At 32.0% G+C, this 57,671-nt stretch carries 40 protein-coding genes, 9 tRNA genes and 1 riboswitch (1 of these 50 only partly in view); of the genes, 43 read left to right on the top strand and 6 right to left on the bottom strand.

What is annotated here, in order from left to right; all coding sequences use genetic code 11:
* The 5 genes from J3477_RS15100 to guaA all read left to right on the top strand — a co-directional run.
* A protein-coding gene (locus tag J3477_RS15100; RefSeq protein ID WP_206870801.1) for a hypothetical protein crosses the window boundary here: on the top strand, positions 1-691 show its final stretch. 1,538 nt of this gene lie to the left of the window's left edge; the window shows 691 of its 2,229 coding nt (coding positions 1,539-2,229); the start codon falls outside the window, past its left edge; the stop codon is at positions 689-691.
* A gap of 14 nt (positions 692-705) precedes the next feature.
* Entirely contained in the window at positions 706-1,242 is a 537-nt protein-coding gene (locus tag J3477_RS15095) for a type II secretion system protein (RefSeq protein ID WP_206870800.1), read from the top strand.
* Positions 1,243-1,412: 170 nt separating this feature from the next.
* Positions 1,413-4,784, top strand: a complete 3,372-nt coding sequence (locus J3477_RS15090; protein ID WP_206870799.1) for a DUF5057 domain-containing protein — start codon at positions 1,413-1,415, stop codon at positions 4,782-4,784.
* Between the two features lie 326 nt (positions 4,785-5,110).
* Positions 5,111-5,208: riboswitch (purine riboswitch) on the top strand.
* A gap of 151 nt (positions 5,209-5,359) precedes the next feature.
* Positions 5,360-6,814 carry an IMP dehydrogenase gene (gene guaB / locus J3477_RS15085; protein ID WP_206870798.1) on the top strand — a complete coding sequence of 485 codons (1,455 nt, stop codon included), beginning with the start codon at positions 5,360-5,362 and terminating at the stop codon, positions 6,812-6,814.
* Positions 6,815-7,110: 296 nt separating this feature from the next.
* On the top strand, positions 7,111-8,643 hold the full coding sequence (gene guaA, locus J3477_RS15080; protein WP_206870797.1) for a glutamine-hydrolyzing GMP synthase: 1,533 nt from the start codon (positions 7,111-7,113) through the stop codon (positions 8,641-8,643).
* Between the two features lie 79 nt (positions 8,644-8,722).
* Here the strand turns inward: guaA and J3477_RS15075 are convergent, their stop codons facing one another.
* Positions 8,723-9,997 carry an aminotransferase class V-fold PLP-dependent enzyme gene (locus tag J3477_RS15075; RefSeq protein ID WP_206870796.1) on the bottom strand — a complete coding sequence of 425 codons (1,275 nt, stop codon included), beginning with the start codon at positions 9,995-9,997 and terminating at the stop codon, positions 8,723-8,725.
* Positions 9,998-10,514: 517 nt separating this feature from the next.
* On the opposite strand from J3477_RS15075, the gene J3477_RS15070 reads away from it, so the two are divergent.
* The 9 genes from J3477_RS15070 to J3477_RS15030 all read left to right on the top strand — a co-directional run bounded on the left by J3477_RS15070 (position 10,515) and on the right by J3477_RS15030 (position 25,864).
* Entirely contained in the window at positions 10,515-12,161 is a 1,647-nt protein-coding gene (locus tag J3477_RS15070; RefSeq protein WP_206870795.1) for an extracellular solute-binding protein, read from the top strand.
* Positions 12,162-14,000 (top strand): sensor histidine kinase, encoded by a 1,839-nt coding sequence (locus J3477_RS15065; RefSeq protein WP_206870794.1) that lies wholly within the window; start codon positions 12,162-12,164, stop codon positions 13,998-14,000.
* 58 nt (positions 14,001-14,058) lie between these two features.
* Positions 14,059-15,660, top strand: a complete 1,602-nt coding sequence (locus tag J3477_RS15060; protein ID WP_206870793.1) for a response regulator transcription factor — start codon at positions 14,059-14,061, stop codon at positions 15,658-15,660.
* 176 nt (positions 15,661-15,836) lie between these two features.
* Positions 15,837-17,192, top strand: coding sequence for a sugar ABC transporter substrate-binding protein (locus J3477_RS15055; RefSeq protein WP_206870792.1), 1,356 nt, complete (start codon positions 15,837-15,839; stop codon positions 17,190-17,192).
* 87 nt (positions 17,193-17,279) lie between these two features.
* Positions 17,280-18,254 (top strand): carbohydrate ABC transporter permease, encoded by a 975-nt coding sequence (locus tag J3477_RS15050; protein WP_206870791.1) that lies wholly within the window; start codon positions 17,280-17,282, stop codon positions 18,252-18,254.
* Complete coding sequence (locus J3477_RS15045) at positions 18,254-19,120, top strand: carbohydrate ABC transporter permease (protein WP_206870790.1); 867 nt, start codon at positions 18,254-18,256, stop codon at positions 19,118-19,120. Before J3477_RS15050 ends, J3477_RS15045 begins: the two co-directional genes overlap by 1 nt.
* A gap of 108 nt (positions 19,121-19,228) precedes the next feature.
* Positions 19,229-22,213: a GH36-type glycosyl hydrolase domain-containing protein gene (locus J3477_RS15040; RefSeq protein WP_206870789.1), complete on the top strand. Its 2,985-nt coding sequence runs from the start codon at positions 19,229-19,231 to the stop codon at positions 22,211-22,213.
* 3 nt (positions 22,214-22,216) lie between these two features.
* Positions 22,217-23,086, top strand: coding sequence for a glycoside hydrolase family 16 protein (locus J3477_RS15035; RefSeq protein ID WP_228731290.1), 870 nt, complete (start codon positions 22,217-22,219; stop codon positions 23,084-23,086).
* 24 nt (positions 23,087-23,110) lie between these two features.
* The gene (locus tag J3477_RS15030) at positions 23,111-25,864 is read left to right on the top strand and encodes a GH36-type glycosyl hydrolase domain-containing protein (protein WP_206870788.1); all 2,754 of its coding nucleotides are present in this window, start codon (positions 23,111-23,113) and stop codon (positions 25,862-25,864) included.
* Between the two features lie 353 nt (positions 25,865-26,217).
* On the opposite strand, the gene J3477_RS15025 is transcribed toward J3477_RS15030, so the two are convergent.
* Positions 26,218-27,477 (bottom strand): polysaccharide lyase family 7 protein, encoded by a 1,260-nt coding sequence (locus J3477_RS15025; RefSeq protein ID WP_206870787.1) that lies wholly within the window; start codon positions 27,475-27,477, stop codon positions 26,218-26,220.
* A 735-nt stretch (positions 27,478-28,212) separates the two neighbouring features.
* Between J3477_RS15025 and J3477_RS15020 the strand changes: the two genes are divergently transcribed.
* Entirely contained in the window at positions 28,213-29,664 is a 1,452-nt protein-coding gene (locus J3477_RS15020; protein WP_206870786.1) for an arabinan endo-1,5-alpha-L-arabinosidase, read from the top strand.
* A gap of 267 nt (positions 29,665-29,931) precedes the next feature.
* Here J3477_RS15020 and J3477_RS15015 read toward each other — a convergent pair whose 3' ends face one another.
* On the bottom strand, positions 29,932-31,158 hold the full coding sequence (locus J3477_RS15015; protein ID WP_206870785.1) for a glycosyl hydrolase family 8: 1,227 nt from the start codon (positions 31,156-31,158) through the stop codon (positions 29,932-29,934).
* Between the two features lie 1,124 nt (positions 31,159-32,282).
* Here J3477_RS15015 and J3477_RS15010 point away from each other — a divergent pair.
* The 13 genes from J3477_RS15010 (at position 32,283) to J3477_RS14950 (ending at position 49,160) form a co-directional block, all read left to right on the top strand.
* Positions 32,283-33,248 carry an ABC transporter permease gene (locus J3477_RS15010; protein ID WP_206870784.1) on the top strand — a complete coding sequence of 322 codons (966 nt, stop codon included), beginning with the start codon at positions 32,283-32,285 and terminating at the stop codon, positions 33,246-33,248.
* Positions 33,249-33,260: 12 nt separating this feature from the next.
* Positions 33,261-34,205 carry an oligopeptide ABC transporter permease gene (opp4C, locus tag J3477_RS15005; protein WP_206870783.1) on the top strand — a complete coding sequence of 315 codons (945 nt, stop codon included), beginning with the start codon at positions 33,261-33,263 and terminating at the stop codon, positions 34,203-34,205.
* Between the two features lie 12 nt (positions 34,206-34,217).
* Positions 34,218-35,198, top strand: coding sequence for an ABC transporter ATP-binding protein (locus tag J3477_RS15000; RefSeq protein ID WP_206870782.1), 981 nt, complete (start codon positions 34,218-34,220; stop codon positions 35,196-35,198).
* Between the two features lies 1 nt (position 35,199).
* Positions 35,200-36,171, top strand: a complete 972-nt coding sequence (locus J3477_RS14995) for an ABC transporter ATP-binding protein (RefSeq protein ID WP_206870781.1) — start codon at positions 35,200-35,202, stop codon at positions 36,169-36,171.
* 293 nt (positions 36,172-36,464) lie between these two features.
* Entirely contained in the window at positions 36,465-36,680 is a 216-nt protein-coding gene (locus J3477_RS14990; protein ID WP_183279890.1) for a hypothetical protein, read from the top strand.
* A gap of 171 nt (positions 36,681-36,851) precedes the next feature.
* A complete protein-coding gene (locus J3477_RS14985; protein WP_206870780.1) occupies positions 36,852-38,201 on the top strand; it encodes a glucose-6-phosphate isomerase in 1,350 nt (449 codons plus the stop codon).
* Positions 38,202-38,708: 507 nt separating this feature from the next.
* On the top strand, positions 38,709-39,152 hold the full coding sequence (locus tag J3477_RS14980; RefSeq protein ID WP_206870779.1) for a YaiI/YqxD family protein: 444 nt from the start codon (positions 38,709-38,711) through the stop codon (positions 39,150-39,152).
* 427 nt (positions 39,153-39,579) lie between these two features.
* Positions 39,580-41,586, top strand: coding sequence for a triple tyrosine motif-containing protein (locus tag J3477_RS14975; protein ID WP_206870778.1), 2,007 nt, complete (start codon positions 39,580-39,582; stop codon positions 41,584-41,586).
* Positions 41,587-41,958: 372 nt separating this feature from the next.
* Positions 41,959-42,714, top strand: coding sequence for a lytic transglycosylase domain-containing protein (locus tag J3477_RS26210; protein WP_206870777.1), 756 nt, complete (start codon positions 41,959-41,961; stop codon positions 42,712-42,714).
* 143 nt (positions 42,715-42,857) lie between these two features.
* A complete protein-coding gene (locus J3477_RS14965; protein WP_206870776.1) occupies positions 42,858-43,574 on the top strand; it encodes a 16S rRNA pseudouridine(516) synthase in 717 nt (238 codons plus the stop codon).
* An 854-nt stretch (positions 43,575-44,428) separates the two neighbouring features.
* Entirely contained in the window at positions 44,429-46,732 is a 2,304-nt protein-coding gene (gene pcrA, locus J3477_RS14960; protein ID WP_206870775.1) for a DNA helicase PcrA, read from the top strand.
* Positions 46,733-46,891: 159 nt separating this feature from the next.
* Positions 46,892-48,886: an NAD-dependent DNA ligase LigA gene (gene ligA / locus J3477_RS14955; protein WP_206870774.1), complete on the top strand. Its 1,995-nt coding sequence runs from the start codon at positions 46,892-46,894 to the stop codon at positions 48,884-48,886.
* A 1-nt stretch (position 48,887) separates the two neighbouring features.
* Positions 48,888-49,160 carry a hypothetical protein gene (locus J3477_RS14950; RefSeq protein WP_206870773.1) on the top strand — a complete coding sequence of 91 codons (273 nt, stop codon included), beginning with the start codon at positions 48,888-48,890 and terminating at the stop codon, positions 49,158-49,160.
* Between the two features lie 94 nt (positions 49,161-49,254).
* Here J3477_RS14950 and J3477_RS14945 read toward each other — a convergent pair whose 3' ends face one another.
* Complete coding sequence (locus J3477_RS14945; protein WP_206870772.1) at positions 49,255-49,494, bottom strand: hypothetical protein; 240 nt, start codon at positions 49,492-49,494, stop codon at positions 49,255-49,257.
* Positions 49,495-49,826: 332 nt separating this feature from the next.
* Here J3477_RS14945 and J3477_RS14940 point away from each other — a divergent pair, with 332 nt between their 5' ends.
* Both J3477_RS14940 and J3477_RS14935 read left to right on the top strand, forming a co-directional pair.
* Complete coding sequence (locus tag J3477_RS14940) at positions 49,827-50,216, top strand: hypothetical protein (RefSeq protein ID WP_206870771.1); 390 nt, start codon at positions 49,827-49,829, stop codon at positions 50,214-50,216.
* A 60-nt stretch (positions 50,217-50,276) separates the two neighbouring features.
* Complete coding sequence (locus J3477_RS14935; RefSeq protein ID WP_206870770.1) at positions 50,277-51,884, top strand: ABC transporter substrate-binding protein; 1,608 nt, start codon at positions 50,277-50,279, stop codon at positions 51,882-51,884.
* A gap of 175 nt (positions 51,885-52,059) precedes the next feature.
* On the opposite strand, the gene J3477_RS14930 is transcribed toward J3477_RS14935, so the two are convergent.
* Together J3477_RS14930 and J3477_RS14925 are read right to left on the bottom strand one after the other, a co-directional pair.
* Entirely contained in the window at positions 52,060-52,203 is a 144-nt protein-coding gene (locus J3477_RS14930) for a hypothetical protein (protein ID WP_206870769.1), read from the bottom strand.
* Complete coding sequence (locus tag J3477_RS14925) at positions 52,181-53,677, bottom strand: hypothetical protein (RefSeq protein WP_206870768.1); 1,497 nt, start codon at positions 53,675-53,677, stop codon at positions 52,181-52,183. Before J3477_RS14925 ends, J3477_RS14930 begins: the two co-directional genes overlap by 23 nt.
* A 93-nt stretch (positions 53,678-53,770) precedes the next feature.
* On the opposite strand from J3477_RS14925, the gene J3477_RS14920 reads away from it, so the two are divergent.
* The 13 genes from J3477_RS14920 (at position 53,771) to J3477_RS14860 (ending at position 57,642) form a co-directional block, all read left to right on the top strand.
* Positions 53,771-54,748, top strand: a complete 978-nt coding sequence (locus J3477_RS14920; RefSeq protein ID WP_206870767.1) for an AIR synthase family protein — start codon at positions 53,771-53,773, stop codon at positions 54,746-54,748.
* A 22-nt stretch (positions 54,749-54,770) separates the two neighbouring features.
* A complete protein-coding gene (gene rph, locus J3477_RS14915) occupies positions 54,771-55,517 on the top strand; it encodes a ribonuclease PH (RefSeq protein WP_206870766.1) in 747 nt (248 codons plus the stop codon).
* Between the two features lies 1 nt (position 55,518).
* Positions 55,519-56,130 (top strand): XTP/dITP diphosphatase, encoded by a 612-nt coding sequence (locus J3477_RS14910; RefSeq protein ID WP_206870765.1) that lies wholly within the window; start codon positions 55,519-55,521, stop codon positions 56,128-56,130.
* A 19-nt stretch (positions 56,131-56,149) separates the two neighbouring features.
* On the top strand, positions 56,150-56,623 hold the full coding sequence (locus J3477_RS14905) for a metallophosphoesterase (protein WP_206870764.1): 474 nt from the start codon (positions 56,150-56,152) through the stop codon (positions 56,621-56,623).
* A 218-nt stretch (positions 56,624-56,841) separates the two neighbouring features.
* Positions 56,842-56,917: transfer RNA gene (locus J3477_RS14900), tRNA-Pro, on the top strand.
* An 8-nt stretch (positions 56,918-56,925) separates the two neighbouring features.
* Positions 56,926-56,999, top strand: a tRNA-Gly gene (locus J3477_RS14895).
* A gap of 57 nt (positions 57,000-57,056) precedes the next feature.
* A tRNA-Arg gene (locus J3477_RS14890) sits at positions 57,057-57,133 on the top strand.
* Positions 57,134-57,137: 4 nt separating this feature from the next.
* Positions 57,138-57,213 (top strand) — tRNA-Lys (locus J3477_RS14885).
* 6 nt (positions 57,214-57,219) lie between these two features.
* Positions 57,220-57,295 (top strand) — tRNA-His (locus J3477_RS14880).
* A gap of 10 nt (positions 57,296-57,305) precedes the next feature.
* Positions 57,306-57,380 (top strand) — tRNA-Gln (locus J3477_RS14875).
* A gap of 3 nt (positions 57,381-57,383) precedes the next feature.
* Positions 57,384-57,459: transfer RNA gene (locus J3477_RS14870), tRNA-Lys, on the top strand.
* Positions 57,460-57,478: 19 nt separating this feature from the next.
* Positions 57,479-57,562: transfer RNA gene (locus J3477_RS14865), tRNA-Leu, on the top strand.
* Positions 57,563-57,567: 5 nt separating this feature from the next.
* Positions 57,568-57,642, top strand: a tRNA-Gly gene (locus tag J3477_RS14860).
* Positions 57,643-57,671: the final 29 nt, after the last annotated feature.

The raw sequence follows: 57,671 nt of genomic DNA, 5'->3' as shown, positions 1-57,671 counted from the left end.
AAACGGAGGAACTAAAAGTATAGGAGCATATATAAGTCGAGGAAAACTATATAACTCAACTTTTAAGCCGGAAAATACAGCAGATGTAGTGAAAAAACAAAAAGAATTTGCAAGAAAAGTTTATGAAATGGGTAATTCAAATCTTGATGAAGATGAAATAATCAATGCATATACTAAAGGTAAGGTAATTAAAACTGTAGATTTAGAAGTAAAACTAACAGCTGATAAAGATTATATCTCTTCAAATAGTGATCCCAACACTGTTATCATAAATTCAGATCCTTCTAAAAAGATCTTTGTAAAAAATGGAAGTTATAATGTCGGTAATACTTCTAGCGATATTGTAATAAATAAATCTGATATTAAAGGAATAATAGTAACTGCAGGTGATGTGTATTTGTCTGGAGATGTTAATTTTACAGGAACTATTATAAGCAAGAAGAGTGTGAATGTGGATAATTCTTTAAGTGGACAGGGAAATACACATATTACTTATGATGCAGATTATATTCAACAAACTATTATTGATCCTAAGTACAGCAGTAAGTTTAATGGTTTATTTGATTCTACAGATACTGTGTCAGATCAAATAAAAGAGGCATCTAGTGAGATTACTTACTCTGATGAAGTGGTAAACGCAATAGATCCTAAAAAATATATAGATAAAGGTGTTTGGAAAATTATTAGATAATTGAGGTGTTAAATTTGATAAATAAGAAAAAAGGATTTACCCTCATTGAGGTTATAATTGTACTAGCTTTGCTAACAATAGTTTTAGGTGTTATATACCAGTTTTTCTTTTCAAGCAATAGAGATCTAAATGATACTGATGTAAAATCTAATCTTCAATTTGAAGGCCAACAAATTCAAAATTCATTTACTAGCTATGGTAGCCAAGGAAATATTATAAGACAGCTTAATGGAAATAACCCGCCTCCAGCAGATTCTACTGAAAGAGGTATAGAAAACTTGATGTTAACACTCTACGCTGGAACAGAAACTATAACTTATAGCTATACCACAACTAATAAAACTTTGACTGAAACACATACAAAGGAAGATGGCACAGTCACAACAAAAACTCTTTCAGATAAGGTATTGAGTATAACAATTAGGCCTATAGGTGGAACTTATGATGTAGCTTCAGGCATGACTATGAAAGTTACACTACAAGATAAAGGCATAAGTTACAGTATAACCTCAAATGTTGTATTTAGGAATAAAGGGGTAACGACACAATAAATTAGAGCAAAAAATGCTATTGAATTAATTAAGTTTTATAGTTATCAATAGCATTTTTTCTTAACATGTATTTATCATTTATAATTAAAAAAATATAATAAAACTTGTACAAATTTTCTTGAAACTAGAGTATCATATAATTAATAATCACATAATAAGGTGGTGATTTTGTGAAGAAAAATATTATTAAAAGAACGGTTTTGTTATTAGCAATTGTAGTTCTCGTATTTGGAGCTTTTTTTACTAATAAACTTATTATAAAGGCTTCTGTTTCTCGAAATTCAATGAGTATATTAGAGATAGAGCCAACTGACAGATTTTCACTAACACAAACACAGGGATCAGCAACTTCAGGAGTTGAAACTATTTCGAATATATCTAATATGGCAGTAACTATAAGGCATATAACCATGGCTGAATATATTTCTAATGTAGAACAAATCAATGGTAAATATGATGTGGTTGTCATTGGTAATAATAATACTTCAAGCTCTGTTACTTACAGTGCTGAATTTGGTAATTCAAAACCAAGATATTTGCCGTATGGTAAGGAAGCTTACAATACTACATCTAGTCCAACTACATTAGGGATGCTTAATGATAGTAGATGGGCCGGTACTAGAAATAGTAATGGTACTCCAGATCAAAAAACATATATTGAATACTACAGTGAAAATGATATAACTAATAAGAGAGCAAATGAAATATTAGATAGTATAAATTCTGGACAACTAGTTTATATAGCTAATGAAGCTCTTAGCAATACAGGTACGAAAATATATTCTAACTTTAATAGTTTAACCAACGGAAATCTTGTTAAAATCAATCAAGCTCAAATGACACTAAATAGTATTGTTGATAAATATATAAATGGAACTGCTAAAAGATCGCCTGTTTTATCAATAGCAAGTCAATCAAAAAACAACGATAGAAATATTAATTTTGTTTACAACATAGCAACTGATAATGAAGAGCAAAACATGACTGTAAGCTTATATTTAGATTTAAATGGAGATGGGTTATTTAAAGATAAGGAAAAAGTAAAAACAATTCAAAATATAAATACATCAAATACTCAATATAATAATGGAATCATAAGTTATAAGCTAGATGATCAATTCGTAGGAAATTTAACATGGAAACTAGAAGTAGTTACTAGCGGTAATGTAAAAACTTATAAAACTGGAGTTATAGACTTTCAAGCGGATCCTAATCACAAACCAATAGTTAGAGTACTTCAAGTTTATCCAGTCTCAACAAATGGTATAAGTAATAGTTTTAATTTAACTAATAATAGTATAATCAATAGCTTAATAACAAATCTTCGTGATTACAATTTACAGATTGCAGCTAAATCAACTACAGAATTTAATAATGATATATCATCTGGGAATAAACTCAATAGTAATTATGACATGATAATACTTGGATTTGCAGATAGCTATGCTTATAATGATTTGCCTCAAACTAGTATTAACGAAATCAAGAGTTTTATAAGTACTGGGCAGAGTGTTATGTTTACCCATGATACAGTAACTTATAGATATCTTTCCTATCCAGATACAACTTCAGCTACAACCATAAAGCCAACTGTAGATTCAACTGATAAGAGTTCTAAAAATATAACTCATAATTTTAGGGATATAATAGGTCAATCAAGATATGTGGACCCGTATAATCCAACTGAAGTTGATATATATAAAAATTTCAATGTCAGTACTGGGAAATATGATGCAAGGAATATTCCACATGAGCAGTTAAAGAGCAGCGATCAAGGGAAGGTTTCACTTGGTATGACAAAAGGACTGTTAAGCATGTTTGAAAGTTCTGCTACTGCTGGTTCATATTCTGGTGAATCTACTAGTGTTTATAAAATAAATGATGGACTTATTAATCAATATCCATATAGAATAGGATATGATGCAGATATAAGTGTAGCTCCGACTCACTATCAATGGTACCAACTTAATTTAGAAGATCCAGATGTTGTACCATGGTTTACTCTAAAGCCAAGTGGTAATGGTTATAATCAATATGATGCTAGAAATTACTACTATACTTATTCAAAAGGCAATATAACATATTCTGGAACTGGACATAGTGGTGATAGTACTAGATATACTACAGATGAATGTAAGCTTTTTGTAAACACCATGGTTAAAGCAGAAAGAGGAGCGAATCATGCTCCTACTTTACAAGTTAATTTAAATGATGGGGCGAAGGTATCAAGAAATCAGTCAAGCATTGACTTTAATTTTATTCCAACTGATAGGGATAATGATCCCATAAATGCTGATGTAACAGTTAGATATGGTACTAATCTAATCCAGACTTATTCTTATAGTAATAAAAAGCAAGGAGAGGCTATCCCTGTATCAATACCTAATTCTGTATTTAAAAACGTAAGTGGAAATGGTATTACAATAACTGTTAAAGCTTCTGATCCGCTTCTAGCAGAAGTTTCACAAACTTATACAATAAATTTAGTTAGTGATCCAACGGTTTCTTTAAGTTTATCATATGATAAGACTGGATATCTTGTTGGAGATGTAGCTACAGTTAGAGTTGTTGCAAATTCAAACCAATCTACTCAAGGATTGCAAACAACGTTGTCAAATATAACTTACAATATTACAGGAAAGTATAATAGTGAAGATGTTCAAGTAACAAGCGGGGGAGATAGTATATCTTTTAATAATGTAGTGTTTTCACCTGCAGCTAATCCTAGTAGTCAAACTAGTAGCTTCACCTTTCTGACTAAGAAAAGTGGACAAATATCTATAGATGGTGTACTTAGCTACAACCAGACTAATACTACATCTCCAGGTGGAGGAAAGTATAAGATAGGGTTACCCGTAAGAGATGGACAAGCAACTGTAAGAATACTTACAGGGAATAATTCTGTAGCTATGGGAACTGCACAGGTTGATGTATATAAGGATGGAACAAAGGTTAATACAGTAAGTTTTAACAGTGGAAGTACTTCTATATACAATATTACCACAGGGGTATACACATTTAAATTAAGTAATGTCCCTGATGGTTATCAAGTGGATCAATCAGAGATAACTAAATCATTCGACTTTAATAATAATGCGCAAGATATTGAATTTGTAGCAAACCCTATTGCAGAAATTTCACATGGATTATATACGAATAATAGTCTTATAACAGAAAATATTAATCTAACCAAAAGCTCAAATGCTACTTTTGGAGTTATATTTAAAACTAAAGACTTAACGCCAAGTATTGCTTTTGATTTAGATGATTCGATTACTAACGTTACAGTTGATAAGTTTAAGCTATTTAGGATGAATGGTGACGGAACTATTACCCAAATAACAGATTGTAATATAACTAAACTTACTGAAACTGGAAATAAATTCACAGTGGCATTTTCAAATACTGAAACGGATAGTAAGTATCTAATTCAATATTCTGTAAAGCTAGGTAACAATAATTCATATACTAATAATGTTACTTTGAATGGTACAAGCAGGCCGATAACAATTACATGTCAAGACTTGCAAGATTTATTTTAGGAAAGTAGCGCCTCAAATCGAGGTGCTATTTTTTTACGTATAAAGAGCAGGTTTATCTAAGTGTAATTAAATTTAAAGATTGATGGCAAGTTAATTAGAGATCGATATATAGTAAATACAATTTATAACGGAATTGATAGCTAATAATATCTTTATGAATCAACGATATATAAATTAAACACAGTTAAACCTTTACATAAAAATGCAACAAAACATATCAAATATATTTGTAAATGCAATAAAAAAATCAGTTAATTATTCCAAAAACAATTCTATCGATAATAATTGACAAGCTTCGTTGCATATTCTATAATTAAATAAATTTAATAAAAACGAACTAAATTACTCGTATATCCCTTGGATAAGGCAAGGAGTCTCTACCGGAAACCGTAAATTCCCGACTATGAGTGAAATTGGTATTCTATAGTATTTTATAGCGTATTAACTTCACTTTGAGTTAATAGGCTTTTTTTGTTTTTATTTATAAAATTACCACAATATAATACATAATTTGCAAGTTGGCTTGCAAGAAAATATAAAAATGAAATTTATTATTTAAATTAGGAGGATCAGTAATGGCTACAATATGGAAAACTGGATATACCTTTGACGACGTACTTCTTGTACCACACAAATCAGAAATATTACCTAATCAGGTTGAAACAAAATCACAACTTACAAGAAAGATAAGACTTAATATACCACTAATAAGTGCAGGTATGGATACTGTAACTGAAGCAAAGATGGCTATTGCAATGGCAAGAGAAGGTGGCATAGGTATTATTCATAAGAATATGTCCATAGAAGAACAAGCTAAAGAGGTTGATAGAGTTAAGAGACAGGAAAATGGAGTAATAACAAATCCAATATTCCTTTCAAAGAACCATACTATAAGAGAAGCAAATGAACTTATGGGTCAGTATAGAATCTCTGGAGTGCCAATAACTGAAGACGGAAGACTAATTGGAATAATAACTAATAGAGATATATTATTTGAAACAAACTTCGAAAGACCAATAGATGAAGTTATGACTAAGGAAAACTTAATAACTGCACCAGAATTGACTACAATAGATGAAGCTAAGGAAATACTTAAGAAACATAAGATAGAAAAGCTTCCTTTAGTTGATAGTGAAGGCTTCTTAAAAGGTCTTATAACTATAAAAGATATTGAAAAAGCAAGAGTATTCCCAAATGCAGCTAAAGATGAAAAAGGCAGACTTTTATGTGGAGCTGCTGTAGGGGTTACAGGAGATATGGTAGAAAGAGTTGAAGCTTTAGTAAAAGCTCAAGTTGATGTTATAACAATAGATACAGCACATGGACATTCAAAAGGTGTTATAGATGCAGTAAGTAAAATAAAGAGCCTTTACCCTGAATTACAAATCATAGCTGGTAATGTAGCTACATCAGAAGCTACAAGAGATCTTATAGAAGCTGGTGCTGATTGCGTTAAGATAGGTATAGGACCTGGATCAATCTGTACTACAAGAGTTGTTGCAGGTGTTGGGGTACCACAACTTACAGCTGTTATGGATTGTGCTGAAGAAGGAAGAAAGCATGGAGTTCCAGTTATAGCTGATGGAGGAATAAAGTATTCAGGAGATGTAGTTAAGGCTTTAGCTGCTGGTGCTGGTAGTGTTATGATGGGTTCACTTCTTGCTGGTTGTGAAGAAGCTCCAGGAGAAATGGAAATATATCAAGGAAGAAACTATAAGGTTTATAGAGGAATGGGTTCACTTTCAGCTATGGCTGCTGGAAGCAAGGACAGATACTTCCAAGAAGGAAGCAAGAAGCTTGTTCCTGAAGGAGTAGAAGGAAGAGTTGCTTATAAGGGATATTTATCAGAAACAGTATTCCAAATAGTTGGTGGAATAAGATCTGGTATGGGATATCTTGGTGCTAAGACTTTAGAAGATTTATTTGAAAATGCAAGATTTGTAGTTCAAACTTCAGCTGGTCTTAGAGAAAGTCATCCTCATGATATAAACATAACTAAGGAAGCTCCAAACTATAGTGTAAATCAATAAGATTTTAATAAATAGGACATAAATGCAGGGTGTGCTAAAATATAACGGTTGTAAATTATATAGACCTTATGTAATATTAATATCATGATTTATGCATAGCAAAAGGCGAGAGTAGTTTTATAGATATCATATTTAAGATGGAAGCTTTCTAATAATGCAGAGCAGTGTTATAGAATTTAAAGTGTCTAAAGTTTGATATCTATAGCTGTTTTAGATAAATGGTACGTAAAGTTAAATTTTGAAAACTATCTTTTATAAAAGTATTTTAAATTTCATACCTAAAATGGAGGATACAAATGAATAAAGAAATTGTTTTGGTAGTGGATTTTGGTGGACAATATAATCAGCTTATCGCAAGAAGAGTAAGAGAATGCGGAGTATATTGTGAAATCATACCTTTCACTTATGGAGTGGAAAAAATAAAAGCAAAGAACCCAAGTGCTGTAATATTCACTGGTGGTCCTAACAGTGTTTATGGAGAAGATTCTCCATCAATCGATAGCGAAATATTCAATCTAAACATACCTGTTCTTGGAATATGCTACGGAGATCAATTAATGGCTCATATTCTTGGCGGTAAAGTTGATACAGCTCCAGTTAGAGAATACGGAAAGACAAATGTAAATTTAGATAGTACTTCAAAACTATTTAAAGGCATAGAAAGTGCTGAAACATGTTGGATGAGTCATACTGACTACATAGCTAAAGCTCCAAAGGGCTTTAAGATAACTGGTCACACTGATGTTTGTCCGATTGCTGCTATGGAAAATGAAGAAAAGAAGCTTTATGGAGTTCAATTCCACCCAGAAGTAGAACACACTCCATTTGGTAAGAAGATGCTTGAAAACTTCCTTTATGACATATGCGGACTTTCAAAGACATGGTCAATGGCTTCCTTTGCAGAAGAAAAGATAAAAGAGATAAAAGAAATAGTTGGAGATAAGAAGCTTATCTGTGCTCTTTCTGGTGGAGTTGATTCATCAGTTGCAGCGGTGATGGTACATAAAGCAGTTGGTAAGCAATTAACTTGTATATTCGTTGATCACGGTCTACTTAGAAAAGACGAAGGCGATCAAGTAGAAAAGATCTTCAGCGAACAATTTGATATGAACCTTATAAGAGTAAATGCTCAAGAAAGATTCTTATCAAAGCTTGCAGGTCAAGCAGATCCTGAAACTAAGAGAAAGATAATCGGAGAAGAATTCATAAGAGTATTCGAAGAAGAAGCAAACAAAATCGGAGATGCTAAGTTCTTAGTTCAAGGAACAATATATCCAGACGTAGTTGAAAGTGGTACTGGTACTTCAGCTGTTATAAAGAGTCACCACAATGTTGGAGGACTTCCAGAAGATATAGATTTTCAGCTTATCGAACCATTAAGAGAATTATTTAAAGATGAAGTTAGAGCTGTTGGTGAAGAGCTTGGAATACCTCATAACTTAGTATGGAGACAGCCATTCCCAGGACCAGGACTTGCAATAAGAGTTCTTGGCGAAGTAACAGAAGAAAAGCTTCATATAGTAAGAGAAGCAGATGCTATATACAGAGAAGAAATTGCTCTTAACGGTCTTGAAGGCAAGATATGGCAATACTTTGCTGTTCTACCTGACATAAGAAGTGTAGGGGTTATGGGAGACGAAAGAACATACTGTCATACTATAGCACTTAGAGCAGTAACATCTTCAGACGGAATGACTTCAAACTGGGCTCATATACCATATGAAGTTTTAGATAAAATATCAAGAAGAATAGTCAACGAAGTTCAAGGAGTAAACAGAATTGTTTATGATATAACTTCTAAACCACCAGCAACTATTGAGTGGGAATAAGATATATAAAGTTCGCAATCCTTATAAAATAAGGATTTGCGAACTTTTTTATGCTTTAAGTATAGTTCAAATATTGTAATCAGCGCAATTGAGATGATATGGAAAACAATGCATCAACCAATCGGTCAATATCGGTATAGCTGTTAAACAGTCCTATTGAAGCTCTAGTAATACCACATCCTTCACCACTTTTATACAAAGAAAATGCCTGTTCATCAGTAAGCCCAAGCAAATCTTGTACATATATATTAGCACCATTTAGACCAGAGGCTATATCAATGCCGTAGCTATAGCCAAGCCATTGAGCTAAGGTGCGGTATGACAGCCCCCTAAGATTGAAGGATACAAATGGGGTTCGTGGGTTACTATATACGTCTCCGTAAAGAATCAGATTGGGGATCTGACTTAAGCGTCTAATAAGGTAGAGGTATAAGCCTTGTTCCCACTCTTCAATATTCTTAATACCAAGCTCTTGAATAAAACGGATCGATGTACCTAAAGAGATGATACCGAGGAAGTCTGGGTATCCAGGTTCATATCTACCTGGAGAAGGTTTATATATAATCTGCGAACTGCTTACAAATTCAGTAATACTGCCTCCATATAGTAGCGGTTTATATTGATTTAAAAATGCTTTGTCTCCAACTAGAACTCCACCGGATTGCCCAGTGTAAAACTTATGTCCGTCAAAGGTAACAAAATCAATGTGGGAGGCATCATCGTGAGGCTTCATGCTAAAGGCTTTATGTTGTACAAGCTGTACTGCGTCAACTAGTATCTTAGCTCCGTGGTTATGGGCCATTTTAGCCATATCATAAAATGGGGGAATTATACCTGTTATGTTTGATGCTCCAGTTACAGCCACCAACTTAATCTTTCCGCTATATTCTTCAAGCTTGGCTGTATAGTCATTCATATCCACGTTTCCTTCCGAAGTTAGGTTGACAAGCACAGTCTTCATCTTTTCTCGGAAGGGAAGATAGTTAGCCATATGTTCCATCTTCGTAGTTAAGATGATCTGATTTGGGTCGCTTTCATAATAAGCCTGACTTAGGAGGTTGATGGCTGTAGTTGTGTTTGAGGTGTAGATAACAGTATCTAGAGAGGAATCGGCACCAATAAAGTTCATTACGATATCTCTGACTTGATTATATTTTAATGCGAGCTCTTCTGATAAAGCATTGGATTCAATGCCATACGAGTAAATAGGAAGAATTTTGTATAATTCTTGAATTACTGGTTTTGACACTAAAGGAGTTGCGGCATTATTTAAATACACCCTATTTGTAAGGCCATAGTGGGTGTTTATTAGAGTGTCTGTTCCAAAGAAATAGTCCCGTAGATTGAATAGCATAAAAGTGCACTCCTTTGATAAGTAATATTATATAATATGCTTAGTATTAAGGAAATGCCCCAATGATAGTGTTAATAAGTGAATTAAGTTATGGAAGTATAAAGATAGATGGGATAGATGTTAGAAAGTAGGACTTAGAAGTCTTGAGGGAAAAATTAGGGTATTATCAGGTGGTGTAATGAGAATATAGAATATGGAGAATTGTAGGCTAATAAAGTTATTGTGTTAAGTGATTGTAAGATTGTAGGCATAGGAACTCATGATAAATTGCTAAGTGTATGATTCTAACCACACTATTGTAGTTAAGTAAAAATTATAAACTATACTAAACATGAAGTCTAATCAATACTGTCTCTTAAGTAAATTATCAGTGATACTTGGAGTAGATCAGTTTATTGTAGCATTTGCCAATTATTGAATAAAATCTTTTTAACATATATAATAAAAACTATAAATCGACTACATTAAAGTATTGAGCATGATAATAAGCAGATATTTAATCTGAAGGGGGAAACTTATGAGAAGATATAATGAAAAGGTATTCATAGGTATTATAAGTTTTATAATCTTAACATTAACAATTACCTTTTTTATGTTATATAGTCCTTTTGATAAAAAGAAAGACAAGGTAGCCAAAAGCAATAATGGTGGAGAAGGCTGGAAAGCAGATACAAGTCCTATAACCTTTGATTGGTACATTGACTTTTCATGGTTTACAACTAAATGGGGCACTAATCCTGTATCAAAATATGTTACACAAAAGACTGGTGTTAACTTGAATTTTATAATCCCAAGTGGAGACGAAACGCAAAAATTGAATGCTATGATTGAAACAGGAAAATTGCCAGATCTCATTACCTTAAGTGCTGGGGATGATGGGTACAAAAGAGTTATACAAAGTGGATTTGCCTTGCCCCTTGATGAATTATCGAAGAAATATGATGTATACTTTACGAAGGTTGCAGATAAGCAAAAGCTGGAGTGGTATAAGCAGGATGATGGGCATGTGTATTGTTACCCGAATTTTTCTAATACTGTAACTGATGCAGATTATAAAGAGGACAAACCTTCAAATCAGGCTTTTTTGGTTAGAAAAGATATTTATGAGGCTATAGGAAAACCGGATATGAGAACACCTGAAGGCTTTTTAAGTGCACTTGAAAAGGCTAAAAAACTATTTCCTATGGTTAATGGACAAGAGCTAATACCTATAGGATTTCATGAGTTTACTGACTCTGGTAACCTTTCGCTAGGGACAATTCTACCTAATTTTTTAGCAATACCTTGGGAAAAGGACGGAAAAATATATGATAGGGAGACTGATAAAGAATATATTAGGTGGTTAAAAACTTTAAGAATAGCTAATGAAAGAGGACTATTATCAAATGATATTTTTATAGATAAAAGAGCTCAGATGGAAGAAAATATTACAGAAGGAAGATATTTTGCGCTACTTTATCAAAGCTCTGACATGGCAGCTCAGCAGTTAAAACTGTATTCTAAAGATAAAAATCAAATTTATATGGCAGTTGATGGACCTGCTAATTCCAAGCTTGACCAGCCTAAATTAGCAGGAGATAGTATTTCAGGATGGACGGTTACATTAATTTCAAATAGATGCAAGAATCCAGAGAGAGCTATACGTTTTTTAAGCTACTTAATCAGCGAAGAGGGAAACAGAGATTTATATTTGGGCATTAAAGGACTTACATGGGATGAAATTGAAGGGAAAGAGCAGTTTAAACCAGAAGTCTTGGACTTATTAAATAAGGATAGAATTGCATTTGATAATAAGTATGGAGCAGCAAATACTTATTGGATGCTAGCAGATGATAATCTACAACAAAAATGGACACCTCCGAGTGGTGAGCCAATCAAGGAAATAAGCGAGTGGGCTAGAGGAAAAACCTATAATTACTCTTTATTTGATGATATTAGTCCCTATGGAGAAAATGAGGAAGGAAGCGCTTTAGCTAGAATAAATTCTAAATGGCAAAGCACCTTAAAGAATCTGCTTATTGCTAAAAGTGATAGTGAGTTTGATAGTATTTTAAATGAATTTATTACTTATAGAAATGCACAAGGATGGGATAAGATACAAGAATATAAACAGCAAAGATATGAAGAGAATAAGAGAAAGTTGAATTTAGTAGGAGTAAAATAAATGATAAAATTTTTGATTAAAAAGCTTATAAGTATATTTATGAATAAAAGTTTAATGAAAAAGTTAATTATAACTTACATACTTATAATCGGTATTCCTATATTAATTTTCTCTTTCTATACATTTGATGAACTTTCTGAAAATGCTAAGCAGGATACAATAAATAGGGCTAACTATGATCTCAGTAATGAATACGACAGTGTTGAAAAAAATGTTTATATAATGAGAAATATAATAAATTCTCTGGAAGCGAATAATGAGTTGCTTGGATATCTACAAGGGGATATGCAAGACTCCAAAAAATTAATTGATTTTAAGGATACAACATATAAGCAGTTAATAAGTCTACAAAATAGCAATCCAACAATAAAACAGATAAACATTTTCACTAAAAATGCAAATATGAGAGAGTTATGGCCTACGTTTTATAGAGTGGATAGAGTTACTCAGAATGATTGGTATAAAAAGACTATTGAAAAAAGTGGAGCTGAATATTGGAATATAAATCATTATGACAATGATATAAAGATTAATTCAGCTTATAATGATGAATCTAAAGATTTAGTGGTTTCTCTTAATAAAAATATTGAATACCCATATAATAAGCTTTTAGGAATTAGCAGAGTAACTATGCGTTCTAAAGACTTTTTTCCAAAGATGTTTCAAGAAGATATGATGAAAAGTGGACAAATATTCTTTGTAAACAAAGAGAGTATGGATATAAAAACAGATAAGAACAGTTTTTTGCTGAAAAACTCTAAATTTAATATAGATAAGCTTGGAGAAGACATAAAAGATAAATTAGTATCTGAAAAAGGTCAAATAAATTATAATCAAGGCAAAGAGCATTTTATTGTCTTGTACAAAGAGTCTCCAATACCTAATAATTACTTATTAAGTGTAATATCCTTGAACAATATCTCACAAGGAATAAAAAAATCTAGGCTTTTACTAATATGGAACTCTTCACTTTTACTTATAGTATTATCAATTGTTGTTTATTATGCAACTAAGACGATACTTAAGAGATTGTATAAAATTATAAATGCGGTTAAGCAGGTAAGAAGTGGAGATTTGATGCCTAGTATAGAAGTGTATGGTAATGACGAAGTAGGTATACTTGCACATAACTTTAGGCAAATGATGAAGACTATCGATGTACTAATTAAAGACAGTATAAATAAAGAAATAATGACTAAGGAAGCGGAATTGAAATCATTGAAAACTCAAATAGATTCTCATTTTTTATATAATACTCTTGAAAATATAAGAATGATGGCATTAGTTGAAGATAATTTTCTTGTATCTGATTGTTTAGCTTCTTTAGGCGATATGATGAGATATAACATGAAATGGAATAATGAATTTGTGCTATTAAGTGAGGAAATAAAACATATCAATAATTATGTAGCTTTAATGACTTTAAGATATGATTTTGAAATAATTTTAAAAATTGATATTGAAGAACAATTTCTTAAGATACCAATATTAAAATTTACTATTCAGCCATTAGTAGAAAATGCAGTGAAGCATGGTCTTTCGGAAAAACTAAGAGATGAAAATGGGAACATAACTATATCTGTAGAGACAGATGAAAAATATCTATACTTAAATGTAATAGATGAAGGAAAGGGAATGGATGAAAAACAAGTACAAGCCTTGCAAAGTCATATAGACGGAAATACAGACAAAAGTTTTGGAGTTGGACTTAAAAATGTAAATGACAGGATAAAACTTTTTTATGGTAATCAATACGGTATTGTTATAGAAGCAGAAGAGAATAGCTATACAAAGATGATACTTAAGCTTCCTAATAAACAGAAACAATCTAGTTCCTAATGTAAATTATTAAAAGCTGAAGATGAAGTTTAAAAGTCTAGGTTTGGGGGGGATAAATGTGTATTCAGTTATGATTGTAGATGATGAACCAATTATCCGAAGAGGATTAAAAAAGATAGTGAATTGGGAGGAGCTTGGATTTAAGATTATTTGCGAAGCACGAGATGGAGAAGAGGCACTAAAACTATTATCAGAACATAGTATAGATTTTATTATTTCAGATATTAAGATGCATAAAGTAAATGGAATCGAACTATTAAGAGCAATAAGGGATATGAATTTAGATACCTTAGTAGTACTATTAAGTGGGTATGATGAATTTTTGTATGCGCAAGAAGGTATAAGACTTGGGGCTTTTGATTATATACTAAAACCAATAGATGCACAAAAACTTAAAGATATACTGATTAATGCCTACAAAAAACTTAAGATGAAGGAAGAAAAGGAGTATGAATACAGCATAAACAAAATTATATCTGGAGAGAAAATACTGTATGATCTACTACGAGGAAAAAATTTGATTATGCTTGATGAGTATATCTCAAAGTATAATTTACCTTTAGTTAAAGGGAAAATTCAGGTAGCAATAGTGGAAATCAATGATATTGTTATTAGTAAAGAAGACATAAGTGAAAGCATTGAATGGAGTTACTTAGAAAAGAGCTTTCAAGCTATAATTGAGCAAGAATTAAAGAAATGTGGTATAGAGTGTTTTCATATTTTAGATGAAGAACTTGGGAAAAAGATTATTATAGTACAAACAGAAAAAGAAATTGAATTACGAGCTTTTAATGAAAGTTTTATATTGGCTCTAAAAGATATACTTAGAAGAGGTAATGAAGAGTTAGAAATTAAATTAAATATAGGAATTGGCAATTCTTATAATCAGATATATAGTATTCACAAAAGTTACCTAAATGCAAAAGAAACCTTAAAATATAAATATGTATTAGGCACCAATAGGACAATTCACATAAGTGAATTGGTAGAGACGAGACAAGAAAATTTTGTTTACCCAATTGAAAAAGAAAAGGAACTTATAAACTCAATAATCTTGGGGAAAGAGGAATCTTTAAATATGCTTCAGCAGCTAATTAAAGAAATAGCTAAAATATTGAATTTTGACATTTTCAAGATTAATATTGCCTTTACTCAGATTGTATATAATATTTATAATAATGTTTTAAAAAAATATAGTTTTTTAGAAGACTTATATGATTTAAGTGAGCTCGTTAAAATAGGGTTCTTAGGTGTTGAAACCTTAGAAGATATTGAAAAGCAGCTCACAGATAATATTAAAAAACTTATAGATGTCATAAGTGAATATAATTTGAATAAGAACGATAATGTAGTTCAAAAGGCCTGTGAATATGTGTTAAACAATATAGATAAGGATATTACTTTAACAGCTATGGCGAGTTATTTAAACATCAGCAAGAATTATCTATGTTCTATATTCAAGCAGCAAACAGGAGAAAATTTCTTAGAATATGTAACGAAAGCTAAGATGGAGAGAGCAAAAGTATTATTAAAGAGGCATGACTATAAGGTATATGAGGTAAGCGAAGTTTTAGGCTACAAGGAAACTGCGTACTTTAGTAAACTCTTTAAAAAGCATACCGGGTATAATCCAGCTGAATATAAAAAGTGCAGTTTGTAAATAAAGAGAGATTCTATATTAATTTATAGAGTCTTTTTTTAATTGGGTTAGTTGCTTTTTATGTAAATGTTTAAATTGAGTAATTTTGTAATACTCTATCGTAATTTTCTACCATTTTAGTAAAATACGGATTAATATATCATAAATACTGAAGAAAGAAATCAGGGGGGATTGGAATGAAGAAAAAATTAATTTCAGCAGTATTAGTAAGTATGATGGCTGCAAGCTTATTTGGATGTGGCTCCAAAGCTGACGATACTTCGAAAACTGCGGATTCATCAACAAAAGGAAATGTAAATTTAAACGTTTGGATAATGCCTAATAGCGGAACTCCAGATAAAGATTTTATGGAAGTTATACAACCTTTTCTAGACAAGAATCCTAATATAAAGGTTACACCTACTGTATTAGATTGGGGATCAGCTTGGACTAAGATTACTGCAGCAGCAACTAGTGGTCAAGCACCTGATATCACTCAGTTAGGTAATACATGGGTTTCAGCTGTAAGTGCAATGGGAGCATTAGAAGATTTAACTCCAAGTTATAAGGATTTTGGAGGAGATGAAGCATTTGTAAAGGCTACACTAAGTACAACTGGCATAGAAGGTAAGAAGGAAAGATATGCAGTGCCTTGGTTTGTAGATACAAGAGCTATTTACTACAGAAAGGACGCTTGTGAAAAAGCAGGAGTAGATCCTACAAAGGACTTTAATACATGGGATAGCTTTAAGGCTGCATTAAAGAAGTTAAATGGAGTAGAAGTTAATGGTAAAAAGATGGCTGCTCTTGGAATGCCAGGTAAGAATGACTGGAATGTTGTTCATAACTTCTCATGGTGGATATGGGGAGCAGGCGGAGAATATATTAAAGATGGTAAGGCAGCAATAAATTCGCCTGAGTCAGTAAAAGGTATTAACTACTATGCAAGCTTAGCTGCAGATGGTCTAATGCCAAAGGCTGCTCTAGAAAAAAATTCATCTGAAGTTGAAGCTTTATTCAATAGTGGTGAATATGCAACTATTATCTCAGGTGCTTACCTTGCACAAACAATAAAAACTGAATTTGCTAAGGATAGCACTAAATCTTTAGATCCTAAAAAGGTTGGAGTTGCTATAATTCCAGAAGGACCAAAAGGCAGATATGCATTCTTCGGTGGAAGTGATCTAGCAATATTTAAATCTTCAAAGAACAAGCCAGAAGCTACTAAGTTACTAGCTTACCTTTCATCAGCTGATGCACAGGTAGCATATGCTAAGAAACATGGTAATCTACCAACTAATGCTAAATCATTTGATGACAAGTTTGTAACAGATGATCCTATGTTATCAGTATTCAAGCAACAGTTACAATATGGTAAATCATACCCTTCAATCCCAGGATGGGCACCATCAGAATCATTGTTACAAAAAGGTTTATCAAATGTATGGGATAACGTAATGGGTGTTAATGGCGCATATGATCCTGCTAAAAATCAGAAAGAGTTAGACGCAGCAGCTAATGATGTTAATGCAGTTCTAAGCCAACAACAATAATAGAAGTAACAATAGTTAATTAAATTATACAGGGGTGTCCCCTGTATAATTTATATTAGATATATAGGTCGTTATAGGAGGTGCCACATGGAAATAGAAAAGAATCCAGCCATACGTACAAGGCGTGAGAATAGCATTATAAAAAATATACGAAAAAATAAATTTGCATATGCACTTATAGCACCAGCAGTAATTGCAATGGTAATCGTACAACTTATACCTATGATACAAGGATTATATTTTTCAGTACTTAAACTTAATCAGTTTACATTAAAACAATTTTTAAACGCACCATTTGCAGGCTTTGATAATTTTAATAAGGTTTTGTTTGACACCTCAAGTAATATGCGTTCTGGATTTTTAGAGGCACTTAGAAATACAGGAATATATGGATTTATTTGTAGTGTCTTAGTTATAGTTTTGGGACTGGCATCAGCTATGGTAGTTAATAGAGAATTTAAGTTTAGAGGAATTGCAAGAACTTTATTATTAACTCCTTGGGTTGTGCCTTCTTATGTAGTAGGTATGTTGTGGGGATTTATGTGGCAGCAAGATACAGGAATTATTAATAGAATATTGGTAGATTGGCTACATATTCTTCCAACCAAGCCTTTCTGGCTTACTGGACCTAATGTACTTCCTGCAATAATAATACCTACAATATGGAGAAATGTACCACTTGTAATGATAATGCTACTAGCAGGACTTCAAAGTATATCTGACGATTTTTATGAAGCAGCAGAAATAGATGGAGCAAATGCAGTTCAAAAGTTCAGAAATATAACCTTACCATTACTTAAACCGGTAATTGGTATTCAAATGCTTTTTGGAATGATTAATTATATATATTCTTATAATATTGTTTCAATGATGTTTGGACATGGTGCTGGATATCCAGGTAAATGGGGAGATTTATTGATGACAAATATTCAGAGAAACTCTTTCCAAACATGGAACTTTGGTACTGGTGCAGCAGCTACTATTGTAGTAATGATATGTGTTCTTACCCTTGTGTGGATATGGTATAGAGTATTTAGAGATAGTTTGGTGGTGGATGAATAATGGCTACAAGTTACGTACAAAGTGTTAAAAGAAAAAAGAAAGCAAAGCATATTGCAGCAAATATTATTCTAGTTATACTAATAATAAGTAGCGTATTTCCAATAATTTGGATGGTCTTAAGTTCATTAATGACTCAAGGAGAATTAGCAACAGGTACTCTAGGAAAGCCGGTTAACTGGCATAATTATATTGAAATGTGGCAAAACATAAATTTCTTTGCGTATCTTAAGAACAGTTTAATTATTTGTGGAGTTACTACTTTAGTTACGTTAGCCTTGGCAATTTTTGCTGGCTATGCAGTTGCAAAATACAAATTTCCTGGTTCAGGTATTTTCGGAGGAACAGTGCTTGCTACACAAATGATACCAGGTATGATGTTTTTATTGCCTCTTTATATAATGTTTATTAAGATTCAAGAAAACTTTGGAATAAGAATAGTGAATACATATCCTGGAGTAATAATTACTTATTCAGCATTCTTTATTCCATTTAGTATATGGATTTTAAGAGGATTTTTTGCAACTATACCAAAGGAATTAGAAGAAGCAGCTCGAATAGATGGATGTTCAAAATTTGGAGCCTTAGTAAGAATAATATTACCTATCTCAACTACAGGCATTATTGCCACTGGTATATATATTTTTCTAATGGCTTGGGATGAACTGTTATTTGCGTGGGTACTAACTACAGACATTTCTACTCAAACAATTCCAGTTGGAATAAGACTTTACGTTGGTAATTACCAAAACAGATATGATTTAATGATGGCAGCAAGTGTTGTAACAACAATTCCAGTTCTAATAATGTTTTTTACGCTTCAAAAGAAGTTTATTAGTGGTATGACAGCAGGAGCAGTTAAAGGCTAAATATTATTTGAAGATAAAAATAGGGATTTTAAATTAAATCCCTATTTTTCACAATTATAAATAAGTTTAATTTTATATATTATAAATTGGTAAATTTGGAGGTGCATGATGAGAGAGCTAGTAGCAAGAAAAGTAAAACAGTCAGCTGATCATAAATTAAGAGAAATATTCTCAGAAAAAATTGAAAATGGAGCTGTTATAGATGGAATATTCTATGACAGTACTTATAAAAAGGCAGTAGGTGTAACTAATTTACAAATTAGAATTCCTGTTACTTTAGAAATATTTAAGGATAGGGAAATAGCAAAGCTATTGGATAAAGTTTTAGAAGAAAATGAATTCGCAATGCTTAAGCTTACTAAAGATATATATGACACAACTCTATTAACAAGTAGAAATAGTGAAATTACTGAAATATTGTTAGATTTTGAGCTAAGTAAAAAGATAAATGGAATAGTACAAAATATAACTTATGGTGTAGGTAGTATTAATAGAAATGGTGAACATGAAATAGACCTAAGAGCCCCTGCACCTGGACCTCATTTCAATACAAATCTGTTGCTTGGCAATAGACTCGGATTTTCCCATGCCCTTCAGACCACTCCAAAGAGCGTAGTAGATAAATTTGGAAGAGGGAGTTTTAGAGCACATGCCGCTACTCAAGTATTGGCTACAAGATGGGATATGCTTCAAGATGAAAATGGATTTCCTGCAAATCGTCAGTTCTACTTAGTGGAAGATGGAAAGCAGATCTTTTATTCGGCAAATGTTAAAGATGAAAATATAGAAAGTAGTAAATGTGTACATGCTCAAAATTATACTAAGATTTATTATAAGACTAAATGCGGCTTAGAGATAGAAAGGCTAATTTTCCTATTACCACAGGAAGACAAGATGCCTATAGCTGTAGAAGCGCAACAAATTAAAATAATAAATAATACTAGTAGAGCAAGAAAGATTAAAATAGTTTATACAGGTATGTTTGGAAGTGCTGCTCCTGGCGCATTGATGGAGGATGTTTTATATAGCAATGTAATTATGCAGGCAAAGGTATTTACTGATAAAGATGGACATGTAGAGGCAATTTCTTCAGATTATTATCCTATGTATACAAAAGGAGATTATAGATTTCATACTATGATCACTCATAATGAAAATAAATCGCTACTACCTAGGGAATTTTGTACAAGTTATAGTGAGTTTGTGGGAAACGCTTCTTTGGAAAGACCAGAGGGATTGTATAAACTCAGTAACAACTTAAATAGAAAGGGTCCGGGATTCTTTGCACTTAGTAGCAATTTTACTATACAAGCCTTAGATAAGGTTACCGTTGATAATTTTACAGGACTAGTTTCAAATAAAGCAAATGATGAGTTTGATGAAGATACCTTTAAAAACGAAGTGCAGAACTTAGTAAATAAGTATAGAGATGAAAAAGAGCTGCAAAAAGCTTTTGAGAGCAGTCAAGGTTTTATTAATAAGTATAGTAGTTATATGCAAGTTATATCAGAAGACAGTAATTTTGATACTTATGTTAATAAGAATCTTCCTTTTCAAGTGCTATATCAAACCTTTGTATCACGTTCCTTCGATCAAACTCAAAAAGGTTATAGAGAGATTGGGTTTAGAGAAATACAGGATATTTATGCATCTATGTACTATTTTATAGGCATGGGAGAAAAAGCTCTTGTAAAAAGCTTAATTAGGGAATGGGCTGAAAAAGTATTTGAATTCGGTTATGCATACCATAATTTTTTCTGGGTTGGAAAAGAGCCAGGGAAGTGGTCAGATGATGGATTGTGGCTTATTCAAGCTGTATTTAGATATATAAATATAACAGGTGATATAGCATTTCTTGATGAACAATGTGAAATTGGGGGAAGCGATCCAATAAAGACAAGAAGTTTATATGATACTATGAAAGCAATTTTAAGATATTCAGGAGAAATATCAGTTGGTAAGCATGGGATACCACTACTTGACTTTGCAGATTGGAACGACTGTTTAAAACTGGATCCTGACTATATAAATGGTATAGAAAAAGAAAGAAGATATAATGAACAGATAGCAAGAACACAAAAGAATGGAGAACCATTTGAAAGTGATTATTCTGAAAGTGTTATGAATGGATTCTTATTAAAGCTAGCTTTTGAAGAAATGATTGAAATTGGAGAGCTCAAAGGAGATAAAGAGTATTGCAGTAAGCTTGAAGTTGTAGCTGAGAAGCTTTATAAGAATCTTCAGCAGCATGCATGGAAGAGCGATTTCTTTGCGAGAGTTCTGTTTAATAGATACAAGGATGGCGAGTTCACATACCTTGGAGCAAAAGGAGATAAACTTTCTGCTGATCCTAATAAAGATGGGACGTATTTTTTGAACTCTTTTAGTTGGTCTATTTTAGCTAATTGTGCCACTGAGGAGCAGATAGAAATAATGCTGGATTCTATAGATAAACATTTGAAGACTCCGTATGGTATAAAACTTATCAGTCCTACGGATTTGGAAAAGATTGCAACAGGAACAGCAACCGGTGAATATTTCCCAGGAGATAGAGAGAATGGTGGGATATTCAAACATGCCACTATGATGGCAACCAGTGCTATGCTTAAAGCTGCTAAAAAAGTTGAAAATAATGAATTGGCAAGGCGACTTACAGCTACAGCTTATTGGATGATAAATTTAGTTTTACCTTATAAAACCATGGAGCATCCATATGTAACTTGTGGAAATCCAAGATTTTGCACCCAATATAACAATAGCGATACAGGTGAAAACATTGGACCTACATTGAGCGGAACCTCTACTTGGCTTACATTATCTTTATTTGATGCTTTCGGTATCCAATATACAGCGAGAGGTATTGAAATAGATCCAATACTTATGGAAGCGCAGAAGTTTATAAGCATTATGCTTAATACTGGTAAAGCCACATATAATATTAAAATAACAAAACCAGAAGGGTTCTTCAGAATAAAAGACTCTTCATGCACCATTAAGGTTGATAATGTAGAAACTGAAGGTAATATAATTAAGATTTTTGAAGATCATAAAGAACACCAGGTGAATATATGTTTACAATACAAGGGGTGTTAATTAGTGAAAAATAAAAAGATATATTTAGGAATTGGTATACTATTAAGCATAATCATAGTGATATTTATTGGAATAAATGTTATTATAAGTGAGAGAAAGGAGAAAAATATGAACCTAGATGGGAAAAATAAGGAGAATATGAAGCTAGTATTTGAAGACGATTTCAATGAGAACGGAGCACCGAATAAAGAAAAGTGGCGATATGATATTGGTGGATCAGGTTGGGGGAACGATGAAAAGCAGTGCTATACTGATGAACTTTCAAATGCTAAGGTTCAAGATGGAAAATTAATAATTACTGCAAATAAAGAAAAATATGCCTTTAATGAATATACTTCTGTGAGGCTTTTGACTAAAGATTCTTGGTGCTATGGAAGATTTGAAATTAGAGCAAAGTTACCTAAAGGGGTAGGGACTTGGCCTGCAATATGGATGATGCCTGAAAATAGTGACTATGGAGCATGGCCACAAAGTGGAGAGCTAGACATAATGGAGCATGTAGGCTTTGATCAAGGTACAATACATGCTACAGCACATTCACTGAAATATTATTGGAAGGCAAATACACAAAAAACTGCACAAATAAAGGTTGATAATGTTGACACCGAATTTCATGTATATGCTATGGAGTGGAGACCTAATAAGATAGATTTTTTTGTGGATAACCAAAAATATTTTACTACAGAATATGATCCTATAACTGACAAAGAAGAAAAGTGGAAATCTTGGCCATATGATAAACCATTCCATTTAATATTAAACATTGCAGTTGGTGGAAGTTGGGGTGGCCAAAAGGGCATTGATGACAGTATTTTCCCACAAGCTATGGAAGTAGATTACGTGAGAGTTTATGATCTAGGGATAAAAAAATAATTACAAATTTTATTGGAGGATATTATGGTAGAAAAAACAAAAAATTCATCATGGAAATTTATTGGAAAGAGCGGTGAGTTTACATTAGATAATCCGCACAAAACTAGTGGCTTGTATTTTCCTTTGGCAAATGAAAATGGAATGATGAGTTCAATAACCCCATTACTTGCAGGTGATATTAAAATTAATCAAAATGCTTTTTTAATGGAGCCAGTATCAGTAAGAAACTTAAATTTTTCAGCAAATTCAAGAAACTTTTGGTTATATATAGATAAAGACACTTCATGGTCAGCTGCAGGAAATTCCTCTGATCAGATGAGTCTTAGCTTTAAAGAACAAAGCGAAGAAAGTGTGCAGCTACATGCAGGTTTTCTTTGGCAAAAAGTCGTAAGAGAAAATACAAAGCTTGGAGTAAGATCAGAGATAACAAACTTTGTACCTGTTGGTAAACATAATGTTGAATTAATGAAAATAACAATAACAAATATTAAATCAGATAATTTGAGATTTACACCTACTGCTGCTGTACCAATTTATGGACGCTCAGCAGATAATATAAGAGATCATAGACACGTAACATCATTGCTTCACAGAATATATACCGATGAATATGGCGTTAGTGTTACTCCAACTCTTACTTTTGATGAAAGAGGGCATAGGATTAATACAATTTCATATTCAGTACAAGCTGTGCAAGGAGATGGAATCGCACCAGAGGGATTTTTTCCAGTAGAAGAAGATTTTATTGGAGAAGGTGGAAGTCTTCAGTATCCTGAGGCGGTTATAAAGAATTTAACAAACTATTGCAAAGAAGGAGAAGAGATCGACGGATATGATGCAATAGGAGCAATAAGATTTAAGGAATGTGAACTAAAATCTGGTGAAAGCAATTCCTATATAGTGATTATGGGGATTAGCGAAAATAATTCTGATTCAGAGGAATTTATAAAGGCCTATGGTAGTGTGTCTAAGTTTGAAAGTGAATTAGATAATAACAAAGAATACTGGGAAAGAAAGTTATCTAATTTAAACTTTTCATCTTCTAACGAAGCTTTTGACTCATGGATGAAATGGGTAGAGCTACAACCTATTATGAGAAGAATATATGGATGCTCATTTTTACCTCACCATGATTATGGAAGAGGGGGAAGAGGTTGGAGAGATTTATGGCAAGACTGTTTAGCACTATTACTCCTTGAACCTGCACCTGTAAGAGAACTACTATACAATAACTATATTGGAGTTAGATTTGATGGAAGTAATGCTACCATTATCGGAACAAAACCAGGAGAGTTTATTGCAGATAGAAACAACATCTCTAGAACTTGGATGGATCACGGTGCATGGCCATTTATCACTACAAAATTGTATTTAGATTTGAGTGGAGAATTGGGATTCTTACTTGAGGAACAAGAGTATTTTAAAGACAAGCAATGTTTCCGTTCAAAGGCTGTAGATCATGAATGGAACGATAGCTATGGAAATAAGCAAAAGGACCATTCAGGAAAAATATATAAAGGTAGTATACTTGAACACATTTTAATTCAGCATTTAACAGCTTTTTATAATGTAGGAATGCATAATAATATGAGACTTGAAGGTGCTGATTGGAATGATGCCTTTGATATGGCAGACGAAAAAGGAGAAAGTGTTGCATTCACTGCTTTATATGGAAGCAATCTCTTGGAATTAAGTGAATTGCTGCTAAAGCTAAAAGATAAGTTGGAAATAGAATCTGTAGAAATTGCTAAGGAAATGTCAATTTTAATAGATACTATTTATGAATCAATAGATTATAACTCCGTTGATGAAAAAAATAATTTATTAAGAAAGTATTTTGAGCTTTGTACTCATGATGTTTCTGGGGAAAAGATGAAAATTAATATAGACAAACTTTCCTCTGATATTAAGAAAAAAGCTGAATGGATAATGGAACATATTAAAGCTAAGGAATTAATAAAGAATTCTGAAGGCTTTGAATGGTTTAATGGTTACTATGATAATGCTGGAAAAGCATTAGAAGGAGACTTTGAAACAGGGACTAGAATGACACTTACAGGACAAGTGTTCCCAATAATGGGCGGTGTAGCTGACAAAGATCAGATTGAGAAGGTTGTTAAGTCTGTTAATAGATATTTAAAGGATCCAAAGGTTGGAGGTATAAGATTAAACACTGATTTTAAGGAAGTCAAATTGAATATGGGTAGAGGTTTTGGCTTTGCCTATGGACATAAAGAAAATGGTGCTATGTTTAGTCATATGACAATTATGTATATAAACGCTCTTTACAAAAGAGGCTTTGCAAAGGAAGGTTTTGAGATTCTGGATATGATATACAACCATTGCAATGACTTTGAGAAGAGTAGGATTTTACCAGGTATACCTGAGTATATTAGCCAGCGTGGTAGAGGAATGTACAACTATCTTACAGGTTCAGCAAGTTGGCTGCTACTTACAATGCTTAATGAGGTATATGGAGTAAAAGGCTTCTTAGGTGATCTTATGCTTGAGCCTAAATTAGTTAAAGCACAGTTTGATGGTAATAGTACTGCATCAGCCTTTACTATATTTGATGGTAAAAAGATACATGTAGAATATAAAAATGAAAGTCAATTAGAGTATGGTGAATATAGAATTGGTGCAGTTACCCTAAATGGAGAGAAGTTAGAGTTAAAGCTAAAGGGTGGTTCATTTATTTTAGATAAAAAGATCATAGAGAAGCTTTTAATAAATGAAGAACACAAAATAGTTGTATACTTGGAAGATATTAATTCTTAAAATACCAATATAACTTCTAAACTACAAGTAATTATTTAATGTCAATATAATATATAAAGTTCGCAAGCTCTTATTTTATAAGGCTTGCGAACTTTTTCATTTTTCACTATTTGATACTGATATTCTTCCCTTCTTCGAGCTCAATTTACTATTAAAATAAGCATCTCTTATTCCTTGAGCAGATATAGGGAATGACTTGTCTATATAAATTTGTAAATCCTTGTTTTCAATCCAATTATAGAGGTTAACTGTTTTGAAGGCTTAGGCAAAGCGCGTATAGAGCGACTTTGACTGTATTGGAAATAAGAGCACAAAAAAAGTCACCGAATAGATTCAGCGACTTTCTTTGTTTATTAATGAGTTATAGTTAAAGCATAAAATTTAACAACAGTACCAGGAGTAGTTGAAGGAGTACCAGATGTTGCAGATTGATCGTAATTTCCTGCTTTAAAGTAGAAATTTTCTCCAATAAAGGTTGAAGGTAAGGCAAAGGTTGAAGCAGTGCCGTTTATCTTTACGGTGATAGTAGTACCTTGAAGCTTAAGTTCATAGGTAAACTTTGTTCCAAGAGGTACTGAACCAACTTGAGTAGTAGTTCCGCCTCCACCTTGATTAGTGTTTTCAAGGAACAGGTTTACAGTGCCGTCATTTTTATATTGTAATTCGCAAAGTGGCTTGCTAGGGGCAGGAGCTGCTTGGAAGATTTGAGCAATGCAAGTGTTGCTAGGCACTTGAGTTACTTTTGCTGTGGCAGAAAGAATGTTTGTCCCACTCGTAGACCATCCGTTAGTATTTTCATGGAATTCTGTTCTTGGATGCTGTGAACCTGATGTAGTCCAACCAGTTTTAGGATCCATCATAACCATTGAACCGTCAGTGCTATCAGTATAGAAATAGTATGGATTTGTGTAGCCGTTTTGTCCTTGAAGAGCAGCAGATGAAACGGTATCGACGTTTCCGCTAGAACCTGTTGGGAGTTGAAGAAACCATTTAGAAAGATCAAAGTTTCCACCAGGTGCATAGTTAGGGTTAAGTACAGAAGTGCTTCCAGTTATGACATGATTTTGTACTGTGAATTGATTATCTGCACTTTTACTTCTTGCACAAATTTGGCCTAAGTCGTCAGTTGAAGGTGCATCGGATCTGAAAGCGTAGTTGGTTGCAATTTGGGTAGCTGTGCCACTTGGTGGAGTTACCCATACACTATAAGTCTTTCCGCTCATGTTAGCGGTTATCTTAACATGATAAGTGTTGTTTGCGCTGTAAGGCACATTAGTAACTGCTTGATATACGTCACCATTTCTAACGTCAAAATACCCGCTTGTATTTGTACGCACTATCATAGCAAAACTAGTTGCATCACTTACAGTGGTGGATGAATCTGCGTAGCCTACAAGGCCATCAATCAAGTTAGTAGTAGGTGTTATGTCATAATTTATCGTCACTGTTCCTAAATTTGAGGAGCCTAGGCTAGTTGTTCCAGCAGCATAATCCATTTTTGAACTAAGTGTTAGACCTGCTGCGCTTGCACTTTTGTTTGCAAAAGCTGAGCTCATTAGCAATAGCGCTGCTGTAAGTGCTATTGCTGTTCTTTTTTTAAAACTTTTAATCATTTTTTACACCTCTCTTTAAATTTATATGTATGTGAATATATTAGGTCCGCATTATGGGGGAGTTGTACTAGATGATTGAAATGTTGTGAAACGATGAGATTGCTAAATTGTTGTATATTTATATTATACTGTAACTAATTGTAAAATCAAATGTAATTTAACAATTTTTAACAAGTTGATAACTTTATATATTTCTTTATAATAAGTGAACAACTAATAATTTAATTGATTGCACTTAGATAATAGTAAAACTACGGATGTAATTTTTAAACTTTTTTATGCTGATGAGAATAAAAAATGCCTAGAATTTCTAACAAAAAACATTCTAAATTGTTATGTGAAAATCAAAAAAGTAAAAATGTGGTTGAAATTAAAGTTTATTTTATTTATATTTAAATTGATTGATAAAAAAATAAACATAATTTTTTATATATATGTAAAATGTAGGCTTTTATGTGTTTTGAAAAGATTTTAGGTATTTCTTTGGAAAAGGTTATTTTAGAATTTTATATAATAAATATACCAATTCTGATTTCTGATTTATAAGTAAATAGGCGAAGTATAAGAGTTGTGGATTATTTTGTTAATTATAAGTAGCAAAGGTTTCGGAGATAATCAGAAGTTGATGAAAATAGGATAAATCAAATTTTAAGGTTGTTGAGTGAAGGATAAGTCTATTTGTTAGGGTTTCTAGCAAATTTGATTTATAAACTATCAAAATTGGAGGTTACGAAAGTGACAAAGAAAAAGAAAGCCTTAATGTTCCTTACGTCAGTTCTGATGACTGCTCTATTACTAGTAAGTTCATCAGGAATTAATGAAAGGGTATATGCTGCTACGGGCATAGTTTACCCAACCGCACCACCAGCTTATAAGTATAATGATGTATCAGCAATTAGTAACCCTTCAGCATGGAAAACTATGAATGCACACGATCCGTTCATATACTATGAAAATGGCTGGTATTATTGCTTCTCCACAGATTTTGCTACAGCAGCAACACCTCCTCAAGCAGTGCAGATAAGAAAATCTCAAGATATGGTAGATTGGCAGTGGGTTGGTACAGCTTTTACTTCAACTCCAGCAACAGCAAAAAGTTGGACAGGTGAGACCTTAGTTTGGGCTCCAGATATTGAAAAGATAGGTAGCACTTACTATATGTATTATTGCAATTCGGTATTTGGCAAAAACAAGTCATTTATAGGAGTTGCTACAAGTAGTTCTATTACAGGACCTTGGACCGATCAAGGATTAGTTTATAAGACCGATATAGGAGCTGAAGACAATGCTATAGATCCTAATATAGTTACCGATGCTAGCGGCAAGATATGGATGGTATACGGATCTTTCTTTGGAGGAATATATGTATCGGAGATAAACCCATCTACTGGAAAGCTTATGACTTATGGTAAAGGTACCTTGATAGCCAGAAGACCTTCCAGTGTAAATAATGCAGTAGAAGGCGGTTATATAACTTATAACTCATCCACGGGGTATTACTATCTATTCTGCTCCTATGATTATTTAGGTTCATCTCCGTACTATACAGTAAGAGTTGCTAGATCAAAAAGTGTAACAGGACCTTATTTGGATTATAATAATAACAATATGATAAATACTACAACTACAACACCAAATGAAGTGGGCACTAAGATATTAGGGAGCTATGCTTTTGGAAGTGATAGCGGATGGCTTGCACCAGGGCACAATTCTGTGTTTAAGCAGGGGACTAATTATTATATAGTTCATCATGCTCGTACTGGTTCTGATATAAACTGGGCATATCTTCATGTAAGAAAATTATTATGGTCAGATGATGGTTGGCCAATAGCATCACCTGAAAGATATGATAAAGAATATGAACAAACTATACCTGCCACATCAATTGCTGGAACTTATCAAAGCATTGTATTAGACAGAAGTAATTCAGGTAAAATAGGTTCTACAAATACTGTTCTTCTCGCAAGTGGAAAGATAGGAAGTGAGTCAAGTAATAATCACTGGACACTTACAGGTACAAATACCCTTAAACTTTATTGGTATGCTCCAGGGGTAGCCCCAGGAGACTACTGGATAGATACTTGCAAGATATTGCCTTCCTGGGACTGGGAAAACAGCAGACAAACTCTTATTTACACAGGTTTAAATCAATCTGGAACGGCGGTTTGGGGAAAGAAAATCAATTAAAGAGATAAAAAACTTAAAGACTTCTATAGAATAATTAATAAAATGGTTTAAAATTTAATGAGTGCACATAAAACAAGAACTTATCTATATAGTAGATAGGTTCTTGTTTTATAAATAAACTACTTATTTTAATAGTTAATAAATTATTAATGTTTGAAAAAATCATTTTATTCTAATAGCTCACTCATATAGCGTCTCCTGTATAACCAATTAATTTAAACAATATTCTTAAACGATAAGAATGCATACACTTCAGTGAAGCAGCACTTAAATATGAATTCTATACTGACATTGTCTCTTAAACAAATTTTCAGTACTGCTAGGAGTAAACCAGTTTCCAGTAGCAATTATCATAGCCATAAGCTTAAGGGTGTTTTCATAGAAGGTACATTTTTCGATTGGTTTTTCCATTAGAGTATTCCATATGTCTACTGTCCACTTATCGTTACCTTCTTGTGTAAGGGAGCTAACTAGAAATGGAGCTATAAAAGCTAGATTATTAGTTTCACCGAAACTTGCACCAGGGGTACCGTTTGCTATATAGTATCCTGATTTTATATTCTTTGGGTTTTGGGTTGTTGTCTGTTTTATCCATCTATTTAATGTATTAATTTGATTGGTAACTTGACTGTTATTAAATAGTATTGGCATAGAATAACGCCAAGGGGTCCTACAGCTGTTAGTAAAGTAATCACCATCATGAGGACCTTCTAATATTTTAGTTTTTGGTGCTATGAAGATACCGTCAGATTTTACAAAGAAATCCGGCATAAGGCCTGTGTTTTTGCTTTCCCTAGTCATTTGATCATCTATAATAGAAACAATTCTACCAATTACTCTTTTCCATCTATCTGCGTTTTTTATATTGACTTTACTGAATTCTATTAAGTGATGAAGCATAAAATCCGAACTTCTTGTAACTCCTTTAAAGGTAGTGCTTGGTATGCCTTGCACCCAATCTCCTAGAGTGAGAGTATAATCGGTCTTATCAACACAGCTATTCATTAAAGCATTAATTCTGTTGATAGCTTCTTGTCTATAATTGATTTTATCAACAGCCCCCCAAAGTTTTTGAGCAAGAAGAAGTCCATAGCTAATATCCATATCTCCATCTGTAGCAGAATCTGTTTCCTTCTCTGCATTTACAATCTTCCCATCTGCAGTTTTAATTTGCTGCCATGCCATTAAGTTTTTATTAAAAACACTTGGGTAGTTTTTAATGAAGTTATAGATACTTGTGAAAGTATCTTTAGCATTGGTATCAAATCTACTCATTAGTGGGAATATAACCATTGCATAGCCCATAGCTTCTGAAACAGTTACTGCATTGTTTGGGGTAGGTTGGTCTAAGGAGTAAAATAGATAATCCATTTTAGTAGGTGAGTTTTCTACAGTTCTTAAGTAGCGTTTCTTCCATAAGCTATAAAAATAAATTAAGCTATCATTTAGCTTTTCCTGAGTATATAAGTTGACTAAAGCTTTGTTATAAATCATTGATAACTCCTCTATAAAATATAAGTATAATTTTAGTATATGAACGAAGCGAAAAGTCGTACTTATATAAATTATTAAGTATGGGTCAATTTGCAATTGATGTATTTTTGTTTAATTTTTTGTAAACATGTAAGACATGATACTACACAAATGTAATAAAAATACAAAAATTTTTGCATTTATTTAACGTTAAAATAATAAATTCAATAAAAATAAAAATGAAATATATGTAATTTAAGTATTCAAAAATTCATTAGATATTTTAAAATATTAAATGTGAAAGAAGTTTTTAAAAGACAAATTGCTGAAGTATTATTCTTATAATTTTACAAGAAAAATTTAGTAAGTTATCAATAAAATATATGTATTTACAAAATATTTATTAAGTAATATAATATTTAATAACAATCTGTGATAAGAGAAGAATGTTAAAAAAAATTTAACGAGAAAAAATTTTTTCTTTATTTTCTTATCAATGAAAGTTAAAAAAACTTTTCTGTCACTTATACAGCTAGCGATTAAGAAATTTACCAATTCCGTTTTAGTAATATAGCCTATATATAGATAAAAGGCTATATTCATGTTAAGGGGGTAACTATAATTGAAGCTTTTCATAAAAATAAATTCTTCAAATTCTAATACTGTATTCGCACCCTTACATATTTATAAATCTAAAAACAAAATTCTTTAAAAAACCAGTTAAATTTAATATTATTTTTTTGTATAGATGTAAGATAAATCTATGAAAGCGCTGACATATAAGCTATTTAATATTGATTCAAGGGTGAATTAATATTTTAAATAGCTAATATTATGCAATTTATACAAAATCAGGGTTGTATTTTAAACTTTCTTACAATTTAATTGGAATTTTAACAAAATATTCTTGGGACATGCTATATTTAACTAATAATTCTTAATCTTTGGTAAGATAAGGTACTTAAAAGTGCTAATCTTAAAAATTTAATCCCATTTTTCTATATATTTAAAAGTAATCTCATAATTATGTTAATTTGAGCATAGCTTTTCATTATATAGATGTAGGGAATTTTAATTTTTAGGGCGGCAAAACATAAAAGGATAGCCTATTTATTTAGGTAAATAAAAAGTTTAGGGGGGGTACGATGAGACAGTACATTATAAGAAGACTACTTCAAATGATACCGACAATAGTTGGTATATCATTAATCATTTTCTTGATTTTTGCGTTAGCGCCAGGTGATCCAATTACTGCTAATATGGACCCACATATGAGTGCTGAGAGAAAACACGAACTAAGAGCGATGTATCACTTGGATCAATCAAAGCCTACTCAATACTATTATTGGGTAAAGGAACTTGTAACTAAAGGAAGCCTTGGTGAAAGTATGTATTATCAAAAACCGGTATCGCAAGTAATGAAGGATTTTATACCTAATTCTTTTTACTTATCACTTTCTTCACTTGTGTTAGGAGTTTTAATAGCAGTTCCAATTGGAGTTGTTTCAGCCACAAAGCAGTATTCACTATTTGATAAAGTATTTACTGTTTTTGCACTTATAGGAATATCAATTCCTTCATTCTTTTTCGGATTATTACTTATAAAATGGTTTGGTGTAGATTTAAAGCTATTACCATTCTCAGGGATGACAACAGCGGGAAGTCAATACACTGGCTTCGAATATTTTATAGATGTTATAAAACATATGATTTTGCCACTTATAGTTTTAACACTTGGTTCGGTAGCAGGTTGGATGAGATATACTCGTTCAAGTATGCTTGAAGTTATAAGACAAGACTTTATAAGAACTGCAAGAGCAAAGGGACTTAAGGAAAAGGTTGTTATTTACAAACATGCTTTAAGAAATGCACTTATCCCTGTTATTACATTGTTAGGTTTTTCAATCCCAGGTTTATTTTCTGGAGCAACACTTACAGAAAGTATATTTAATTGGCCTGGAATAGGACCTGTTCAACTTGCAGCAGTTAATTCAAGAGATTACTACCTTCTAATGGGTACAAACTTAATGCTTGCCATTTTAACGCTTTTAGGAAATCTGCTTGCAGACGTGGCATATGCTTTGGTTGACCCAAGAATAAGATTGAAATAGGAGGTGGAATAAATGATAAAAAAAGAGCCGAAGACTAAAGAAACTGTAAATAAGAAAGAAAAAATTGAAAGCCCTTGGAGTTTAGCATGGAAAAATTTAAGAAAAAATAAACTTGCAATGGCTGGTTTATATATATTGTTAGCATTAATTATCTTCTCGTTTATAGGTCCATGGATAGATGAGCTTATAAGAGGCGGAGACACTACAATGCTTTGGGAAAAGTCAGATCTTCTAAATGCATTAGCGGATCCTACAGCGCAGCATCCACTGGGAACAGATAATCTTGGTAGAGATGTACTCGCAAGACTTATGTACGGTGGAAGAATATCTCTTGCTGTTGGTGTTGTTGCTGTAAGCATAGAGGTTATTATAGGAACTACACTTGGTATAATGGCTGGTTATTATGGTGGGATTATCGATTCCTTAATAATGAGATTTGTAGATATATTATTATGCTTTCCATTTTTACCTCTTCTAATAATGATCGGTGCTGTTATGATGGATATGGGAATTAACCCTAAATATAAGATATATGTTGTTATGATTGTTATAGGTGTTTTGAGTTGGCCAAGTCTTGCGCGTTTAGTAAGAGGTCAGATTTTATCTCTTAGAGAACAAGAATTTATGCAAGCAGCAGAAGCTTTAGGTTTAAGAGATAGAAGAAAGATGTTTGTGCACTTACTTCCAAATACTTTAGCATCTATAATAGTTACTGCAACTTTAGGAATTGGTAGTGCTATTCTTACTGAATCAGCTCTAAGCTTCTTAGGTCTTGGAGTAACACCACCAACACCTACTTGGGGTAATATGATACAAGCAGCACAGGACTCGTATGCACTTCAATTTCAACCATGGCTTTGGATGCCACCTGGAATATGTATATTCTTAACGGTTATGGCAATAAACCTATTTGGTGATGGATTAAGAGACGCATTAGATCCTAAGCTTAAAGTGTAGGAGGATAAAATTATGGCTAAAAATTTAGTAGAATTTAAAAACTTAAAGACTTATTTCTACACTGGCGGTGGTATTGTTAAAGCTGTTAATGATGTTAGCTTTAATATAAGAGAAGGGGAAACTGTATGTGTTGTTGGTGAGTCAGGTTGTGGTAAATCAGTTACTGCGATGTCACTAATGAAACTAATCCCTAATCCTCCAGGAAAGATAGTTGGTGGAGAGATATTATTCAATGGAAAAGACATACTAAAATTTACTGAAGAAGAATTAAGAAATATGAGAGGTAATGAGGTTTCAGTAATATTTCAAGAACCTATGACATCTCTTAATCCAGTTTTTAGAATTGGAGAACAATTAACTGAAGCGATAATACTTCATCAAAAGCTTTCAAAACACGAAGCTGAAGAAAAAGCAATAGAAGTTCTAAAAATCACTGGAATTCCTAGAGCTGAGCAAATAATGAAATCATTTCCTCATGAACTTTCAGGGGGTATGAGACAAAGAGTTATGATAGCTATGGCTGTAAGCTGTAATCCTAAGCTTCTCATAGCAGATGAACCTACTACAGCATTAGATGTTACAATACAAGCTCAAATTCTTGATCTTATGAGAGATATTAAGAAAAAGCTTAATACTTCGATTATGCTTATAACACATGATCTTGGAGTAGTTGCTGAAATGGCTGATTATGTAGTTGTAATGTATGCTGGTAAGGTTATAGAAGAAGCACCAGTTGAAGAATTATTTAAGAATCCACTTCATCCGTATACTCAAGGATTGCTTAAATCAAAGCCACTTCTAACTGAAGAAACAGGAGATAAGCTTTATTCAATACCAGGTCAAGTTCCTAATCCGATAGGAATGCCTGACAATTGTTATTTTAATACAAGATGTGATAGATGTATGAATATGTGTAAGGATAAGCAACCAACTTTGATAAACGTAAGTCCTATACACAAGGTTTCATGCTGGCTTTATGAGGAGGGAAAATAATATGGAAGATAATACACTATTGAAAGTTGAAAATCTAAAAAAGTATTTCCCTATTAAAGCTGGTATAATGCAAAAAACAGTTGGTAATGTTAAGGCTGTTGATGATGTATCCTTTCAATTAAAAAAGGGAGAAACTTTAGGTTTAGTTGGTGAGTCAGGTTGTGGTAAATCAACTACTGGAAGAACTATATTAAGACTGCTCGAAAGAACAGAAGGAAAAGTAATATTTGAAGGTAAAGATATATTTGAATTAAGCAAAAATGATTTAAGATCTATAAGACCAAAGATGCAGATGATATTCCAAGATCCTTATAGTTCTTTAAATCCAAGATTATCAGTTGGAGAGCTTGTAGGTGAATCTTTGCTTGACCATGGTATAGCTAAGAAGGATGAGATTCCAGATTTAGTTGCAGAAACTCTTGAGAGAAGTGGTCTTGCAGCATACCATATGAAGAGATATCCTCATGAATTCTCAGGTGGACAAAGACAAAGAATAGGTATCGCAAGAGCACTTATATTAAATCCTAGTTTTATAGTTGCAGACGAGCCTGTTTCTGCGCTTGATGTTTCAATACAGTCTCAGATTATAAATCTTATGACTGACTTGCAGCAAGAAAGAGGATTCTCTTATCTTTTTATATCGCATGATTTGAGTGTTGTTAAGCACATATCTCATAGAGTTGGTGTTATGTATCTTGGAAGCATGGTTGAGCTTGCTCCTAAAAAGGAATTATATGATAATCCATTGCACCCATATACAAAGGCGCTTTTATCAGCAGTTCCTGTACCAGATCCAACTTTAAAGAGAGAAAGAATACTGCTTAAAGGTGATATTCCATCACCAGCAAATCCACCATCAGGATGTAAATTCCATACAAGATGTCCTTATGCTATGGAAAAGTGTTCTAAGCAGGTTCCTGTATATAAAAATGTTGGAAATGAACACTGGGTTGCTTGTCACTTAGTTGATTAAAAATGAAAAAGTCTAAGCGAAAGTTTAGACTTTTTTCTTATTTGGGATATGTTTTTTAATATATATTATGAAGTTAAATACAATATATCCTTAAGATAGTTATAGTAGATAAAAATGCAATGATTTTAATTAGATAGGTAATTCTTAATATATATACAAAGCACAAAGGAGCAATAAGAAATTAGAGATTTTTACAACCTTTTTCTAAAGGTGAAAAATATTATAGAAAAGATTTCTTGTACTAGCTTATTGTGGTATAATACAAAATGATAAATTAATATGAGGTGAAATTATTGTTCAAAGTTGGGAAGAAGGAAGAAAAGATACTTAGTGAAGAAGAGCAGTTTATAAAAGAAATGCAAGAACAGCAAGAGCAGGACAAACCTACTTTTAAAGATCTCTTAGCTATAATGATTGCTCAATACATAATAATACTACCAATGCTAATAATCGCAATAATTATTTTTACCCTTATAATGCTATTTATTACAAGAGTGTGGTTAAGATAAATCATGCACTAATAAAAAAATACCACATGTCAGATGTTCCTTACATTAGTATGGAAAAGGCAGATGCGCAAAAAAGTCACTAATAAAAGGCGCATTAGCGATTTTTTAAATGCTTATAATATTAATATATATTTAATATACTATTAGTCTTAAAATTTTGGAGGTAGTAATATGAAAAAGGGATTAACTTTAGATCTATCAAAGGTTGCACCTTACTTACATGAGTATGAAGTAGGATATATGGAAGACATGGTTCTTTCTGCTCATAATAAGTTACACAACAAAACAGGAGCTGGCTCAGATTTCTTAGGATGGGTTGATCTTCCTGTAAATTATGACAAAGATGAATTTGCAAGAATAAAGAAAGCTGCTGAGAAGATAAAATCTGATTCAGATGCGCTTATAGTTATAGGTATCGGTGGTTCTTACCTTGGTGCAAGAGCTGCAATTGAAATGCTTACAAATAACTTCCATAATTGTTTACCAGCTAGCAAGAGAAAAGCACCAGCTGTATTCTATGTAGGAAATAACATAAGTTCAACATATATGGCAGAATTACTTGAGGCTGTTGAAGGTCTTGATATAAGTGTAAATGTAATATCTAAATCAGGTACTACAACTGAACCTGCAATCGCGTTCAGAGTATTTAAAGACTATATGGAAAAGAAATACGGTAAAGATGGAGCAAAGGAAAGAATATATGCTACTACTGATAAGAGCAGAGGAGCATTAAAGTCTTTAGCTGACGCTGAAGGATACGAAACTTTTGTTATTCCTGATGATGTTGGTGGTAGATTCTCAGTTTTAACAGCAGTTGGACTTCTTCCAATAGCAGCAGCAGGAATCAACATTGATGAAATAATGCAAGGAGCTGCAGATGCAAGAGAAGCTTATGCAAATACTTCTTTAGCTGATAATGATTGCTACAAATACGCAGCAGTTAGAAATGCTCTTTACAACAAAGGTAAGTCAATCGAAATACTAGTTAACTACGAACCATCAGTTCATTTCTTTAATGAATGGTGGAAACAATTATACGGAGAATCAGAAGGAAAAGACAACAAGGGAATATTCCCAGCAGCAGTTGACTTCTCAACAGATCTTCACTCAATGGGACAATATATCCAAGATGGAAGAAGAGATATATTTGAAACAGTTATAAGCGTAGAAAAAGCTAAGAAAGAAATAACTATAGAAGCTACTGAAGATAATGTAGATGGATTAAACTTCGTAGCAGGAAAAACTATGGATTTCGTAAATAAGAAAGCTTTCCAAGGTACTGTATTAGCTCACAATGATGGTGGAGTTCCTAACGTTATAGTTAATGTTCCAGAACTTTCAGCATACTACTTTGGTCAATTAGTATACTTCTTTGAAAAAGCTTGTGGTATAAGTGGTCATTTATTAGGAATTAATCCATTTGACCAACCAGGTGTTGAAGCATACAAGAAAAACATGTTTGCTCTACTTGGAAAACCAGGCTTTGAAGATTTAAAGAAAGAACTTGAAGGTAGATTATAATTTTTTTAAGAAACTCAGCATTATTGCTGAGTTTCTATTAATTTTAGTATTACTACTAGGTACTGTTAAAGTGATGTGTTGAAATTAAATGGTCATACATCCAATGCTTTAATGAGCTTGCGCAGAGAATTAATATGATTTTGTCATATTACATGGCTAAAACTGTAAACTCACTACGTTCGAACAGTACAGTTTCTTAACGCCATTCCATCTGAAAAAATCATTTAATTCTAATAGCTCGCTCATATAGCATCTCCTGCATAACCATTTAATTTTAACAATATTATAAATATGCCCTTTATAGGTGTATCAAAAGAGTATAATGGAAGCATATTAATTGAAATAATAATATTAACGTGAATACTTTGTAATAGATAGACCAATCCCAAATAAAATTTAACTAAGTAGTTATTTCTCATTAATGATTTGTAGAATTAATAACCGAGTTTGTATACAAAAGATGGATTATATATATTGAGCACTTAAAAAATTAAGAAGGAGAATAGCATGAAAATAATTGTAGATGGTGATGGATGTCCAGGTAAAGCGTATATAGAAAAAGCAGCTATGGAACATAATATAGAAGTTGATATATATTGCGATATGCATCATTTGATATCATCAGATTATAGTAGGGTTGTTATTGTGGAAAGTGGCTTTCAAAGCGTTGATATGTATATAATAAACAATGCTAAAAAGGGAGATATAATAATAACTCAAGATTATGGAGTAGCAGCTATGGTTCTTGGAAGAGGTTGCTATGCATTGAATCCTAAGGGAAATATATACGACGATAAAAATATTGATAGATTACTTTTTGAAAGACATATATCTCAAAAAGTTAGAAGAAGTGGTGGAAGAACTGGAACTCATAAAAAAAGAACTGAAGAAGATGATTTAAAACTATATAGATCATTAAAGAGATTAATAGAAATAGGCTTGGAAGAATGATAAAACATCTTTCAAGCCTTTTATTTTAACTTTATGAAATTTAGTGGTTATGCAGCCTATGCTTTAATGAGCTTATGAAAGAATTAATATGATTTTATCATATAGACTTTAATTTATAGATAATATTGGAATCTTTAGCTTGTTATTTAATAGTCTATGTCTTATCATAAAAAGTAAGAGTTTTCTGAAATATACAATATAGATTGTAAAAATACAACAAAGATTTTACAATTAATGGGAAATGTAATATAATTATTTTGATATAGTAGTTTATAAATATAGATGAAGGTATTAATGTAACCTTAGATATTAAAAAAATTTACTGAGAATAGGCCATTTAACTAAATCAGTTAGGGGAGAATTAGATACCTAAGATTGGGGTATGTACCAAAGGGTGAAAATAATAAACAAGAGGTGCTGAGATTTTATGGAAGAGTTAGTTCTGGTTTTTGACAAAAATAGTCCTCAAGAAAAAGATGCAGCAATAAACATAAGTATAGGTAACTATTCGGGCGAAGAATATTCTTTTAAGTTCTTAGTTGGGAAAGATGGTATATGGGATGAGATTAAAGACTTTTCAAAAGATACTAGCTGCGCTTGGATACCAAAGAATGATGGTAAGTATTTTATAATGGTACAAGTGAAGAAAGAAGGGTCAAAAAAGCCTTTTGATTTTATTGTAAGAGGCGATTTTCTTATTGGTGAAAAACCAGAAAACCTAATTAAGGATGTATATATAGAAAATGAAGAAATTGAAATAGGAAAAAAAATAACTATTCAGGTTGAAACTAATAATTCTCCATCTATGTATAAATATTGGATTAGTGGAAAAGATGGATGGGAGCTTATAAAGGATTATTGCACAGAAAATACCTTATCTTTCACTGCCACCGAAGTAGGTAAGCATGATATATTGGTTGAGTGCAAGGTTCCTGATTCAAAAGATAATTTTGATGACTTTAGGACAGTATCTTTTAAAGTTAAAGATATAGCAAGACCTGAGATTATAGATTTTAAATGTCTTACTAGTGATCTTCTTGTTGAAGAGGAGCTAATATTTCAAGTATATACAAGGCAAGATGATACTAGAACTACTTTATATAAATTTTTGAAGATTAATCCAGAGGGTAAGACGATTTGTATACAAGATTATTCTTCAAGAAGAATGGTAAGTTTTTGTGAAAAAGTACCTGGAAGTTATAAAATATTGTGTTTAGCAAGAGATATGTATTCGGAGAGAGAATATGACGATAGGGCTATAATTGTGTATGAAGTTAAGCCGTATCATGCTATAAATATAAAGACTTTTACTACTGATCTTAACTCGCCTCAAGCAGAAGGAAGTAAGATTTTACTTAGAGCTGTAGTTGAAGGTGGAAAGCATCTATTATATAAGTTCAAGATTGATGGCAATTATGGTGAAGATTCAGGATATATAAGGACAAGTAGTTTTCTGTGGGAACCTAAATATGAAGGACAGTATAGAATTACTTTGTTTGTTAGAGATGAATCTTTTACAGGTGAATATGAAGATAAGAAAAGCCTAGAGTTCTTTGTGGAGAAAAAAAGACAAAAGGTTGTAAAAATAACAGATGTAGTTGTGGATAGAAATAACCACTATATAATAAATGAGCCAATAAATATAAAGGTTATAACAGAAGGTGGTATAGATCCAAAGTATAGTTTTGTGGTTTATAAAGATAAAAAAGAAAAAGAAAGAGTAAGCTATGGAAATGCTAACTGGGTTAATTTCACACCTGAAGTTTCCGGGGAATACGAACTTGAAATTAAGGTAAAAGATAAATATTCAGATAAAGAATATGATAGTCATCAATTTATATATTTTAATGTTAAAGAGTACATTGAAGGGAATATAGATTATGTTCTGCTTCCATCTAAAGAGTATTATCTGATAGAGGATGATGTTGAATTTGAGGTAATAAGCCAAAATACTAAGGATACTTTAGTAAAGTATGCAATATCAATTGATGGGCACACAGTTGAAGAAACGGATTTTATAACAAACAAAAAGTTTACTTTTAAGCCAAAAAGAGCTGGTAAGTATATAGTAGAAATGTACGCGAAAAATAAGAAGTGCATCGAAGGGTTTGATAGTAAAAAAACCATTACTATTTATGTAAATGAAGCGCCACCAGTAACTGGAACTAAAATACTATGCAATAAAACCTATTATAAGATTAGTGATGAGATTAACATCAATGTAGAAAGTTGTGGTGGAAAAGAGGTTTGCTATGAATTTTATCTAATGGAAAAAGGAAATTGGATATTGGTACAAAAATATTCAAGAAAAAGTTATTATACTTTGATGCCATTTATAGAAGGTTCATACAGAATACTGGTTCTTGCAAAAAGTTATTATAAGAAATGTGCATATGAAGACTATGACATTTTTGAATTTAAAGTTGAAGAGTAAGATTAAGTTAGGCTCCTATCATTTTATTTTGATAGGAGCCTTATTAAAGAGTATCTATATCGAAACTTAATTTATATTTGTTCGAAAATCCAGGCTTCTGGGGATTTTAAGGCATGTATAAATTAGTAGTTGAGTTAGGAACTCTATTAAGAATAACTGTAAATTAAAAGCTAATAATATAAGTGAGAGTAAATTAATATGTTGAATCTTAGCAGTAAGCTTAAAATTAAATAAAAAAATAAGAAATATACAATTAAATCTCTAAAGTGGTAAAATAATTATAGCGATAATATGAAGGATGGATATTTTTGTTTTTATCATAAAATTTTTACATATAAACTGATATATAATTAAACTTTAGGATGTGAGTTAATGAAAATAGATAATGCAGAACAGATGTTAGGAGTTCAGATGCTTTCTACATATATGAAACAGGCAATGGGAAATTCTCCAGCCTTCGATATGGTTATGGAAAGTCTTATGAAGAACCTTACAGAAGACAATAGTAACAGTAATATATTAAGTGCATTAACTGGTGGTGGTACTTCTGCTGATGGAACTACAGTAGATCAAAATGTTTTAGCTGGAACTGATCTTAGTAAATTAGGGCAAACTTCACTTGATAGCTATGATAGTGATAAGCAGCTAGATTTAAATAATTTAAACCCTTATTCAAATGCAGTCTTAAAGCTAACCTCCAAAGGTTCAAACACAAGTGGTAGCAATATGGACAGAATTGACAATGCTATAGCACAGGCTTCTCAAAAATATGGAGTTAATCAAGATTTGATAAGAGCAATAATAAAGCAAGAGTCTGGATTTAATCCTTATTCTGTTTCTGGTGCTGGAGCTACAGGTATCATGCAGATTATGCCTGAAAACTTTAGTGGATTAGGAATTACAGACCCTTTTAATATAGAGCAGAATATAAATGGTGGTACGAAGCTTCTAAAAGGATATTTGAATAAGTATAATGGAAATACAGAAATGGCTTTAGCTGCATATAATGGTGGTCCAGGGACAATGCAAAGAAGAGGTGTAGGTTCATCAAGTGAAATATATAAAATGCCTCGTGAAACAGTAAATTACGTAGGTAGCGTAATGAATTATTTTAAAAATGGTGTATAATAAGAAGACTGTGCTTTTTGGTGCAGTCTTTTAAGTTAGAGTATGTTTAATCATGATGTTGAAATTTATGAGTCACTCCTAAATTTCAATAGTAGATTTAAACATAAAACTTAGTTGCAATATATTGAAAAAGGAGTGTTATTTTGGAGAGACTTGATAAAATTCTTTCAAACTTGGGATATGGCTCAAGAAAAGAGATAAAGGCATTAGTTAAAGCTGGTGGAGTGGTTGTGGATGATAAGGTTGTTAAGGACAATGGATTACAGCTAGATCCAGAAAAATCAAAGATAGTTATTAATGGTGAAGAAATATTCTATAGAAAATACATATATTTAATGATGAATAAGCCAGATGGTGTAATATCTGCAACCTTTGATAATAGGGATGAGACTGTTATCGATATTCTTTATCCAGAACACCAGGTGTTTAACCCTTTCCCGGTAGGTAGACTTGATAAGGATACGGTAGGGCTTTTACTTATAACCAATGATGGAGAACTTAATCACAAGCTTATATCCCCTAAATGGCATGTTGATAAGGTATATTATGCTGAAATTGATAAGGCTGTTAATGAGCAAGATATAAAAGCTTTTGAAAAAGGGATAGTACTTGATGACGGGTATGAATGCATGAGTGCTAAGCTTGAGATAGAGGAAGCTACAGAAGAAGGTTCTAAGGTTTTAGTCACTGTTCAAGAAGGAAAGTACCATCAGGTTAAGAGAATGTTTGAAGCAGTAGGGAAAAAGGTAGTATATCTTAGAAGAATAAAGTTTGGAAATTTACCTTTGGATGAAAGTTTAGAAGAAGGTGAATATAGAGAATTGACAGAAGAAGAGTTAAATGTGTTAATAAACTGCTAAAATATGAAATTTTTTCATTCATAGTAATATATTATTTACAATATTTTTTTCAAAATAGACTTGCTTTTTAAAAAGCAATTATATATAATAATTCTGCAAGGATAAATAAAAGGAATAAATAGCCCCCTTTTTATTTATTGCTTATTGCTGAAGCGCAACCTAGCCCCAAGGGTTGCGTTTTTTTATTTGTCTAAAAATATATTTGCAAGAAATAAATCATGTAACTATTGAAAAATTGCATAATTAGGATGAATTAATATATAGTATATATATTAATTCATTGTTTATGTATAAAGAGTATTTAAAGTTTTTTAATGTCTTATATTCTATACTTAAAGTCTATTTTAAATACTCTTATGAATAAAACATATTAGAACTAATATCTATTAAATTTATATATCTGTCTCCGTATGGAGCAATGTATGATTTACTTTCATTAAGAGATTCTTGCAGTAGAATAAGTTTTGTTTATAAAAACATTTAAGTAATTATACGTTAGATGACTAGTTTATGAAGCAAATTAAATAGAACTAATATATATGCAAACCTTGCCTTTAAATATGTACTACTTCAATTCTTATACTAAAAATGTAAAGTAAGGTATATATAGAAATGGTATATCTTTATATACCAACAAAAGTAATAAATATGATATAATATAACCATACTTGACTATAATAAAAAGAGGAATATTATTCCTCTTTTTGCATTTATAAAAATATACTATATTTCATTAAAACTTATAGATGAGATAGTTTTTTACTATTTTTAATCACATAGGATTAGAGGGTAAGATGCAGAAAAAATCAAGGCATTACGGCCTAAACGATTTTTAATATTTAAGGAGTGATTATATGGATTTGAAAAATCTTTTGAATAAGGAACAATATGAAGCAGCTACTACTGTAGATGGACAGTTACTTATACTTGCAGGGGCAGGCTCTGGAAAGACAAGAGTTTTAACTTATAGAATAGCATATATGTTAGAGGAAAGGGCTATACAACCATATAATATTTTAGCGATAACTTTTACTAACAAAGCTGCTCAGGAAATGAGAGAAAGAGTTAAATCATTAATTGGAGATAGAGCAGATAGTATGTGGATTTCTACCTTCCACTCATCTTGTGTAAAGATATTAAGACGTGAGATAGAAAAGCTTGGCTATAAAAAAGACTTTACAATATATGATAGTTATGATCAAAAGGCTTTAGTAAAAGAATGTATTAAGCAACTTAATATAAATGATAAAGATATCACAGAACAAGAAATTATTTCAAAGATAGGAAAAGCAAAGGATAACTTAATTACTCCGGCTCAATATAAAAGACAATATGAGAGTGATTTCCGAGGAAATAAAATTGCAGATTTATATATAATGTACCAAAAAAGGCTAAAAGACAACAATGCCTTAGATTTTGATGATTTGATTTTTAAAACTGTTGAGTTATTTCAAAACAATCCTGAAGTGCTTGATTTTTACCAAAACAAGTTTAAATATGTAATGATAGATGAGTATCAAGATACTAATAGATGTCAGTACGAGTTTGTGAAACTTTTAGCTTCAAAGCATAAAAATATCTGTGTAGTTGGTGATGATGATCAGTGTATTTATGCTTGGAGAGGTGCTGACATAAGAAATATATTAGACTTTGAAAAAGATTATCAAGGTGCTAAGGTTGTAAAGCTAGAGCAAAACTATAGATCAAAGGCTAATATACTTGATGCTGCAAATAATGTTATTAAGTTTAATAGTAATAGAAAATCAAAGGTACTTAGAACTGAAGCAGAAAATGGAGAAAAGATTAGAATTTACAGAGCGTTTTCTGATAATGATGAAGCACAATTTATAGCTTCGGAAATAAAGAAGTTTATGGAAGAGAAGGATTTAGCATATAAAGACTTTGCTATACTGTATAGAACAAATGCTCAATCACGTATATTTGAAGATTGCTTTATTAAAAGAGATATTCCATACAGAATAATTGGAGGACTTAAGTTCTACGATAGAAAAGAAATTAAGGACTTAATGGGTTACCTTAAAGTAATAAACAACCCAGCTGATTCAATAAGTCTTAGAAGAATAGTAAATGTGCCTAAGAGGAATATTGGTGATGCAACAGTATCTAAAGTTATGGATTTTGCAAATGAGTATGATGATAGTCTGTATAACTCTTTATTAGACTGTGAAAATATATCAACTTTATCACCTAGAAATATATCTTCAATAAGAAAGTTTACAGATCTTATGGAGAACTTAATGGATATGTCTGAACAGATTCCAGTATCAATGCTTATAGAATATATTTTAGATAAAAGTGGATATATGAAAGAACTTAAAGATTCTAAAGAGCCTGAAGATCAAAGCAGAGTTGAAAACTTAAAAGAATTAGTTTCAGCAGCAGTTGATTTTGAAAAGAGTAATGAAGAAGATAAATCTCTTAGTGCATTTTTAGAGAAGGTTGCATTAGTTCAAGATGTTGATAATATGGATGAAAATGCAGACACTTTGGTTATGATGACTGTTCACTCAGCTAAAGGGTTAGAGTTCCCGGTAGTATTTATGGTTGGTATGGAAAATGGGATATTTCCTGGTACAGCATCCTTTGATTCAGAAAGTGAAATGGAAGAGTCAAGAAGACTATGCTATGTTGGAATAACTAGAGCTAGAAATGTGCTTTATATGACTTCAGCAGAAGTTAGAAAAGTTTTCGGAAGAACTGTGGCATATCCGCAATCTGATTTTATAGGTGAAATTCCTAAGGAATTGAAGGAGTTTGTAAAAGGAAATGCAAGTGCAGGCCTTTCTACAAGAAGTTCTATGATGGCTTCGCCAAGTTATGGAGGAAGAGATTTTAATAAAAATCCTCATAGCTTAAGAAGTGATTATAATAGTAACTATTCTTCAAATAGAGGCGGTTCAAAAGAAACAATGCTTGACGCAGCTAGAAAATTAAAGGAAACCTTAGATAGTAGTTCAGGAGGTTTGCTTACAAAAAATGAAGCTACCATGGGAAGAAAAATAAGACATCCAAAGTTTGGAATAGGAACTATTATAAAGACAATCAATGAAGGTGATGATCTTAAGCTCACAATAGCTTTTGACAGTCAAGGTATAAAAACTTTATTATTAAGTTTTGCTCCTTTAGAGCTTTTATAAGAAGTTATATATTATTAAACACTCTCATATTTTGATAGGAGAGTGTTTAATGGATAAAAAAGTTATTTAAATTATGAGATAAATTTTTGATTGTAGGATATTAATTTTCAATGAGAGAATCCTATAGTTTAAAGCTCAGTTAGATTGAGAGGTGCTTTCATGGATAAAATGAAGAGAATAGATGAGCTGGTAGAGGAGTTAAATAGGTATGCGTATGAATATTATACATTAAGTAATCCTTCTGTATCAGACAAAGACTATGATAAAAAATATGATGAATTAGTTACTCTTGAAAAAGAAACTTCTTATATACTTCCATATTCTCCGAGTCAGAGAGTTGGAGATACTGCACTTGCGGAGTTTTCTAAATATACGCATAAAGCAAGGCTGTGGAGTTTAGATAAGGCTCAAACTGTAGAAGAGCTTAGAGAGTGGCATAATAGAAATATTAAGTTTATTGATGATTATAATAGAACCCATGAGGATGAACTTCCGGCTATAAAATATATAGTTACTAAGAAATTTGATGGACTAACCATAAACTGTACTTATGATAGTAATGGGGTACTTATAAAGGCAGCTACTAGAGGTACTGGAGAAATAGGTGAAGATGTAACTTCACAGACCAAAACAATAAAGGCTCTTCCGCTTAAAATTAGAAGTAATGATGTTTTAGAGATTCATGGTGAAGCTATAATGACTAAAGAAGCTTTTGATAGATATAATCAAGTATCAGAAGTTCCTTTAAAGAATTTAAGAAATGGTGCAGCTGGAGCGCTTAGGAATCTTAATATAAAAGAAACTGCAAAAAGAAATCTATCAGCCTTTTTCTATGATATAGGATATAAAGAAGGAAATCCTTTCAATACCTACGAAGAAATGATGAGTTTTATAAAGGAAAAAGGATTCCCAATGGATGACTATATGAAGGTATGTCATAACATGGAAGAGATTGAGAAAGAAATAGAATATATAAAAAATATAAGATTTGAGCTTAATTATGATATAGATGGAGCTGTTATTGCTATTGATGATATGAGGACTAGAGAATTGCTTGGCTATACAATTAAGTTTCCTAAATGGGCAATTGCTTTTAAATTTGAAGCACAAGAAGCAACAACAAAACTATTAGCTGTAGAATGGAATGTTGGAAGAAGTGGAAGAGTTAATCCTACTGCATTATTAGAACCTGTAGAGTTAGCAGGAGTTACAGTAAAGAGAGCAACACTTAATAATATGGACGATGTAAGAAGAAAAGGAGTACGTATAGGAGCTGAAGTATTTGTTAGAAGATCTAACGATGTAATTCCTGAGATAATGGGAGTTGCGGGAGAGCTTAATGAAGATACAGAAGAAATTATACCTCCAACTACGTGTCCTGCTTGTGGCAGTCATATAGTGCTTAATGGGGCACATTATTTCTGTGATAATACTTTATCCTGTAAACCACAAATGGTTAAGACTATAGTGCATTATGCTTCAAGAGAAGCGATGAATATTGAAGGGTTTTCAGAAAAGACAGCAGAACAATTATTTGAAAAACTTGATATCAAAGCTATAACAGATTTATATAAACTTGAAAAGGAAAGTCTATTAACTTTAGAAAAGTTTGGGGATAAAAAGGCTCAGAATTTACTTAATGCTGTGGAAAAAAGTAAAGATTGTCAACTACATTCATTCATATATGCATTGGGTATACCAAACGTAGGTGTTAAAACTGCAAAGGATCTAGTTAAAAGATTTAAAAACTTAGAAAACCTTGAAAAAGCAACTTATGAAGAGCTTATTAGTGTTAGCGATATAGGTGGTATAGTTGCTAAGAGTATAATAGATTTCTTTTCACAAGAAAAAGTTATAATAACTATAAATGAGCTCCTGGAATTAGGTGTAAAACCTAAGTTTGAGGAATCAGAGGTTAAGGAAAATCTTTTTGAAGGAAAGACTGTTGTTGTTACTGGATCGCTAGCGTCATATAGTAGAACAGAAATAAAAGATAAGCTGGAATCCCTAGGAGCAAAAGTTTCAGGAAGCGTTAGTAAAAAAACTGACTATGTAATAGTTGGAGAAGATGCTGGGTCAAAGTATACAAAGGCTTTAGAACTTGGCTTGACTATCTTATCAGAAGATGACTTTAACAGTCTTATAGGGGGGTAAAATGAAAAGACTTATAACTATATTAAGTCCTTTGGCAGCTGTGTTTACAAGTATAAATATAATTCTTACTCTCCTTACAACCTATCAATTTATTTATATATCTGAGATTTTTAACTCGTACTATCCGATACAGATAGGACTATGTGCCACTATGATTTTATGGGGCATTAGGTTTTATCTATTTGAAAAAGGCAGTAAAAAGATAACTTACCCAGTGATATGTTTTTTAATAGCCTCAATTTCAATATTTTTTATGAGTATGTATGTAAGATAATGATACTGTTATATTAATTCTTTGCGCAGGCTTATTAAAGCATAGGATGCATAACCACTTAATTTCGTACGATGATTTAACAAAAAACAGATGGTTAGATTTCACCATCTGTTTTTTGGTTTTCATTTATATTATTAGTAGTGTCCCCAATTATCTCTGTTAGACTTTTGTTTTTTGTCACTAATAGATAAATGTTTTGAGTAAGTTTTTCTAATAGATAGTTTTGATATTTTATTTGGCTATAAGCATATTTAGCTATTATAAATCCCCAAATTGCCACAAAAATTATAGTAACCATACATAACACACCAATTATCTCTATTGCAAGTAACATTACCAAAACCTCCGTAAATATATTATGCTATTTATTAATATAGATGGATAGCTTTACAATTAAATTTACTACTATCCTATATGTAGATTAGTAATCCTATACATAAATTATAATACTATAATAATCTGTTTAAGAAATTTTATCAAGTTTGTAAATTTTTATTTTGATAAATTTAATTTAAAGGTAGTTTGTAAGAGATATAGAGCATATTCTATAATATGATAAAGTAAGATTTTGGAGGCAACATTGGGGTAATCAGTTCAATATATTATAAGCTTCATAAAGAGTCATTAGATAAAGCAATATTAAAGTTCAAAAGAGTACCAATAGATGTGGTATTTAAGAATTTAACGAAGAACTGTTGGATATATGGAATACAATACGAAATAATTATTAAAGATAGATTAACTCTTGAAATAAAGCTTATAGGAAAGAGAGAAAAAGTTTTATTGAAGTTTAATAAAACCTTAGTAGTATTTAAAGAAGATTATAATAGATTTATAGATTTAGTAGATCTTATGGAAGTGGATAAAGCTTATTTTATTACTACAGGAGTTTTTCAAGCAGAAATATATAAGTTGAACAGTTGGAAATTATCTTATCCTAAGGTTTTTTTAGAAGATAGCAAGGCCTTTCTGAAAAGACAAATATGGAGTAAAAAGAAGTATAATGAGCACTTAAAATATGATAAATTAGATTTCAATAGATATCTGCCGGTATGATTAATATTATTAATGTTTGGACATAATTCAGATATATATTTCTTAAAGGAGAGTATATTGATGAAAAGAAAGCTTTCCAAACTATTGATATTAGTTATAGTCGTTGTTACCTTGCAGGGATGTACTAATATAATACAAAAAAATAATAATATTGTTGATAATAATTCAATAACCTATGCAGTTGAAAAGTTTCCTGATTCCATAAACATAACTAATAAATTAAGTCTAAGGGACAAGGATTTAATTTATTCAATTTTTGATGGATTAGTCAGTGAAAATGAAAATGGTGATATAGTGCCTGATCTTGCAGAGTCCTACTCAGTAAGTAAAGATGGACTAGAATATGTTTTTAAACTAAGAAATGATATTTATTGGAGTAATGGTAATAGGATAACAGCAGATGATTTTATGAAGTTTTTTAAGAGCATTACATCTAATAAAAATAAGGATGAGTACGTAAGTGAACTCTATAATGTATACGGAGTTAAAGACTATCATGAAGGTAAAGGGACTTTTGAAAAAAATGTTGCAATATCAAAAGAAGATGGAAATGTGGTAAAGTTCAGGATGAATGTAAGAGATGATAGTTTCTTAAAAAAGCTGTCTGAGGGATATTTTAAACTTAGAGAGTTTGATGATAATTTAGATAACTATAAACAAAAATTTGCCTCCATTAAGTACTCGGGGGCATATGCAATAAAGAATATAAATGAGGATAAGGAAATAGAACTGGATCTTAATGAGAAGTATTGGAATAAGAAAAGTACAAACGCAAAAAAAATAATCTTAAAAGTATTCACAGGTGCTGAACTTGCATTAGCAGATTTTGAATCTAAAAAGGATGTAGATATAATATTAAACATTCCTAACAGTGAGATATCTAGATTGTCATCTAAAAATTTAGTTGAGATATTTCCTAACGATACTATGAAGGTTGTAGAATTTAATCCAGATACTAAAAATAATAAGACCAATCTGAGCATGAGAAGAGCGTTAGAAAAGTCTATTTTGAATACTATAACAGGTAATTCTTTAGTAAAAGAAGACAGATTTCAGCTAGCTCTAGGGGAATTAGAGAGGAAAGCATTGAAATCCAATGAAAGTATTGTAAGCTCAACTGTTACTAATGATTCAAAAAACTTGGATTCAATTAAGGAACAAGTTAGTAATCTGCTTAGTAAATCAAGCTATGAGGGTGATGCTTTAAGATTAGTGTGTTTGAAAAGTGATGAGAATAAAAGTATATGTGAGTTCATATCAAAAAATCTTAAAGACATATATAATATAACCGTAAAATACAATCTACTAGATCAAAACCAATTAAAAAAGGCAGTGTCCACTGGTGATTATGAATTATTGCTAGAAGATATAACTTCTAGTTCTGACACGTATGGTCAGTTAGTAAATAAGTGGATTGTAAATAATAAGGGAAAAGCTATAGACAATAAAGATATTAATGATATGATATCAACAAGTACCTTAAAGAAAGATGAAACTGTGGATAGTAAAAATAAAAATATCGTAAAACTATTGAGGGATAATAACTATATAGTACCGTTACTTTTTGATAATCTAATTTGTGTTAAATCAGATAAGGTGAAGAATATAACCTTTAGTAAAGATGGGATTTTAAGTCTTAATCAACTGGAAGTTAATGATACTAATTAGAGTGTTAAGTTGTGATGAAAATTTATAAGTAAATAAATTATTAAAAAACATATGGATATACTCTCGTTTTGTGAAGTGAATAAAAAAGTTCGCTGAAGTGACCTTCTTCAGCGAACTTTTTTACGCATCTGCCTTTCCGAATGAATATGAGGAAAATTTGGCAGGCGAATAAGTTTTATTTTTTTACTGTATCGCCATAAAAAGCTTCTGAAAGCATTGAAATATCTGTGCTTAATCGTCGTGGAAATTCTATATTATCCTTTACAGTAAAAAAAGGAGCAAAGTTATGCTCCTCTTTAAAGTTTCTTGGTAATACCATCAGTTATCTCGTCTGTAATATCTAACGCTTCAGTTTGGTCATTACCTACTTCGGCTTTTTCTGTAGGTAAGGTATCTTCAGTGAAGAAAAAAGACTTCATAATAGTGTCTTTAAACAGAAATATTATGTTAAAGAAGTTAGTCAAATTCTTTGCACTATCAAAAGTTATCTTAGTTGTTGCGAAATTTTCCTTCTTCTTTGAATATGCAATTTTCTTTAAGAATATTGGAGCGGTGCCAGTGGTGTCTGGTGATGGAGTAGTACTAACTCTAAACATTGATTCGTCAATAAGATCAGCAGAATTTAAGGTTAGATTCTTATATCTCTCGTCACTATCCAATGATGGAGCATCAGGCCAAGAAATCACAAGCCCTGAAGTGATATAAAACTGTCTAAATAGTGTGGAAATCATAGCCTTAAAATCTCTTGAAGTTTCATATTCTTCATAAAGAAGCATATTTATCATATAATTATTTACTTCAGTACAATCATATTTTATATCCTTTTTTTCCATTGGTTTTAAGAAGATTCCTGAATTATCATCAAATAATCTTTTGTGTCTCTCGCTAATTTGTAAGAAATTATCTTTGAAGGATTCAATTCCTGTATTCTTATAAGATAAATGAAGATTTATTGCCATTAAGCAAGAATAATCTAAATTATCGAGAATGTAATTCTTCTCATTATATTTATCTATTAAATAATCTGTAACATCAATTAAGAACAACTTTACATCATCATTATTGGAATACTTGTAAAGAAGATTAAAGGCAAAACAAATCTTGCAGCATTCCTGGAAAGATAAGTCGTAAATTTCGTCCTTATAATTTAAAAACATATTTAATATATCAAGAGAAAAATCTTTATACATTTCTCTATCCTCATCAAATGTACATATGTTCCAGTAAAGGTAATATGCAACCATCATTAAAGCCTGATCAGAAAACTTAAATTTTTTATCTTTATCAATAAGGTTGAATTCACTATTTCCTTCTGATAAATTCTTTTTATCTACAAAAACTCCATCTGTGTTTCTTAATTGTTTAGAATAAAAATCTAACTGTTGTTTAGCGAGGGTTCTATAAATCTTTGCCATTGAATAGTTGCTACTAGAAGATTTTTCAAACTTTGCATAAAACTCTGAAAGTTCTAATATACTCAAAGTCATCAATGCATTTGAGGAACTACTAATTTCTTTCTTAACACCATCATCAGACCAACCGTGGAAATGCTTAGTTGATGCAAACTTTGGAGACCCTTTTTTATAAATACATAAAAGTGGAGAAAAATCTTTTATTATGTTAATATCATTGTTAGAAAGATACTTTTTGGAAGTTTTTGTTGAGGATATTAGACCACAACGAGATTGCAATACGATGTGTTTCAGTGCTTCCCGTGAAAGAAAGAATAGCTGGCTTTCTATCTCCAATGAAGTCAGACTATTTATTCTAAAAAAAGGACCTATATACTTCAATGTATCCACCTCATAAAATTAATACTTATATTAATAATATGTTAGTTGCAGTGAAAAATTGCATAAGTATATATATAAACAAGGAGAACATTTATGAAATCAGGAAAATTAAACTGGGATGATCTTAAAGGATTAATAAATAACAACAAATCAGTTAAGAGAGATGAAGTAAGAGTACGAAATGGAGTAGGAGAAGATTGCTCTGTTATAAACTTTGGAGAATATGAATGTGTAATATCTACTGATCCCATAACTGGTGCAACTGAAAACATAGGAAGGTTGGCTGTTCATGTAAATTGTAATGATGTAGCTTCCTGTGGAGTAGATCCTATGGCTATATTGGTTACAATATTAGCACCTGAAGATACTACCTTTGAAGAAATAAATGATGTAATGAAGCAAATTAACGAGGAGACTTCAAAGATAAATGTGGAGATAATTGGAGGGCATACAGAAGTAACTTCTGCAGTAAATAGAATCGTTGTTTCTTGTACTGTTCTTGGCAAATGCATTAGTGGAAAAGCAGTGTCAACCGCAGGGGCTCAAGTTGATGATGATATAGTTGTAACCAAAAGTCTTGCGCTAGAAGGTACTAACATAATAGTAAATGATAAGATTGATAAACTAAAAGATATATTAACAAAAGAAGAGATAGACGAAGCTAAAGAATATATTAATAAAATTAGTGTTATAATGGAAGGGAAAGTAAGTGGAGAGTTCGGTGTAAATAGTATGCACGATATTACTGAAGGTGGAGTGCTAGGGGCACTTTGGGAACTAGCTGATGCTTCTAATGTAGGGTTTAAGGTATATGAAGATAAAATGCCTGTTACTGCTGTAACTAAGAAGGTATGTAAGGCATTTAATATTGATCCGCTTAAATTAATATCTTCTGGTAGTATGATTATAACTACTAAAAATGGTGAAGAACTTGTAAAACTATTAATGAAAAATGGAATTAATTCTACTATAATTGGTAATATAACAAATGATAAAGGAATATTAGTTAAAGAATTAGAAGGGGAAGTTATAGTTCCTCAACCTGAAAGAGATGAACTTTTTTCTATATGATATTTATGAAGGAGGCAATTTTATGAGAATAGACGGAAGAAAAAATGAGGGGTTAAGACCTATAAAGCTAACAAGAAATTATACAAAGTATGCAGAAGGTTCAGTACTTATAGAAATGGGAGATACAAAGGTATTATGTAATGCATCAATAGAAGAAAAGGTGCCACCATTTTTAAAAGGTAGTGGAGAAGGATGGATAACTGCAGAATATAATATGTTGCCTAGATCAACTCAATCAAGAAAACCGAGAGATATAGCTAAGCTAAAAATAGATGGTAGAACTATGGAGATACAAAGACTTATTGGAAGAGCTCTAAGATCTGTGGTTGATTTAAAAGCACTTGGTGAAAAGACTATATGGATTGATTGTGATGTTATTCAAGCTGATGGAGGAACAAGGACAGCATCAATTTCTGGCGCATTTGTAGCCCTAGTAGATGCAGTTAATAGGCTTCATAAAAACCAACCTTTTAAGGTTTTTCCAATAAGAAGTTTTGTTGGAGCTGTAAGTGTTGGAATATTAAACGATGAGAAAATTGCAGATTTATGTTATGAAGAAGACTCGAAGGCTAAAGTCGATATGAATATCGTTATGACGGATAGCGGAGAGTTCATTGAAGTACAAGGAACTGGAGAAGAAAGTCCTTTTTCAAGAAAAGATTTAGAGGAGCTGCTATCTTTAGGTGAAAGAGGAGTTAAACATATAATTCAAGCACAAAAGGATGTATTAAAAACAGATAGTTTGTGGATAGGTACAGGGGGAAAATAAAATGAAGTCAATTATTGTAGCAAGTAATAATGATCATAAAATAAAAGAAATAAAGCAAATATTAAGCGATATAAATGTAGAAGTAAAATCCCTTAAAGATTGTAATATAGATATAGATGTGGTAGAGGATGGTAAAACATTTTTAGAGAATTCTTATAAAAAAGCTAGTGAAATTTATGAATACGCAAAAGAAGAGGGCATGCAGGATTTTCTTATAATGGCAGATGATTCAGGACTAGAAGTTGATTACTTAAATGGAGAGCCAGGTGTGTATTCTGCAAGATATGCAGGAGAACATGGAAATAACAAAAAAAATAATGAAAAGCTATTAGAAAAGTTAAAGGGTGTACCAACTGAAAAAAGAAATGCATCTTTTGTTTGTGCTATAGTTTTAATAAATAGTGATGGGAAGACTGTAAAGGTAGAAGAAAGAGCCTATGGGGTTATAAAAGAAGAATTATCAGGAGTAGAAGGATTTGGATATGATCCTCTATTTTTCGTGCCAGAATTTAATAAGACCTTTGCAGAAATGACAGCAGATGAGAAAAATTCAATAAGTCATAGGGGAAAAGCGTTAGACGTTGTAAAAAAAGAACTAAATAATCTAATTTAAATTTGGAGGCATAATAGAAATGCTCGTAGCTGTAGTTAGTGATACTCATGGTATTACAGAGTATATAGAGAAAGTAAAAAGAATGATAAATAAAAGTGATATATTGATTCATTTAGGTGATAATATAACTGACTTAGAATATATCATTAAAGGGTACAATGGAAAAGTTTATGGTGTTAAAGGGAATTGTGACTTCTCAAACAATTATCCTTTAGATATGATTGTTGAAATTTTAGATAAAAAAATATTTATTACCCATGGACATAAATACAATGTAAAATATGATTTGAATTCTATATATTTTAAAGCCAAAGAAGTAGCTGCAGATGCTGCTTTATTTGGCCATACTCATCAATCACTTGTAACACAACATAGCAATATATGGCTTGTAAATCCAGGCAGCGCCTCACTTCCTAGAATGAGTAAAAGAAGTATAGCCTTCATAGAAGTTGAGGAAGGGAAGCCTTTATACCCTTATTTAGTAGAACTGTAATACATATGAGCAATTAATTATATTCTGAATATTTTAATTCGTTTTAATCTTAAAACTTTTGGTTACATAAACTGGTATATCGGCGCAAAGCATTATAAACACTAGGTTTGTAAGGAAAAGTGGTTAAAAAACTTTTTTTCAAAAGGGTATTGACTGTAATAATAACATCGTGTAGAATAATCTTTGTCGCCGAAAGGTTAACAAGTTGTGAAAACAAACGGGGTGTAGCGCAGATGGGAGCGCGCGTGGTTTGGGACCATGAGGTCGCAGGTTCGATCCCTGTCACCCCGACCAGTTAATATGCGGGTATCGTATATCGGTAATACTCCAGCCTTCCAAGCTGAAAAGGTGGGTTCGACTCCCACTACCCGCTCCAAAAAACATCTTGACAAAAGATGTTGGATTTAGTAAAATAATCAATGTTGTTTAACATGCGTCTTTAGCTCAGCTGGATAGAGCAACGCCCTTCTAAGGCGTGGGCCAGGAGTTCGAATCTCTTAAGACGCACCATTATGCGCCATTAGCTCAGTTGGTAGAGCACCTGACTCTTAATCAGGGTGTCTTGGGTTCGAGTCCCTGATGGCGCACCAAATATGGTGGACGTAGTTCAGTTGGTAGAGCACCAGATTGTGGCTCTGGTTGTCGTGGGTTCGAATCCCATCGTTCACCCCATATTTAATATTGGGATGTCGCCAAGCGGTAAGGCAATGGACTTTGACTCCATCATTCGTAGGTTCGAATCCTGCTATCCCAGCCAATTGGTTTACTAGCTCAGTCGGTAGAGCACATGACTTTTAATCATGGTGTCCGGGGTTCGATTCCCCGGTAAGCCACCAATTTAATAAATGAAAAGATGCAGATGTGGCGGAATTGGCAGACGCACTAGACTTAGGATCTAGCGCCTACGGCGTGGGGGTTCGACTCCCTTCATCTGCACCAATCAAGCGGAAGTGACTCAATGGTAGAGTGTCACCTTGCCAAGGTGAAGGTCGCGGGTTCGAGTCCCGTCTTCCGCTCCAAATATGCGGGTATCGTATATCGGTAATAC

It is taken from the genome of Clostridium zeae (assembly GCF_017312485.1).
In the GTDB taxonomy this organism is placed as follows: Bacteria; Bacillota; Clostridia; order Clostridiales; family Clostridiaceae; genus Clostridium_AR; species Clostridium_AR zeae.
Note: the sequence above shows the minus strand (reverse complement) of the source record. Positions and strands in the feature narration are given on the sequence as shown.

Coding starts and splice junctions, on each gene's coding strand:
- J3477_RS14980 (WP_206870779.1), top strand. CDS start 38,709: ATGAAAATAATTGTAGATGGTGATGGATGTCCAGGTAAAGCGTATATA.
- J3477_RS15055 (WP_206870792.1), top strand. CDS start 15,837: ATGAAGAAAAAATTAATTTCAGCAGTATTAGTAAGTATGATGGCTGCA.
- rph (WP_206870766.1), top strand. CDS start 54,771: ATGAGAATAGACGGAAGAAAAAATGAGGGGTTAAGACCTATAAAGCTA.
- J3477_RS15050 (WP_206870791.1), top strand. CDS start 17,280: ATGGAAATAGAAAAGAATCCAGCCATACGTACAAGGCGTGAGAATAGC.
- J3477_RS14975 (WP_206870778.1), top strand. CDS start 39,580: ATGGAAGAGTTAGTTCTGGTTTTTGACAAAAATAGTCCTCAAGAAAAA.
- J3477_RS15040 (WP_206870789.1), top strand. CDS start 19,229: ATGAGAGAGCTAGTAGCAAGAAAAGTAAAACAGTCAGCTGATCATAAA.
- J3477_RS14930 (WP_206870769.1), bottom strand. CDS start 52,203: ATGGTATTACCAAGAAACTTTAAAGAGGAGCATAACTTTGCTCCTTTT.
- J3477_RS14985 (WP_206870780.1), top strand. CDS start 36,852: ATGAAAAAGGGATTAACTTTAGATCTATCAAAGGTTGCACCTTACTTA.
- J3477_RS14935 (WP_206870770.1), top strand. CDS start 50,277: ATGAAAAGAAAGCTTTCCAAACTATTGATATTAGTTATAGTCGTTGTT.
- pcrA (WP_206870775.1), top strand. CDS start 44,429: ATGGATTTGAAAAATCTTTTGAATAAGGAACAATATGAAGCAGCTACT.
- guaA (WP_206870797.1), top strand. CDS start 7,111: ATGAATAAAGAAATTGTTTTGGTAGTGGATTTTGGTGGACAATATAAT.
- J3477_RS15065 (WP_206870794.1), top strand. CDS start 12,162: ATGATAAAATTTTTGATTAAAAAGCTTATAAGTATATTTATGAATAAA.
- J3477_RS26210 (WP_206870777.1), top strand. CDS start 41,959: ATGAAAATAGATAATGCAGAACAGATGTTAGGAGTTCAGATGCTTTCT.
- J3477_RS14995 (WP_206870781.1), top strand. CDS start 35,200: ATGGAAGATAATACACTATTGAAAGTTGAAAATCTAAAAAAGTATTTC.
- guaB (WP_206870798.1), top strand. CDS start 5,360: ATGGCTACAATATGGAAAACTGGATATACCTTTGACGACGTACTTCTT.
- J3477_RS15075 (WP_206870796.1), bottom strand. CDS start 9,997: ATGCTATTCAATCTACGGGACTATTTCTTTGGAACAGACACTCTAATA.
- J3477_RS15045 (WP_206870790.1), top strand. CDS start 18,254: ATGGCTACAAGTTACGTACAAAGTGTTAAAAGAAAAAAGAAAGCAAAG.
- J3477_RS15025 (WP_206870787.1), bottom strand. CDS start 27,477: ATGATTAAAAGTTTTAAAAAAAGAACAGCAATAGCACTTACAGCAGCG.
- J3477_RS14920 (WP_206870767.1), top strand. CDS start 53,771: ATGAAATCAGGAAAATTAAACTGGGATGATCTTAAAGGATTAATAAAT.
- J3477_RS15010 (WP_206870784.1), top strand. CDS start 32,283: ATGAGACAGTACATTATAAGAAGACTACTTCAAATGATACCGACAATA.
- opp4C (WP_206870783.1), top strand. CDS start 33,261: ATGATAAAAAAAGAGCCGAAGACTAAAGAAACTGTAAATAAGAAAGAA.
- J3477_RS15015 (WP_206870785.1), bottom strand. CDS start 31,158: ATGATTTATAACAAAGCTTTAGTCAACTTATATACTCAGGAAAAGCTA.
- J3477_RS15070 (WP_206870795.1), top strand. CDS start 10,515: ATGAGAAGATATAATGAAAAGGTATTCATAGGTATTATAAGTTTTATA.
- J3477_RS14945 (WP_206870772.1), bottom strand. CDS start 49,494: ATGTTACTTGCAATAGAGATAATTGGTGTGTTATGTATGGTTACTATA.
- J3477_RS14910 (WP_206870765.1), top strand. CDS start 55,519: ATGAAGTCAATTATTGTAGCAAGTAATAATGATCATAAAATAAAAGAA.
- J3477_RS14905 (WP_206870764.1), top strand. CDS start 56,150: ATGCTCGTAGCTGTAGTTAGTGATACTCATGGTATTACAGAGTATATA.
- J3477_RS15030 (WP_206870788.1), top strand. CDS start 23,111: ATGGTAGAAAAAACAAAAAATTCATCATGGAAATTTATTGGAAAGAGC.
- J3477_RS15000 (WP_206870782.1), top strand. CDS start 34,218: ATGGCTAAAAATTTAGTAGAATTTAAAAACTTAAAGACTTATTTCTAC.
- J3477_RS14950 (WP_206870773.1), top strand. CDS start 48,888: ATGAAAAGACTTATAACTATATTAAGTCCTTTGGCAGCTGTGTTTACA.
- ligA (WP_206870774.1), top strand. CDS start 46,892: ATGGATAAAATGAAGAGAATAGATGAGCTGGTAGAGGAGTTAAATAGG.